Annotated in this window: 47 protein-coding genes (1 of these 47 only partly in view); 28 read left to right on the top strand and 19 right to left on the bottom strand. The window is 45.1% G+C overall.

Features of this window, described 5'->3' with window-relative positions; all coding sequences use genetic code 11:
* The first annotated feature begins 246 nt into the window (after window positions 1-246).
* Window positions 247-528: a helix-turn-helix domain-containing protein gene (locus BM293_RS02610; protein ID WP_234968868.1), complete on the top strand. Its 282-nt coding sequence runs from the start codon at window positions 247-249 to the stop codon at window positions 526-528.
* 251 nt (window positions 529-779) lie between these two features.
* Here the strand turns inward: BM293_RS02610 and BM293_RS02600 are convergent, their stop codons facing one another.
* The 6 genes from BM293_RS02600 to BM293_RS02580 form a co-directional block, all read right to left on the bottom strand.
* Window positions 780-857: a hypothetical protein gene (locus tag BM293_RS02600; protein WP_234968931.1), complete on the bottom strand. Its 78-nt coding sequence runs from the start codon at window positions 855-857 to the stop codon at window positions 780-782.
* Between the two features lie 174 nt (window positions 858-1,031).
* A complete protein-coding gene (locus BM293_RS02595) occupies window positions 1,032-1,958 on the bottom strand; it encodes a phosphohexomutase domain-containing protein (protein ID WP_234968930.1) in 927 nt (308 codons plus the stop codon).
* A gap of 14 nt (window positions 1,959-1,972) precedes the next feature.
* Window positions 1,973-2,131, bottom strand: coding sequence for a hypothetical protein (locus BM293_RS10310; protein ID WP_234968867.1), 159 nt, complete (start codon window positions 2,129-2,131; stop codon window positions 1,973-1,975).
* A gap of 75 nt (window positions 2,132-2,206) precedes the next feature.
* Window positions 2,207-6,322, bottom strand: a complete 4,116-nt coding sequence (locus BM293_RS02590; RefSeq protein WP_093446592.1) for a hybrid sensor histidine kinase/response regulator — start codon at window positions 6,320-6,322, stop codon at window positions 2,207-2,209.
* Window positions 6,323-6,336: 14 nt separating this feature from the next.
* Window positions 6,337-6,735, bottom strand: a complete 399-nt coding sequence (locus BM293_RS02585; protein WP_093446590.1) for a response regulator — start codon at window positions 6,733-6,735, stop codon at window positions 6,337-6,339.
* A 16-nt stretch (window positions 6,736-6,751) separates the two neighbouring features.
* A complete protein-coding gene (locus BM293_RS02580; RefSeq protein ID WP_093446589.1) occupies window positions 6,752-7,825 on the bottom strand; it encodes a response regulator in 1,074 nt (357 codons plus the stop codon).
* Between the two features lie 170 nt (window positions 7,826-7,995).
* Between BM293_RS02580 and BM293_RS02575 the strand changes: the two genes are divergently transcribed.
* Both BM293_RS02575 and ilvA read left to right on the top strand, forming a co-directional pair.
* Window positions 7,996-8,547, top strand: coding sequence for a DUF2058 domain-containing protein (locus BM293_RS02575; RefSeq protein WP_093446587.1), 552 nt, complete (start codon window positions 7,996-7,998; stop codon window positions 8,545-8,547).
* A 61-nt stretch (window positions 8,548-8,608) separates the two neighbouring features.
* Window positions 8,609-10,138, top strand: coding sequence for a threonine ammonia-lyase, biosynthetic (ilvA, locus tag BM293_RS02570; protein WP_093446586.1), 1,530 nt, complete (start codon window positions 8,609-8,611; stop codon window positions 10,136-10,138).
* 73 nt (window positions 10,139-10,211) lie between these two features.
* Here ilvA and BM293_RS02565 read toward each other — a convergent pair whose 3' ends face one another.
* Together BM293_RS02565 and BM293_RS02560 are read right to left on the bottom strand one after the other, a co-directional pair.
* On the bottom strand, window positions 10,212-12,686 hold the full coding sequence (locus BM293_RS02565; RefSeq protein WP_093446584.1) for an ABC transporter permease: 2,475 nt from the start codon (window positions 12,684-12,686) through the stop codon (window positions 10,212-10,214).
* Window positions 12,677-13,369: an ABC transporter ATP-binding protein gene (locus tag BM293_RS02560; protein WP_093447834.1), complete on the bottom strand. Its 693-nt coding sequence runs from the start codon at window positions 13,367-13,369 to the stop codon at window positions 12,677-12,679. The genes BM293_RS02565 and BM293_RS02560 overlap by 10 nt, the downstream gene beginning before the upstream one ends.
* Between BM293_RS02560 and BM293_RS02555 the strand changes: the two genes are divergently transcribed.
* Complete coding sequence (locus BM293_RS02555) at window positions 13,322-14,029, top strand: arylesterase (RefSeq protein WP_093446583.1); 708 nt, start codon at window positions 13,322-13,324, stop codon at window positions 14,027-14,029. The two genes, BM293_RS02560 and BM293_RS02555, sit on opposite strands and share 48 nt — an antisense overlap.
* On the opposite strand, the gene smpB is transcribed toward BM293_RS02555, so the two are convergent.
* Window positions 14,018-14,497 carry an SsrA-binding protein SmpB gene (smpB, locus tag BM293_RS02550; protein ID WP_234968865.1) on the bottom strand — a complete coding sequence of 160 codons (480 nt, stop codon included), beginning with the start codon at window positions 14,495-14,497 and terminating at the stop codon, window positions 14,018-14,020. The two genes, BM293_RS02555 and smpB, sit on opposite strands and share 12 nt — an antisense overlap.
* Window positions 14,498-14,540: 43 nt before the next feature.
* On the opposite strand from smpB, the gene BM293_RS02545 reads away from it, so the two are divergent.
* Together BM293_RS02545 and BM293_RS02540 are read left to right on the top strand one after the other, a co-directional pair.
* The gene (locus BM293_RS02545; protein ID WP_093447832.1) at window positions 14,541-14,972 is read left to right on the top strand and encodes a type II toxin-antitoxin system RatA family toxin; all 432 of its coding nucleotides are present in this window, start codon (window positions 14,541-14,543) and stop codon (window positions 14,970-14,972) included.
* Window positions 14,965-15,279 (top strand): RnfH family protein, encoded by a 315-nt coding sequence (locus BM293_RS02540; protein ID WP_093446580.1) that lies wholly within the window; start codon window positions 14,965-14,967, stop codon window positions 15,277-15,279. The genes BM293_RS02545 and BM293_RS02540 overlap by 8 nt, the downstream gene beginning before the upstream one ends.
* Window positions 15,280-15,310: 31 nt before the next feature.
* Here the strand turns inward: BM293_RS02540 and BM293_RS02535 are convergent, their stop codons facing one another.
* Complete coding sequence (locus BM293_RS02535; protein WP_093446578.1) at window positions 15,311-15,667, bottom strand: outer membrane protein assembly factor BamE; 357 nt, start codon at window positions 15,665-15,667, stop codon at window positions 15,311-15,313.
* Window positions 15,668-15,844: 177 nt separating this feature from the next.
* Here BM293_RS02535 and fur point away from each other — a divergent pair, with 177 nt between their 5' ends.
* Entirely contained in the window at window positions 15,845-16,273 is a 429-nt protein-coding gene (fur, locus tag BM293_RS02530; RefSeq protein ID WP_093446577.1) for a ferric iron uptake transcriptional regulator, read from the top strand.
* A 13-nt stretch (window positions 16,274-16,286) separates the two neighbouring features.
* On the opposite strand, the gene recN is transcribed toward fur, so the two are convergent.
* The gene (gene recN, locus BM293_RS02525; protein ID WP_093446575.1) at window positions 16,287-17,957 is read right to left on the bottom strand and encodes a DNA repair protein RecN; all 1,671 of its coding nucleotides are present in this window, start codon (window positions 17,955-17,957) and stop codon (window positions 16,287-16,289) included.
* The gene (locus BM293_RS02520) at window positions 17,957-18,832 is read right to left on the bottom strand and encodes an NAD(+) kinase (protein WP_093446574.1); all 876 of its coding nucleotides are present in this window, start codon (window positions 18,830-18,832) and stop codon (window positions 17,957-17,959) included. Before BM293_RS02520 ends, recN begins: the two co-directional genes overlap by 1 nt.
* A gap of 164 nt (window positions 18,833-18,996) precedes the next feature.
* Here BM293_RS02520 and grpE point away from each other — a divergent pair, with 164 nt between their 5' ends.
* The 11 genes from grpE to BM293_RS02465 all read left to right on the top strand — a co-directional run bounded on the left by grpE (window position 18,997) and on the right by BM293_RS02465 (window position 31,815).
* Window positions 18,997-19,611: a nucleotide exchange factor GrpE gene (gene grpE, locus BM293_RS02515; RefSeq protein WP_093446572.1), complete on the top strand. Its 615-nt coding sequence runs from the start codon at window positions 18,997-18,999 to the stop codon at window positions 19,609-19,611.
* Window positions 19,612-19,712: 101 nt separating this feature from the next.
* The gene (gene dnaK, locus BM293_RS02510; protein WP_093446571.1) at window positions 19,713-21,632 is read left to right on the top strand and encodes a molecular chaperone DnaK; all 1,920 of its coding nucleotides are present in this window, start codon (window positions 19,713-19,715) and stop codon (window positions 21,630-21,632) included.
* A 148-nt stretch (window positions 21,633-21,780) separates the two neighbouring features.
* On the top strand, window positions 21,781-22,926 hold the full coding sequence (gene dnaJ / locus BM293_RS02505) for a molecular chaperone DnaJ (protein ID WP_093446569.1): 1,146 nt from the start codon (window positions 21,781-21,783) through the stop codon (window positions 22,924-22,926).
* Window positions 22,923-23,735, top strand: coding sequence for a 4-hydroxy-tetrahydrodipicolinate reductase (dapB, locus tag BM293_RS02500; protein ID WP_093446568.1), 813 nt, complete (start codon window positions 22,923-22,925; stop codon window positions 23,733-23,735). The genes dnaJ and dapB overlap by 4 nt, the downstream gene beginning before the upstream one ends.
* Window positions 23,736-23,936: 201 nt before the next feature.
* Window positions 23,937-25,073 carry a glutamine-hydrolyzing carbamoyl-phosphate synthase small subunit gene (gene carA / locus BM293_RS02495; RefSeq protein ID WP_093446566.1) on the top strand — a complete coding sequence of 379 codons (1,137 nt, stop codon included), beginning with the start codon at window positions 23,937-23,939 and terminating at the stop codon, window positions 25,071-25,073.
* Between the two features lie 30 nt (window positions 25,074-25,103).
* Window positions 25,104-28,319 carry a carbamoyl-phosphate synthase large subunit gene (gene carB / locus BM293_RS02490; protein ID WP_093446565.1) on the top strand — a complete coding sequence of 1,072 codons (3,216 nt, stop codon included), beginning with the start codon at window positions 25,104-25,106 and terminating at the stop codon, window positions 28,317-28,319.
* 68 nt (window positions 28,320-28,387) lie between these two features.
* On the top strand, window positions 28,388-28,870 hold the full coding sequence (gene greA, locus BM293_RS02485; protein WP_369793692.1) for a transcription elongation factor GreA: 483 nt from the start codon (window positions 28,388-28,390) through the stop codon (window positions 28,868-28,870).
* 176 nt (window positions 28,871-29,046) lie between these two features.
* Window positions 29,047-29,373, top strand: coding sequence for a hypothetical protein (locus BM293_RS02480; RefSeq protein ID WP_234968864.1), 327 nt, complete (start codon window positions 29,047-29,049; stop codon window positions 29,371-29,373).
* Window positions 29,374-29,465: 92 nt separating this feature from the next.
* Window positions 29,466-30,284: a ferritin-like domain-containing protein gene (locus BM293_RS02475; RefSeq protein ID WP_093446561.1), complete on the top strand. Its 819-nt coding sequence runs from the start codon at window positions 29,466-29,468 to the stop codon at window positions 30,282-30,284.
* Entirely contained in the window at window positions 30,281-31,180 is a 900-nt protein-coding gene (locus BM293_RS02470; RefSeq protein ID WP_093446559.1) for an ROK family protein, read from the top strand. Before BM293_RS02475 ends, BM293_RS02470 begins: the two co-directional genes overlap by 4 nt.
* 11 nt (window positions 31,181-31,191) lie before the next feature.
* The gene (locus BM293_RS02465) at window positions 31,192-31,815 is read left to right on the top strand and encodes a CBS domain-containing protein (RefSeq protein ID WP_093446558.1); all 624 of its coding nucleotides are present in this window, start codon (window positions 31,192-31,194) and stop codon (window positions 31,813-31,815) included.
* On the opposite strand, the gene trxA is transcribed toward BM293_RS02465, so the two are convergent.
* Both trxA and BM293_RS02455 read right to left on the bottom strand, forming a co-directional pair.
* The gene (gene trxA / locus BM293_RS02460) at window positions 31,816-32,184 is read right to left on the bottom strand and encodes a thioredoxin (RefSeq protein WP_093446556.1); all 369 of its coding nucleotides are present in this window, start codon (window positions 32,182-32,184) and stop codon (window positions 31,816-31,818) included.
* A gap of 23 nt (window positions 32,185-32,207) precedes the next feature.
* Window positions 32,208-33,593, bottom strand: a complete 1,386-nt coding sequence (locus BM293_RS02455; RefSeq protein WP_093446555.1) for a class II fumarate hydratase — start codon at window positions 33,591-33,593, stop codon at window positions 32,208-32,210.
* A 227-nt stretch (window positions 33,594-33,820) separates the two neighbouring features.
* Here BM293_RS02455 and BM293_RS02450 point away from each other — a divergent pair, with 227 nt between their 5' ends.
* On the top strand, window positions 33,821-34,492 hold the full coding sequence (locus tag BM293_RS02450; protein ID WP_093446553.1) for a response regulator: 672 nt from the start codon (window positions 33,821-33,823) through the stop codon (window positions 34,490-34,492).
* A 49-nt stretch (window positions 34,493-34,541) separates the two neighbouring features.
* Here BM293_RS02450 and BM293_RS02445 read toward each other — a convergent pair whose 3' ends face one another.
* From BM293_RS02445 to ettA, 3 genes are read right to left on the bottom strand one after another with little or no spacing between them, the layout of a single operon-like run.
* Complete coding sequence (locus BM293_RS02445) at window positions 34,542-35,024, bottom strand: DsrE family protein (protein WP_093446552.1); 483 nt, start codon at window positions 35,022-35,024, stop codon at window positions 34,542-34,544.
* 60 nt (window positions 35,025-35,084) lie between these two features.
* Window positions 35,085-36,002: a sensor domain-containing diguanylate cyclase gene (locus tag BM293_RS02440; protein WP_093446550.1), complete on the bottom strand. Its 918-nt coding sequence runs from the start codon at window positions 36,000-36,002 to the stop codon at window positions 35,085-35,087.
* Window positions 36,003-36,012: 10 nt separating this feature from the next.
* Window positions 36,013-37,680 (bottom strand): energy-dependent translational throttle protein EttA, encoded by a 1,668-nt coding sequence (gene ettA / locus BM293_RS02435; protein WP_093446549.1) that lies wholly within the window; start codon window positions 37,678-37,680, stop codon window positions 36,013-36,015.
* Between the two features lie 160 nt (window positions 37,681-37,840).
* Here ettA and glyA point away from each other — a divergent pair, with 160 nt between their 5' ends.
* The 8 genes from glyA to thiL are packed head-to-tail and all read left to right on the top strand — an operon-like array spanning window position 37,841 to window position 44,544.
* The gene (gene glyA / locus BM293_RS02430) at window positions 37,841-39,115 is read left to right on the top strand and encodes a serine hydroxymethyltransferase (protein ID WP_093446547.1); all 1,275 of its coding nucleotides are present in this window, start codon (window positions 37,841-37,843) and stop codon (window positions 39,113-39,115) included.
* A gap of 12 nt (window positions 39,116-39,127) precedes the next feature.
* Window positions 39,128-39,595, top strand: coding sequence for a transcriptional regulator NrdR (nrdR, locus tag BM293_RS02425; RefSeq protein ID WP_093446546.1), 468 nt, complete (start codon window positions 39,128-39,130; stop codon window positions 39,593-39,595).
* Between the two features lie 11 nt (window positions 39,596-39,606).
* On the top strand, window positions 39,607-40,767 hold the full coding sequence (ribD, locus tag BM293_RS02420; protein WP_093446545.1) for a bifunctional diaminohydroxyphosphoribosylaminopyrimidine deaminase/5-amino-6-(5-phosphoribosylamino)uracil reductase RibD: 1,161 nt from the start codon (window positions 39,607-39,609) through the stop codon (window positions 40,765-40,767).
* 9 nt (window positions 40,768-40,776) lie between these two features.
* Entirely contained in the window at window positions 40,777-41,424 is a 648-nt protein-coding gene (locus BM293_RS02415) for a riboflavin synthase (protein WP_093446543.1), read from the top strand.
* A 29-nt stretch (window positions 41,425-41,453) separates the two neighbouring features.
* Complete coding sequence (gene ribBA / locus BM293_RS02410; protein ID WP_093446542.1) at window positions 41,454-42,572, top strand: bifunctional 3,4-dihydroxy-2-butanone-4-phosphate synthase/GTP cyclohydrolase II; 1,119 nt, start codon at window positions 41,454-41,456, stop codon at window positions 42,570-42,572.
* The gene (ribE, locus tag BM293_RS02405) at window positions 42,569-43,036 is read left to right on the top strand and encodes a 6,7-dimethyl-8-ribityllumazine synthase (protein ID WP_255360087.1); all 468 of its coding nucleotides are present in this window, start codon (window positions 42,569-42,571) and stop codon (window positions 43,034-43,036) included. The genes ribBA and ribE overlap by 4 nt, the downstream gene beginning before the upstream one ends.
* A 3-nt stretch (window positions 43,037-43,039) precedes the next feature.
* Window positions 43,040-43,543, top strand: coding sequence for a transcription antitermination factor NusB (gene nusB, locus BM293_RS02400; RefSeq protein WP_093446539.1), 504 nt, complete (start codon window positions 43,040-43,042; stop codon window positions 43,541-43,543).
* 8 nt (window positions 43,544-43,551) lie between these two features.
* A complete protein-coding gene (gene thiL / locus BM293_RS02395; RefSeq protein ID WP_093446537.1) occupies window positions 43,552-44,544 on the top strand; it encodes a thiamine-phosphate kinase in 993 nt (330 codons plus the stop codon).
* A 1-nt stretch (window position 44,545) separates the two neighbouring features.
* Here the strand turns inward: thiL and BM293_RS02390 are convergent, their stop codons facing one another.
* Window positions 44,546-45,619: a 3-deoxy-7-phosphoheptulonate synthase gene (locus BM293_RS02390; RefSeq protein ID WP_093446536.1), complete on the bottom strand. Its 1,074-nt coding sequence runs from the start codon at window positions 45,617-45,619 to the stop codon at window positions 44,546-44,548.
* A gap of 216 nt (window positions 45,620-45,835) precedes the next feature.
* Between BM293_RS02390 and BM293_RS02385 the strand changes: the two genes are divergently transcribed.
* Window positions 45,836-46,135, top strand: coding sequence for a DUF3579 domain-containing protein (locus tag BM293_RS02385; protein WP_093446535.1), 300 nt, complete (start codon window positions 45,836-45,838; stop codon window positions 46,133-46,135).
* Window positions 46,136-46,168: 33 nt separating this feature from the next.
* Here BM293_RS02385 and BM293_RS02380 read toward each other — a convergent pair whose 3' ends face one another.
* Window positions 46,169-46,686, bottom strand: the 3' portion of a protein-coding gene (locus BM293_RS02380; RefSeq protein ID WP_093446533.1) for a prepilin peptidase. 289 nt of this gene lie beyond the right edge of the window; the window shows 518 of its 807 coding nt (coding positions 290-807); its start codon lies off the right edge, out of view; it ends in the stop codon at window positions 46,169-46,171.

The raw sequence follows: 46,686 nt of genomic DNA, 5'->3' as shown, positions 1-46,686 counted from the left end.
TGAGGGTCTTCCCCACGCCCGTGGGGGTGTTTCCAAATTAGCCGCCCGATAACCCGACCGCTTAAAGTCTTCCCCACGCCCGTGGGGGTGTTTCTTCTAAACGCGGGCACAGGTGATCATTTTACGAAAAGGCAGCCCGATTATTTAAAAACCAAAAATATATAGTTATATTTATCGTCTTGTTAAAATCTTAGATGTTCAAGATGGTTTTGAGTAATGTATCGTGCTCTGTAAAGGAAATTAAGTATGAAAATGATGACGCTGGACGAGTTAAAACAGGAAGCGTTTAAAAACCCTTATTTTAAAAAAGAATATGATGCGCTAGAGGATGAATTTCAGTTTATTGCGACCTTATTAACTATGCGCCAAAAAGCAGGTTTAACGCAAGATGAGCTTGCTGAAAAAATGGGTACAACTAAACGCAGCATAATCCGTCTAGAGTCTGGATCAGGTAATCCTGGTTGGAAAACCCTGCAAAAGTATGCGCATGCCTGTGGCTTTAAAATTCAGCTGCAATATACACACTAAAATCCTTTAGACAATCTATCGCTAACCCTTAGTGCTCTTTAAAAATATCGAATTTTAGCGATGATTAAAAATAGTGCATTTATTCACCGTAATATGTTTGAGCTCTAATAAGCAAGACGATGCAGCGACCTTCTTCTATTCGATAGACAATCCGGTCCTGGAAACTTAGGCGAATAGAGTAATAGCCTTTTAAGTCGCCTACCAGCGGTTTGCCGCTTTGTGGTGAAATCGAGATTTTGTTGCGCAAAATATCACAGGTGCAAGGTTTCTTGCAGGCTTTCATAATCATCAGCCGACATGATGATGGCATTGCCCGATTTGTGTTGCACTTCAATAATCTCGTGCTGCTGATTCGCTTGCTTAATGATTTCAAAATCCGTCTAGGTTGGCTTGCAGATGTCGGCTTAGGCGTTGTTGGTCAGCAAGATATCATCTAACGATAAGCCTTCTTTTTGCCAGTTAATGACGGTGAGGATTTGCTGCAGACTTCTGCTCGCGAAAATCTATGACGCAAGCGTCAAATCCTGCTTAAACTCCGCCATAAATGTCATCAGCCGCGCCAGGATGTTATCGACACCGCCGGCGATATTGGATTCAACATTCAGTGCTAACACGGGATCATGCAGCGATAGCCTCAGCAAAAACCAGCCTTGTTCATCGTCGGCTTGGCAGGCTACGCGGATACCTTCGTAATTATTGGGTACTTGTCGCCAGCCAGGTTGTTTTGCCACATAGTGAGTCAAGGCATCCAGCACCTGTTGGCCATAGTGTTGGAAGTCGGGCTGCAAAATATGAAAGCGGCATTCTTGTTCTTTAACCGGTTCTTGCAGGGTGGTAATCAGGCTGGTTAACGACCGATTTTGTAGTTTTGCTTTGGCCAGCTCAATAAGTAATTGCGTGACCAAGTAGGCGCCGTCATCTAAAAAGTAGTTGTCTTTTAATGCGGCATGCCCGGATGTTTCAATGGCTAAAGGCGTTAATACACCTTGGTTATTTAAGCGGATCGCTTCGTTGATGATGTTTTTATAGCCACGCTTAAAGCGATGATGCTTGCCTTGCAGTTGTTGTTCAATAAAATCAGTTAAGCCATCAGAGGTGACAGAATCGGTCACAATGGTTGCCCCCGGTGCGTCTTTAAGCAGGATGGCGGCCATCAGCGCAATTAAACGATTGCGGTTAATGGCCTGTCCGTGTTCATCGACGGCGGCACTTCGATCCACATCGGTATCAAAAATTAGCCCCAGATCGGCTTGGTGCTGTACTACAGCAGCACAAATTGATTGCATCGCTTGAGCATCCTCGGGGTTGGGCACATGATTGGGAAAATGACCATCAGGCGCTAAAAATTGGCTGCCTTGGGTATTGGCACCCAGCGGTAGCAAAACCTTATCGACAAAGAAGCCACCGGCACCATTACCGGCATCAACAATAATCTTTAGGCCTTTTAATGGTTGATGATAGTCACTAGCCAGTGCGCAAAGGCTTGGCCAATCGAGTTGGCATGGGCGGCGGTTAAATTAACCGGTTGATCGGCGATGCCGGCAACCGCCACGCCTCGAATGTCTGAACCATTTTGTAGTCGCACCCATGACGCCTGCTCCATAGACCACCTCGTTTAAATAATTGACGCCGTTTAGAGTATAACGCGGGGTGTTGGTTTACCTTAATAAATTAAATGTTAGTCGTTATTAGGCAGAAGTGCTAGAGCGTCCTCAAAGTCATAGTTTTCAATATGATTTTGAATCTTCTGTAGTGATTCGGGGTTCAAGTATTTTGCAAAATAGGCATGGTTTTCGTCAAAATAAATCGTTGATGTGCCATCGTATTCTTCAAGCAGCGTTTTGAAGTTAAGTAAAATGTCCGGCCAGTGTGATTCATCAATGACTTGTAGATTATGAGATTGCTTGGCTTGTTGTTCAACACAAAACTTGCTTAGCTCATTCATTGAGCGTTCAAATGAGCTTAACCAGGCCTGGTCGATTAACGACAACGCATGGTCTAATTGTTTTGCACGTACGTTATTTTCAATATCGCCTAAACGCTGCGCATATTCTACAAAACCAAAAGTGGCACACAAGCCTTTGAGCGTATGCGCTTGGCGCTCGCTTTCTTGCTGATTTTCGATTTTCAAGGTCTGCTGCAAAGCGGTTAATCCCGTGGCATAACGTTTGACAAAGTCGCATAGGGACGAAATTAGCAACTGTGGTTTGCTACCAAGGTTTTGTTTTAGCACCTGGGTGTTTAAACCAGATATTGCAGCTAAATCCGTTTCAATGGTCGCATCATCTTCTTGCTGAACCTCGATCCGCTGCGTTGCGCCTAACCAGTGGGCTAATAGAGTGTATAAGCTCGGCGGGTCAATCGGTTTGGTAAAGTGTGCATCCATGCCGGCGGCTTCACAGCGCTGACGCTCCTCCTCAAACGCATGGGCTGTCATGGCAATAATAGGTATCGTCAGACCCGCTGCACGCATTGCGCGGGTTGCACTCAAACCATCCATCACCGGCATTTGGATATCCATCAACACTAAATCAAAGGCCTTACCGCTTTTTGTTGCAAGATAAAGTGCGATTTCGCCATTATCTGCGCTAATGACCTCTGCACGGGTTTCTGCCAAAAGCTCTTCGGCAATCTGTTGATTAATCGGATTGTCTTCCACCAATAAAATACGCTTACCGGTTAAGTCCGGATAGCCCTCAAGGTCTTCAGCTGACTTCACGCTTTGATCACCAAAAAGCAAGCCACGCAGTTGGGCTGAAAATACCGGCTTCATCAAGGTATGATCAATTGAGGCGGTTTGAGTCATATCCCCCAGCTCAGACACATCGTAAAATGACATCAATACACAGTGTTTTGCCAGCTGAGGATAAGCTTGCTGAATCTCCTGTATGAGCGTTACGCCATCTTTTTCGGGCATTTGCCAGTCGATAAACGCCCAGGCAGGTAACGCTTTAGCTTCGGCAAGGTATTGCTGTGCTTGTGTAGGCGAATCAAAAATTACCGATTCGATGTCAAATAGTGCTAACTGCGCACTGACCTGTTGAGCAGCGAGGGGGTGATCATCAACAATCAGCGCTGTTTGTTCAAGAGCTTGGCAATTAGAATGGCAAGGTTGATTTTCAAAACAAACATTCGTTGTGAAGGTAAATCGACTTCCAACACCCGGTTCACTGCTGACGGTTAAATCGCCCCCCATTAAGCGCGCCAAATTGCGAGAGATCGCCAGGCCTAATCCAGTACCGCCGTATTTGCGGGTGGTGCTGGCGTCGGCTTGGGAAAACTCGGTAAAGAGTTTTTGTATTTGCGCCTCGGTCATGCCGATGCCGGTATCTTCTACCACAAAACTCAGCATCCAACTGCTTTCATCGAACCTAACCTTAAGCCGAATATAACCCTGCTCAGTAAATTTCACTGCATTATTCAGCAGATTGATTAAGATTTGACTTAACCGAGTGGCATCGCCATAAACTTGAGACGCATAACAAGCGGTTAACTCCGGTGCAATATCGACCACAATTTCTAAGCGTTTAGTGCGCGCCGCAACCTGTACCGGCAAGATCGCATCTTGAAGCAATTGTTCGATATCGAGTTTAATTTCTTCTAGTTCAAGCTTGCCGGCCTCGATTTTTGAGAAATCGAGTATGTCGTTGATAATCGTCAGCAAACCATCAGCCGAACGTTTAATCTTTTCGACATAGTCACGCTGTTTTGCATCAAGTTGTGTTTTTAATGCTAAATGCGACATGCCTAAAATCGCATTCATCGGGGTTCTAATTTCATGGCTCATGTTGGCGAGGAAGTTCGACTTAGTCACCGCCGCTTGTTCCGCATTGCGTTTTTCGATTTCTAGCTTTTCCAACAATTCTTTTTGCTCTGTGGCTTGGCGCAAACTGGCAATCAGTACACCACAGGTATTATTAAACGGCTCTAAAAACTCCGCTAAATCGAGCGAATAGTCATCTGGGCTGTTAGCAATACCATAGACACCAATCAATTCACCGGCTTGGAAAATAGGCACACCCATGTATTTGCGCAAGGGTGGGTGACCATGCGGTGTATGACCGCCACGCGGGTCGTTTTGCATGTCATTGCCAATGATAATCTGCTCTTGATACATCGGCATGCCAATCATGGTTTCGCTGCTGCAAAGCAGCATATCTTGGCTTTTGAGCTTTTCATAGAGTTCGTAAGACGGTTCATCCCACGAAATATTGGTAATCGCGTGAATTTTAAGGCAACGCTCGCCGTCTTCATGAAACAACACCTCGCCGATAAAACCCTGTTCACTGTCGGTAATTTCTAATAGACTGTGTAACAAATCATCCCAAACCTGATCTTGGTTATCGGTAATCGCCACAAACTCTTCGGTTGCTTTTTTTAACGCAGCCAACAGCTTAGTTCTTAAATCTGTTGCCTTCAGTTGTTTTTCACGTTCACTTAAGTCGGTTACGATACCAATAAAACTTAGTGCGTTACCATTTTCAACTCGGCTAATCGCAAGATGAATTGGAAACTCTTCTCCCTGTTTATTGATAGCGGTGACTTCACGCCCCGTGCCAATAATTTTGTTGATGCCGGTTTCAACTTGATTAGCCACATATTGGTCATGGTGTTGGGCATAAGACTGCGGCATCAGGATATTCACGTTCTGCCCAAGTAGTTCATCTTGTGGATAACCAAATAACCTTAACGCTGCTTGGTTAACACGAATAATTTCTGCTCGTGCGTTAATTTGAATAATCCCTGCGGCAGCGGAGTTTAAAATCGCTTCGTTTTCTTGTAAGGGTATAATCGCAAGCTGCCTGATGCCTCTTCCATAGCCGATTAATAATCCCAGTAAAATAAAAGTACCGATTAGCCACAGTAAATGTTGAAGGGTTTTGTCAAGCATACGTTGGCGATATGCGTCTCTTAACTGCTGCTCGATAATGTGCAGTGTCTGGTTAGTTTGACTATAAAACGGGCGCGATACATCCGGCCCGAAATTAATGTGTTGGTTCGGTTGATAGGTTTTGTCCAACATTGGTTGGATATAGTCAGCAATCAGCACTTGATAGAGCTTCGCATCCTGCTCCAAATGCACTAATAATTCTGTCGAAAACCTGTCACTGTTGGATGTTAAATGATTCGTTAGCCTATTAAACTCCAATTGACTTCTATCAAATCGGGCACGCAATAACTCACGCTGGTCAAATTGTGCTGATGCATCCATAACGCGCACTGTGCTTAAAATCATCGATAACCCTTCACGATAATTCAAATACATACGTAATAAAGTCATATGGTCGGTAATCAACGGCTCGGAAATCGGCGTTTGAAAAAACAAATTGGTCATCGAAACAACAAGTTGGGTGTGGATATTGATGCCCTTTAGCTGGAACTCTTCCGCTAAAGACTGGCATGAATCCGCAGTTTGACATCGGTAAAGCTGATCACGCTTCAAGTCAAACTCTGTCGTTAAAATACGAAGATATGGTATATCGGCGCTTGTTTGATTTAACAAATCGGTTGAGAAGGCTAAATCCGCTAAACGCAGGGTATCGGTCGTTAGAGTGTCCAGTTCATGCTCAATCACAATGTCCGGAGAATAACCAAACACATAACCACGTCGTGATTCCTGCGTAATCGCAAAACCATAGTCAATCAAGGTTGAGAGACCATCCAATTGCTTTTGATAGTCAAATCTCTCCTTAAACAGCATCGCAGCATAACCTGCCATCGCAATGACCATGACTAAAGTGATGACAAACGCTGTCGTTAAATGGCGATTTAAACGCTGTATTGAGTTTTGCATTTGACCAGGCCTGGTTATGAATTGGGAACTAAACGTGAGATTTTGGCAGCCAATGTTTTGGCATTAAACGGTTTGACAATAAAATCATCCGCACCGGCTTTTATCGCCGTTTGCACTATGCTAGAAGCGGTATCCGCCGTGATCATCATAAACTTGGAAGCGGCCAAATGAGGCAAGGGTTTTACTTGGGTTAATAAGTCTACGCCGCTGAGATTGGGCATATTGTTATCCAGCAGAATCAGGTCAAACGGGCGTTTTTGCAATATCTGTAATGCTTTTTCTGGGCTATTTAAAATAGCAATTTTTCTATAGCCCTCGGCATACAAAAACGAGCTAATTAGCGAGCACATTTGCGGCGTATCATCGACAAGCAAAATAGAGAGTTGTGTATTTTCTTTTGGTTTTTCTAACATAGTGTCTAAATCGTGGTTAATCTGCCCATTGTTGACTAATTGCTAAGACCTCTGATTCAACTCGCACAAAACAGGCAAACAATTCAGGATCGAAATGTTTTTCACTCATATCCTGCATAATCTCAAGTGCTTTATCATGGCTAGAGGGTTGTTTGTAAGGTCGTGAAGAGCGCAGGGCATCATAGACATCGGCTAGTGCCATCAAACGACCCGCCAATGGAATTGACGTGCCAGCTAGTTGATTAGGGTAACCACTACCATCCCATTTCTCATGGTGGCTAATGGCAATGGCTTTGGCCATATCTAAATAATCGCCATAACTGCCCATTGACTTTGCCGCTGCCTCCAAAATGTCGTAGCCACGTTGCGCATGACTTTTCATAACTGCAAATTCGTCATCGGTAAGTTTGCCCGGTTTTAGAAGAATGTGATCTGGTATGGTTATTTTACCAACATCGTGTAATGGGGCACAGCGTGTCATCAGTTCAATATCAGAATCATTCAACTGCAAATGGGGTAAGTTGCGCTGCGCTTGCTGTGCTATCAATCTGACAAAATGCTGGGTACGTTTGATGTGCATGCCGGTATCTTCATCGCGGAACTCTGCCAATGAAATCATTACGGACAAGCTAGCATCTTGAAGATGATAAATGTCACTCAAACGCTTTTCTAATTTTGCTTCAAGGTCATTGTTTTGTTGGCGCAAACTGTCGTTGTAGCGTTTTAATTGCAACTGGGTGCGAATGCGTGCTTGCAATACACTAGGATTGATCGGCTTTGTGATAAAGTCGTTACCACCGACTGCTAATGCCTTCTCTTCATCTTCAGGTTCATTAAGTGCAGTTATAAATAAAACAGGAATTGATTGCGTGGCAGGGTTGGTTTTGATCTGCTGACACACTTCATAGCCATCCATATCAGGCATCATGACATCTAACAACACTAGGTCAGCAGTAATTTTTTCCAGTAGTTTTAATGCTTTAATACCCGAATTTGCTGACTTTACAGAATATTCGTCCTCAAGCAAGCCGTTGAGAAGAGTTAGGTTAGCAGGTGTATCGTCAACACAGAGAATGATGGGTTTGGACATTTTAAGCCTGTCTTTTTCAAAATTACTCAGCAACTCTACACTATTAATCAAATTTGGGTTTAGAAAATTTCGTATTTTGGTCTAGAACTGTTGCTGCTAAATGTTCAATTATTTAATTACAGTTCCATTTAAAGCTTTAAAATAACGCACATTATGTTTGGAGTGTTGCCATGGCATCGTTATTGGATCAAATGAAAAAAGCAGGGCTGGTGAATGAGCACAAAGCCAAGCAAGCTAAAAAAGAAAAATATCAACAGACCAAAAAACAGCGTCAGCAGGGTGGCAAGTCTGTTACGACTACGGCAGATTTGGCAGCAGAAGCCGCAGCGCAAAAAGCTGAAAAGGATCGCCAGTTAAATTTAGTGCGCCAGCAGCAGCAAGCAGAAAAAGCCAAGCAGGCCGAACTGAAGCAAATCTTATCCGTGCATGGTTTAAAACATTACAGTGGTGAGCAAACGTTTAATTTTGTGGATGGCATCCAGGTAAAAACCTTGGCGGTGAATGACAAAACCCATGCAGGCCTGGTGGCCGGGGCCATTCGTATTGTGCGTTGGGAGGGGAGCTATGTTTTAGTGGCGTCCGAGCTCACGGATAAAATTAACCAGCGTGATGACCAAGTGTTGATACCACTTGCGACCGATGCGACAGCCAATGATGGCTTGTCTGATGAAGACCGCGACTACTATGCTAAGTTTGCCATTCCTGATGATTTAGTTTGGTAATGACTCGCTTGGGTTACTCGTGTATCTTGTTATAATGGCATTTTGGTTGGAAAATTAGAGTATGGCACTTCACGAACAAGTCCTTAAAAATGTGTTATCGGTGCCGGTTTATGATGTGGCGGAGGAAACGCCATTAGAACTGGCGCCGTTGTTATCGCAAAAATTACTCAACCAGGTCTGGTTAAAGCGCGAAGATTTGCAGCCGGTGTTTTCGTTCAAGTTGCGCGGCGCCTATGCCAAGATGGTCAAACTTACGCCCGCACAACAGGCGGCAGGGGTCATTGCTGCGTCGGCAGGTAATCATGCGCAGGGCGTGGCCCTGTCAGCCAAAAAAATGGGTATCAAAGCCATTATTGTGATGCCACAAACCACGCCGCCGATCAAGGTGAACGCGGTAAAGCGCTTGGGCGCTGAAGTCGTCCTGCACGGTGAGGCCTTTGATGAGGCGGCGGTTTACGCTAAACAATTAATGCGCGAGCAGGGCTTAACCTTTATTCATCCTTATGATGATGAAGATGTCATTGCCGGACAGGGCACAATTGCACTAGAAATATTACGCCAACATCCTAAGCCTTTTGATGTGGTGTTTGTGTGTGTCGGTGGCGGCGGTTTGATTGCCGGTATTGCTGCGGTCTTAAAACAAATTTGGCCCAAAACGCGTATTGTTGGGGTAGAAGCTGAAGATGCCGCTTCGATGACCCAAGCCTTAGCCGCAAAAGAGCGGGTGGTATTACCGCAAGTCGGTTTATTTGCCGATGGCGCGGCGGTCGCCCAAGTCGGTGAAAAACCGTTTGAAATCGCTTTGGCTTGTGTGGATGAAATGATAACAGTGTCAACAGACGAAATTTGTGCGGCTATTAAAGATGTGTTTGAAGATACGCGGGCTATTTCTGAACCAGCAGGTGCGTTGGCCGTCGCGGGTTTGAAAAAGTTTGTCCAACAACGCGGTGTGTCTAATTTGAGTTTGGGCGCAATTGTCAGTGGCGCGAATATGAACTTTGACCGCTTGCATCATATTGCGGAGCGTACTGAGCTAGGTGAAAAACGTGAAGCGATTTTTGCGGTCAAAATTAAAGAACAGCCGGGCAGTTTTAAACGTTTTTGTGAAGATTTAGGGGCGCAGCGAGTCATTACCGAGTTTAATTATCGCTATGCCGATGACCAAGAAGCCTTGGTGTTTGTGGGAGTGCGCACCAGCGGCGGCTATGCCGAACAACAACAGCTAGTTGGGCATTTACGCGAGCTGGGTTATGAGGTGGAGGATATGTCCGACAACGAGTTAGCCAAGTTACATTTGCGTCATTTGGTGGGCGGGCGCGTCCCCGGCCTAGCCGATGAGAAGGTCTATCGTTTTGAGTTCCCTGAACGCCCAGGCGCATTGCTTAACTTTTTAAGCCGCATGAGTGTTGAGTGGAATATTAGTTTGTTTCACTATCGTAATCACAGCGATGCGTTTGGTCGCGTGTTAGTGGGCGTGCAGGTGCCTGATCAGCATCATGCTGATTTTGAGGCCTATTTAGATTGCTTAAAATACCCCTATGTGTCTGAGCAGGACAACCCGGGTTATAAATTGTTTTTAAGCTCTAAATAAACCGCTGGGTAAGAAAACCGCTAAGTAGGTTTAAGCAGGCTTGCGCAAGATTAAGCAGGCCTGCTGATTGTGGTTAATCGGCCTGTAAGGCTTGCAGCAATTGCTTGGGTGTTTGGCGCAACGGATGTCGCTGGGTCAGCCAACCAATCAGAAGCAATAACAGTGCACTTATCACAATGGCGCTCAGCCATATCCAAGGGTTAAATCCTACGCTCAGTTCTAGCCAAAAATGCGCAATCAGCATACTGGCTAGTTGGCCTAAACTAGCCGCAAATAGACCGCCTAACATACCGATTAACACAAACTCGGTTAAACCAATCTTAATAATGTCCGCTTGTTTAGCGCCGAGCGTTCGAAGTAATAGCCAGGTTCTCAGGCGTGCTAACTGGGTCGATTGGGTGGCGGTAAACACGACCACTAGGCTGGCCACGAGCGTAAACATATAGAGCAAGGTGACGGCCATCGCTGCTTGACTCATAATGTCTCGAATTTGGTGAATCATAGCCCGCGCATCGACCCATAACACCCCTGAAAACTGTTCATTAATCGCTAAACGCAATGCTAGCGTAGCCGTTTCATCCAGGTTAGATTGGAAATTGGTAATGTAGGTAATAGGCAAAGACTGTTCAGTGGGTTCTAAAATAAAAAAGAAGTTTAACCGAAAGCTTTGCCAGTCGACTTCACGTAAGCTGCGCACTTGATACTGGCGTGTTTCACCAATCAGGTCATAGGTCAGCACATCGCCTAACGCTAGGCCAAACAGTTCGGCAATCTCCGCTTCGATTGACACACCAGGTAGGTCGGTTTGCCATTGATTATCGGGTAGCTGCGCCGTGATACGGTTATAGTCGGGGGGCGCTGATAATACCGCAATATTGGCTTCGCGCTCCAATAGGCGTTTAGCGCGCGGTTCGTCAAATTGGCTGGCACGCATCGGTTGGTCATTTTTCGCCACCAACCGACCTCGTACCATGGGTACTAGTTCGGCGGTTAAATTTTGCTCGGCTAAGAGTCTCGCGACACCTTCATGTTGATCCGGCTGAATATTCATCACAAAGGTATCAGGCATATCGGCAGGCAGGGTAGCTTGCCAGGCGTTGAGTAAATCATGACGCACAAATGACATGACCAGTAGCACAAAAATCACCAAGCCAATCGCAACGAGTTGCGTCACTACCAGGCCTGGTGCCCGTGTTAAACCAGCAATGGCGACGCGTAACCAACCTCGGGTAAAAGGTTGAATCTTAACTAGACCCCAAAGTAGCAGGCCTGCTAGCAGGGCTAGTAATGCGCCGCCAATTAATAAGCTTGGCAGTGCCCAAATGAGCAGCTGGTTATTGAGCAGCAGGGACATCAGTAAGAATAGCAGCACCAGGCTGACTAATAAGGCTGTTAAGGCACTTTTAGGGCTTAAATCTTGGCGTAACACACTGAGTGGCGAGACTTGCATGGCACGATAAAACGCCGGCCAAGAAAAGGTCCATAGCGCGAGCGTACCACTGAGCAAGCCCAATAGCATGGCGGTGCCAGGCGCAGCAATCACCAAGGGACTAAAGTAATTGGCCAGCACCGGTGTGAGAAGATAAAACAAGGCCAATCCCAACAGGATACCTAGACCGCTTGCAAATAGGGCTAGAAAGGTTAATTGGAGTGCAAATAAACTCACCAAGCGGCGGCTGGTTGCACCGGTGGCGCGTAATAGTGCTAGCGTCGCGGTCCAGCGTTTTAGATAAAACTGGCTAGCTATCAGAATCGCCAGGCCTGCTACGAGTACGGTGGCCAGGGACGCCAGGTCTAAAAATAGCCATGCGGTGTTAAGTGCGCGTTCAAGATCTGGGGTCGGTGCGCGGGCTTGAATGATTTGCCAATGCGGTTCGTCGGCTTCAACCAAGCGTAAATAGAGTTCATCTAGGGCTTGTGCTGCGCCACTAAACCCAAGCTCGAAGGTTGCCCGGCTGCCTGGGCCGAGTAAACCTAAGGCGTCAATCTGTTCAATTGGCAAAATAACCTGTGGCGCGAATTGACTAAAGGTGGCTTGAAACACATCTTGATCACTTAACCAGTCGAGCGCAATAAAATCTCGCGATCCAAGAGTCAATTGATTGCCCAGTTCTAGTCCTAGCAGGCCTGCTAATTGTGGATCAGCGAACACGGCGCTATCGCCCAATTCATTTAAGCTTTTGTGGTTTTGTGTGCGCAGCTGTCCTCGTAATGGATAGTTGGCTGATACACCTTTGAGCATGACCATTTGAAATTGATCTTGGTGCAGTGCCATAGTGGTCAGGCTGAGTGTTTCGCTGGTGGCCAACTGGTTATCCGCTGCCCATTCCTGCCAGCTGGACTCAATCGGGCGAGTAGAGCGGATGACCAGATCAGCGGATAAGGATTCAGCCGCTTTGCTCAACATGCTTTTTTGCACTGTTTGCGCGACCTGTTCAACCAAGGTCACGCTGGTGCTGGCAATCACTACGGCAATCCATAGCCACAACCAATCGCCACGACGAATGCCGCGCCAAAACCAACGCAGTGCCGTGTTAATTAGTGGCATAGCTGATCCTCAAGGAGCAGACCCTGTTCAAGACGGACTTGGCGTTGGCAACGCGCAGCATAGTCCACGTCGTGGGTGACGAGAATTAAGGTGGTGTGATCTTGCAAGTTAAATAGCAAATCCTGCACTTGATGAGCGGTGGTTTCATCCAAGTTGCCAGTAGGTTCATCGGCAAACAAAATCTTGGGTTGGGTGACGAGGGCGCGTGCAATCGCGACGCGTTGTTGTTCGCCACCCGATAGGGATTGTGGCCGATGGTGTAAACGGTGAGTCAGGCCTACTGATTCCAGCGCTTGCTCTGCGCGTTGCTTGGGCTGATCTAGGTTAAAGAGTTCCAGAGGCATCATGACATTTTCGAGTGCGGTTAAGCCCGACATGAGTTGAAAGTTTTGAAACACAAAGCCCACTGATTGGGCGCGAATTTGCGCACGTTGATCTTCATTAAGTTGACTTAGATTATGGGATAGCAAGCGCACATCACCGCGTGTGGCGGTGTCTAATCCGGCCATTAAAGCAAGTAGTGTGGATTTTCCGGAACCAGAGCGCCCTACTATCGCTAAACTTTGTTGTGGCTCGACTTCTAGTTCACAGCCCTTTAAGATAGCCAAAGGTGAAGACGCAGAGGATACTTCGTAATGAACATTGTGCAAGCTCAAAATAGAATTAGTCGGGTTGTCAGTCATGGATTATGTTCTCTTTATCATCCGTTAGTGCGTGTGATAACGCTGCTACTTGTAAGTTGGGTGTTACTGTTAGCCAGTCAATCGGCACAGTCCTCTTCATCTACCTTGTTGGTTTTGGGCGATAGCCTGAGTGCGGCTTATGGTATTCCGCAAGAGAACGGTTGGGTGTCCCTATTAGACCAAAAACTGACTCAGCAGACTATGCAACAATTAAAAAACGTACAAGTGATCAATGCCAGTTTGAGTGGTGAAACCACCTCGGGCGGTTTGCAGCGTTTACCAGGCCTGCTGGCACAACATCAACCCGCTTATGTGATTATTGAGCTGGGCGCCAATGATGCCCTGCGCGGTCAAAACTTGAATCAAACTCAACGCAACCTAGCGCAAATGATTGAGTTGAGTCAGCAGCAGGGCGCCAAAGTGAAGTTGTTGGGTATTCGATTGCCGCCTAATTATGGGCCGGCGTTTGATCGACGTTTAGCGCAAATGTATCTGCAGTTGGCTGAAGAATATCAGGTGCCGCTCGATCCTTTTTTTCTGGCTGATGTGGCGTTGAATCAGGAGTTAATGCTAGATGATGGCTTACACCCCAATGCCGCCGCTCAACCTATTATTCTAGCGAGACTTTGGCCACAGTTGCAGGCCTGGTTAACCGAATGATTTGAGAATACGTTGCTTGTCGCGATTCCAATCGCGCTCTTTTTCGGTGGCGCGTTTGTCATGCAGTTTTTTACCTTTCGCTAAACCTATGTCGATTTTTACTCGACCTTGGTGCCAATGTAAATTAAGAGACACAACGGTATAGCCTTTTTGATCAACCTGGCCCATTAAACGGTCAATTTGACGCCGGTGCATCAATAATTTACGCGTCCGCAATGGGTCGTGGATTTGATGAGAGGAGGCTGTAATGAGCGGGGTAATCAGCGCACCAAATAACCAAGCCTCATTGTTTTTAAACAGAATGTAGCTTTCGTTAATTTGAACCTTACCCGCACGCAGGCTTTTGATTTCCCAGCCTTCTAACACCAGGCCTGCTTCAAAGGTTTCTTCAATGAAATAATCGAAGCGCGCTTTGCGGTTTTCGGCGATGCGATTAGAGTGGTTTTGTTTCTTGGATTTTTTTGCCATAATGACTCGCATTATAACCAAGTTTGCTCAAAAAAAGACGGCTATGAAAAAAATTTCCCGCACCGCTTTATTAAATTACTCGGCAAAACAAATGTATGACGTGGTAAACGATGTCGCACGTTATCCGGAGTTTTTGCCTTGGTGTGGTGGTGCGCGCGTATTAATGGCGGATGAGCTTTCCATGCAAGCGGAAGTGACGATTGCTAAATTGGGGTTGAAGCAAGTATTCAAGACCCAGAATCATCTGACGCCGAATCAGCGTATCGAAATGCGTCTTTTGGAAGGCCCGTTTAGTCATTTACAGGGTGAATGGACCTTTAAAGCATTGGGTGAACAGGCCTGCAAAATTAATTTTGAGATTGAGTTTGAAGTCAGTTCTGGCCTATTAAAGGTAGCGCTCAATAGTATTTTTGAGCAGATTGCCAATACCTTTGTTAGCAGTTTTGTTGCCCGAGCGGAGCAAATTTATGGCTAATCTAGATAACAGTGACGTTGCGCATTCCGACACGAATTCTGACTGGATTGTGGTCGAAGTGGCCTATGCCTTGCCTGATAAACAGTCTTTGTACTCGTTGCGTGTGCCCCTCAATACCACTGCGATAGATGCCGTTAAGTTAAGTCCGCTGCAGGCAGACTATCCTGAAGCTGTGCTGGATAAGCTGGGTATTTTTAGCCGTCCAGTGTCGCAAGATACCTTATTACGTGATGGTGATCGGGTTGAGGTATATCGCCCGCTAAAAGTTGATCCCAAAGAACGCCGCCGCAAGGCGGCAGCACAATAAGTTGCGATAGGTAGATTGAAGATATTAGGCGTTAAAGTTTGATTTTTCGGCTTTGTTCTTTAATGACTTGCCAGTTTGACAAGAAACCTTGCTCATCAAATTCTAAGCGTAAGTGACCGGCTGCATCTGGATGATTGTTTTGTTGGCTAGTGGCATAGGTATAATCCCAAATATGTGGGCGAAACGGATGCTGGCCATAGTGAGGCCCGAGTAAGCTGCGCACTTGTTGTTTGCTTAGCCCTACTTGCAGCTCTTCAAGCATTGCCGGTTCGATTACAATACCTTGTGCAATAGGGGCTTTAAAGGGTTTTATGCCACCACATCCGCTCAGAAATAAGCCAAGAATTGCAATCCAGCTTAGGTGTAATATTGGTCTTTTTCTGCTCATATACCTTCCTAATTTAAATCGGTTTGACGCTTTACTTGAATATCATTTACAAATAGAATCTTGCTGTAGAAGATTTGACACCATGGTAAGCTAAAATTTTATTTATTATAGACAAAAATGTGTTGAAGCTGAGTATTAGTATAAAATAATAACAAATCTCATAAGTGGAGTCTTTAAATGAGTGGTCATGAGTTAAAGCGTGTGGGTTTGAAAGTTACCTTGCCAAGACTAAAAATTTTGCAAATTTTAGAGTCAGCCGGTGACCAGCATCATTTAACCGCCGAAGACGTTTATAAAATTTTGATTGAGCAGGGCGAAGAGGTTGGTTTAGCAACGGTATATCGCGTGCTAACCCAATTTGAGCAGGCTGGGATTGTGCGCCGGTTAAATTTTGAAAATAATATTTCTGTGTTTGAATTAGATACTGGTGACAATCACGATCATTTAGTATGCTTAAAATCGGGCTTTGTTAAAGAGTTCGTTGACCCAGTTATTGAAGATCGCATTCGTGATATAGCCAAAGAAAACGGCTATAACCTGTGTAATCACAACCTAGTCATTTATGGAACGCTAGAGTCTGAAACACCTGAAGTTAATCGCAAGTAACATCTAAAGCACTTTAAAACGCTTTGGCCTGATTTAAGAGTTCTGATGCTAGGCCAAGCGTTTGTTCTGTAATTTCAATACCACCAATCATCCTCGCTATTTCTTGTGTTCTCGCCTCTGCCGTTAAGGGTTCCACTTGGGTTTGCGTTTCATCTTGAATATTTTGCTTGGCTACTTTGAAGTGATGGTTGCCATAGCTGGCGACTTGTCCTAAATGGGTGACAGCAAAAACCTGGCGTTGATGACCCAGTGTGCGCATTTTTTGACCTACAATTTCAGCGACTGCACCGCCTATGCCAACATCCACTTCGTCAAAGATTAGTGTTGCGGTGTGGCTCACTTGAGCGCAAGCGACTTGTATGGCTAAGCTTATTCGTGATAGCTCACCACCTGATGCAATTTTGTTCAATGGCTGTGCAGGTTGGCCTGGGTTGGTTTGAACAAGAAAGTTAATTTTGTCTTGACCGAATGCAGACAATGCGCTGGGTTCTAGTGCCACCTCAAAGCGTCCTTTAGCCATGCCAAGCGCCTGCATCGCACTAGTAATGGTTTCACCTAGAATGTTTGCGCTGTGTTGACGTGCATCACTTAGTGATTTGGATGCGGTTTGTAGTGAGCTGTAAGCCTTGTTAATTGCCGCTTCTAGTTCTTCTTGGAACTGGTCATGCTGAGTAAAAGCGGTAAGTTGCGTATTAAGCTCATCAAAGTAATCCGCAAGACCATTGGGGTCAAGGTGGTATTTTTTTGCTAAAGCATGAAGTTGGCCCAGTCGTGTATCAACCTCGTCTAACCGATAGGGGTCTAATTCAATTTTATCACTGTAATGGTGCAATTCACTGGCGAGCTCTTGCACTTCGATAAGTAGCGTCTCTAATCGTTGCTGTTGTTGCGCTAATTCCGGGCTATAGCCGGCCGCGCGCTCGATCTCGTGCTGTGCTTTGGTAAGAAAGCTAACGGTACTGTGTTCTCCATCTAGATGTTCAGCCGCATTTAAGCCAGCTGTTTTAATATCATTGGCGTGGGCAAGTGTGCGCTGCTCTTCTGCAAGCAGGTCAAACTCACCTACTAGCGGTTTGACTTTGGCAAATTCCTGTTGCTTGAATGTTAAAAGTTCAAGTTTGGCTTGCGCATCTTGTTGTTCGTCTTGGATTTGTTTAAGTTTTTGAGTCAGTTTATGCCAGCTAGTGAAGGCGGCTTTAACCGCAGATACTAGGGTGTTATGCTGACCAAATCGGTCTAATAGATCGCGTTGGGTATCAAGGTTTAGCAGAGCTTGGTGTTGGTGTTGACCATGTACGATGATCAGTTGTTGCCCCAGTTCTTTGAGTTTCGTTAGAGTGGTTGGGCGGCCATTGATGTAAGCTTTTGAGCGACCATCGGCGCGAACACTTCGTTGAATGATGCAATTATTGATTTGGTTTTCGTCGTCAAGGTCATGCTGTTGTAACCAGGCCTGCTGATCGGGGGCATCGCTCAAATCGAATTCGGCCGTCACGGTGGCTTTATTTTTGCCATGTCTGACTAGGCTAGAGTCGGCACGCTCACCCAGTATGAGTCCAAGGCCATCAAGTAAAATTGACTTACCAGCGCCTGTTTCACCGGTTAATACGCTGAGTCCCGGCTTAAAATCAAGTTCAAGCTGGTCAATAAGGGCTAGGTTTTGAATATGTAAATAGACGAGCATTATAGTTTTTCACCCCAGTGTAATTTAGCACGCAGTAGCCCAAAGTAGTCGTGACCACAAGGGTGAATAAGTTTAATAAAATGTTGATGTCTTTGTACGTGGGTACGATGGCGGGCATTGATCTCATAAGTGATTTGGCCGTCACATGTAATCCGTGCGATACCGCTACAGTTTTCATGGGCGCGTAATTCAATGTGACTGTCACCATCTACAACAAAAGGGCGATTACTCATGGTATGGGGATTGATAGAAACCAAGGATATTACGTTAAGGCTTGGATCAACAATAGGTCCTCCTGCTGAAAGTGCATAGGCTGTTGAACCTGTTGGTGTGGCAATGATCATCCCATCAGAACGTTGGCTTTTAAGAAAGCGGCCGTCAATGAAGGTTTCAAACTCAATCATTTTGGGTGCGTCAGGTTTATGAATCACTACGTCATTGAAAGCGAGGTGTTCAAATACTTTTTCATCAAGATCGTAAATAGTAACGCTGAGTAAATTACGATCTTCACAGTCATAGGTGCCATTCAATACATCTTCCATGGTGTTAAGCATGGTATCTGGTGAAACATCCGCTAAAAAGCCTAATCGGCCAAGGTTAACGCCTAAAATCGGTTTTTGTTGGTCAACGACAAAACGGGCTACATCTAAAAAGGTGCCATCGCCACCGACGACAATTGCCAGATCAAATTGACCAAGCATCGCCTCGCGGCTTAGCAAGGGCACACCGTAACGTTCAACAGGAAAATCTTGGCAGGATGTTTGATCTAGCAGTACTTTTTTATTGCGATCCTGAAAAAACTTGATGAGTTTATCAATGCTTTTCCAAGATTGAAAACCGTTGTATTTACCAAAAATTGCAATACGATCAAACATAATGAAACCTGCCGTTGTCTTTACTAATCTGAATTATAGCTGAAACTATCATGCTTTTAAGGCGTTAAAAATCGATCAGTAGAATATTTTGGCCGAGAAGGGTTGAAAGAGAAAAATAACCCCCCATATTGTTTATGAATTTTAATTAGTTGTAGGAGTCGTGCATGCAGCAGCCAGAAAACAAGACTGAGCAGCAAAAAAATCAAAGTGAGCTGTCAGATCAGTCAGAGCAGCAAGCGGTTGAAGAGCAGATGGATGAGCAAGATGCTCAAATTGAGCAGGATCATCAGCAGGCTTTTGATGACGCTGAAGACGAGTTTGATCCCATGGCTGAATTAGCGGCCGCGCAACAACAAGCTGCGCAACATTGGGATGCATTATTGAGATTACAAGCTGATATGGAAAACTTGCGCCGTAGATCGCGTATTGATGTTGAAAATGCACACAAATATGGTGTCGAAAAGCTCCTAAATGCATTAGTACCCGTTGCTGATAGCTTGGAGCTAGGTTTAGATGCGGCAAATAAACCCGAAGCCAATGCGGCGTCAATTCGTGAAGGGGTCGAAATGACCTTTAAACAGCTTTTAGATGTGCTGGCTGACTTCAATGTTGAACGCATTAATCCAGTGGGTGAGAAGTTTGATCCTCAAAAACATGAGGCGATGACGATGATTCCATCACCCGATCATGAAACAAATACCGTTGTAGAAGTGTTTCAGAAGGGGTATGCCTTAAATGAACGTTTGATTCGACCTGCGCGGGTTATTGTGGCCCAGTAAAAAAAATGGCTGTGCTGCTTGAAATAACCAAAACAGCACCTATTAAGTACACAAGAACAACATAAGCTTTTAAAGATTAAATTGAATTTGGAGATTAAAACATGGCAAAGATTATTGGTATTGACCTAGGCACCACTAACTCATGTGTGGCGGTCATGGAAGGCAAAGACATTAAAGTTATTCCAAACGCAGAAGGTGCGCGTACCACGCCTTCGATTGTGGCTTACACAAACGATGGCGAAGTGTTGGTCGGGGATTCGGCTAAGCGCCAGGCGGTAACGAATCCGAAAAACACCTTGTTTGCGATCAAGCGTTTGATCGGCCGTCGTTTTGAAGATAAAGAGGTTAAAAAAGACATTGGTATGGTGCCTTATGCGATTGTAGGTGCTGACAATGGCGATGCATGGGTAGATGTTGATGGCAAAAAAATGTCGCCGCAGGAGGTGTCTGCGCGTACCTTACAAAAAATGAAAAAAACCGCCGAAGATTACCTTGGGCATGAAGTGGCTGAAGCGGTTATTACCGTTCCGGCTTACTTTAACGACGCGCAACGTCAAGCGACCAAGGATGCGGGTAAGATTGCTGGCCTTGAAGTTAAACGTATTATCAACGAGCCAACTGCGGCGGCTTTGGCTTACGGTATGGATAAGGCGAAGGGCGACAGCAAAATTGCTGTCTATGACCTAGGTGGCGGTACGTTCGATATTTCGATTATCGAAGTCGCGGATTTAGATGGCGAAAAGCAAGTTGAAGTGTTATCAACCAACGGGGATACCTTCTTGGGTGGTGAAGACTTTGATAAGCAGATCATGGATTATTTGGTCGCGGAGTTTAAAAAGGACCAAGGTGTTGATCTAACCAATGATCCGCTAGCCTTGCAGCGTTTACGTGAAGCGGCTGAGAAAGCAAAAATTGAATTGTCATCGCGTGAGCAAACTGATATCAATCTACCCTACGTTACCGCCGATGCGTCTGGCCCTAAGCACATGAACATCAAAATTACTCGTGCGAAGTTTGAATCATTGGTCGAGGATTTAGTGGCACGTTCGATTGAGCCTTGTAAGATTGCACTTAAAGATGCTGGTTTATCAGCGTCTGAAATTGATGATGTTATTTTGGTTGGGGGTTCAACACGTGTGCCGATGGTGCAAGCACGTGTAAAAGAATTTTTTGGCAAAGAGCCTCGTCGTGATGTTAATCCGGATGAAGCGGTGGCAATGGGTGCCGCGATTCAGGGTGGTGTGTTGTCTGGTGATGTGAAAGATGTGTTGTTGTTAGACGTATCGCCTCTGTCGCTGGGTATCGAAACTATGGGCGGCGTCATGACCAAGCTGATTGAGAAAAACACCACGATTCCAACACGTAAGTCACAGGTATTCTCAACCGCTGAAGATAACCAAACGGCGGTAACGATTCATGTGTTGCAAGGTGAGCGTGAAATGTCATCAGGCAACAAGTCGTTAGGCCAGTTTAATTTGGAAGACATTCCACCGGCTCAGCGTGGTATGCCGCAAATCGAAGTGACCTTTGATATTGATGCTAATGGTATCTTGAATGTGTCAGCGAAAGACAAGGCGACAGGTAAAGAGCAAAACATTACGATTAAAGCTTCTTCAGGTTTAACCGATGAAGAAGTTGAACGTATGGTGAAAGATGCCGAAGCGCATGCGGAAGAAGATCGTAAAATGAAGGAGCTGGTTGAGGCGCGTAACCAAGCAGATGGAATGATTCATGCTACTCGTAAAGCCATGACGGATGCTGGTGATGATCTTGACGCAGCTGAAAAGGATGCGATTGAAGCGGCCATCAAAGATGTTGAAGAAGCGATGAAAGGTGATGATAAAGCTAAAATCGATGAAAAGGTACAAGCTTTAGCCGCCGCATCGCAGAAAATGACTGAAAAAATGATGGCGAAGCAACAGCAGCAAACCGCAGGCGCTGAGCCAAATACTTCTGATAATGCAAAACAAGATGATATTGTGGATGCAGAATTTGAAGAAGTGGATGATTCGAAAAAGTAATTCAAACTTAATTTTTTAAATTAGTGTAATGAGGCAACGGCTCGAATGAGCCGTTGTTTTTTGCACAAGTTACTAGCTTGAATAGATGCTGAGTCGTCTATTGAACCTATTAACTTTACATTGAGCCAAGCAGCAGAAGACAGCAACTATGAGTAAACGAGATTATTACGAAATATTATCCGTCGCACGTAACGCTACCGAGCAGGAGATTAAAAAAGCCTATCGGAAATTAGCGATGAAGTATCATCCAGATCGAAATCCGGATGATCCAGATGCTGATTCTAAGTTTAAAGAAGCAACTGAAGCCTATGAAGTGTTAAGTGACCAGCAAAAGCGGGCGGCTTATGACCAGTTTGGTCATGCTGGCGTGCAAGGCGGTGCTCAGGGCGGTGGTTTTGGCGGCGCAGGCTTTGGCGATGCATTTAGTGATATTTTTGGCGATATTTTCGGTGGTGGTTTTGGTCGTCGGGGTCCTCAGGCCGGTGATGATATGCAGTACGACTTGGAAATTACCTTAGAGCAAGCGGTTAATGGTACTGAAGTTGATATTCGTATTCCCTATGAGGATACTTGTGATGCTTGTGGTGGCTCAGGCGCAGAGCCAGGCACATCGGCTCAAACCTGTCCAACTTGTGGTGGAGAGGGACAGGTTCGTATCCAGCAAGGTTTTTTCTCGGTGGCACGCACCTGTCCAACTTGTCATGGTCGCGGTAAGATTATTAAGTCCCCTTGTAAAAAATGTCGTGGCGAAGGTGTGCTCACTAAGCACAAAACCTTGTCGGTGAAAATCCCCGCCGGCGTGGATAGTGGCGATCGTATTCGTTTACAAGGTGAAGGAGGGCTGGGCGAAGCAGGTGCGCCACGGGGTAATTTGTATGTTCGGGTGCGCGTCAAGCGTCATGCTATTTTTCAGCGTGATGGCGACACGCTTTTCTGTGAGTTACCTATTTCCTTTGCAACGGCGACCTTGGGCGGCGAAATTGAAGTGCCTAGTTTAAATGGCAAAGCGCGTTTGAAAATACCGGCGGGTACCCAGTCAGGACAACGCTTTAAGTTGGCTGGCAAAGGGGTGAAGTCTGTTCGTTCGAGCCGGGTTGGAGATCTAATCTGTGAAGTGAATATTGAAACGCCGGTTAAGCTAACCAGTGAGCAAAAGGCGTTATTGAAAGCCTTTGATGATAGTTTGCATGGTAAGCATGCTAAACATAGCCCAAAATCTCACTCATTTTTTGATGCAGTAAAATCTTTTTTTACAAGTGATGATAGTGAAACAACGAATAAGGATAAAAAATGAGTGAGCTAAGTCGCATAGGTATTTTAGGCGCATCAGGCAGAATGGGTAAATATTTGATTGAAGCAACCCTAGCGGCACCAAATTTGGTGCTGGGTGCAGCAGTTGAACGTCCCGGTTCGTCTTTGGTGGGTGTGGATGCTGGAGATCTTGTGGGTGCAGGTCCACAAGGGGTTAAAGTTGTTGATAATCTAGCTGACGTATTAGATGATTTTGATGTTTTGATTGATTTTACTCGCCCTGAAGTTACTTTGCAGGCACTAGGTTTATGTGTCCAAGCTAATAAACGTATTGTTATTGGTACCACTGGATTTGACGAAGAGGGGTTGGCTGCGATTGATGATGCCGCCACTAAGATTCCGGTTGTGTTTGCCCCGAATATGAGCGTGGGTGTGACCTTAACCTTAAAGTTGCTAAAAATGGCGGCAGAAGTGCTTAATGAAGGCTTTGATATTGAAGTGGTTGAAGCGCATCATCGTCATAAAATTGATGCACCCTCTGGCACGGCCTTGCGTATGGCAGAAGTGGTAGCTGACACGCTGGGGCGAGAGCTTAAAACCTGTGCAGTCTATGGTCGTGAGGGTAACACCGGCGAGCGTGACCCGAATACGATTGGTTTTGCCACCGTGCGTGCCGGCGATATTGTCGGTGACCATACCGTGATGTTCGCCGGAATTGGGGAGCGTGTTGAAATTACGCATAAGGCATCGAGTCGGATGACTTTCGCTAAAGGTGCAGTGAGAGCTTGTGAGTGGCTCGGCTGTCAACCTAATGGTCTCTATGATATGCAAGATGTATTGGGCTTACGCTAGTTTTTGGAATAAGTGTGGATTTCAGCTAGACTTGAAAGGGCTTATCGATTAAAATTCGCTCAATTTGAAATTGATTTTATGACTCAAAATAAAAGGTTGGCATGAAGTCATCTTGTAGACATTATTTAGGACGGAGTTGACTCTTTGAAAGGAGTTAGCTCCGTTTTTTTATAAGCGAATTTAGACTTTTCGGGGCAAAACATGGAAGCATCAGCGTTACTGGCACTGGCCGATGGCACGCTTTTTTGGGGGCGTTCAATTGGTGCGCAGGGAGAATGTGTGGGTGAGGTGGTTTTTAATACCTCTATGACGGGGTACCAAGAGATTTTGACCGACCCGTCGTATTTTAAACAAATTGTAACTTTGACCTATCCACATATTGGTAATGTTGGTGTAAATGAAGAAGATACAGAGTCGCCGAATGTTATGGCGCAAGGTTTAGTTGTTAAAGATTGCCCAAGTTTAATAAGTAGCTTTCGTGCAACGCAAAGTTTGCCAGACTATTTGATTGAGCAGAATGTGGTCGCTATTGCAGACATTGATACCCGAAAGTTGACACGTATTCTTCGTGAAAAGGGCGCGCAAAATGGCGTCATCGTTGCTGGTGATAATATTGATGCTGATGCAGCTGTTGCCAAGGCGCAGGCTTTTGCTGGTTTGAGTGGCATTGACTTGGCCAAAGAAGTGACAACAGAAACAGCCTATCAATGGCATGAAGGAACATGGCAGCTTGGAAAAGGGCATATCGACCGTCAGGCTGAAGCAACATACCATGTTGTTGCCTTTGATTATGGTATCAAACGCAATATTTTACGGATGCTTGCCGATCGAGGTTGTCGTGTAACAGTTGTGCCTGCTAAAACGACGGCTGCCGACGTTCTGGCAATGAATCCTGATGGCGTGTTTTTATCTAATGGCCCTGGTGATCCTGCCCCATGCGATTATGCGATAACGGCTATCCGCGAAGTCTTGGCAGCACAGGTGCCGGTATTTGGTATTTGTTTAGGCCATCAGTTGTTGGCATTAGCAGCGGGTGCGAAAACTTTAAAAATGAAATTTGGTCATCACGGTGGTAACCACCCGGTTCAAGAACTTGATACAGGTCGGGTGATGATTACGTCACAGAACCATGGTTTTGCCGTTGACCCAAATAGTTTGCCGGCCAATGTTAAAGTGACGCATAACTCTTTGTTTGACGGCTCGTTACAGGGTATCGCATTAACCGATAAACCTGCTTTCAGTTTTCAAGGTCACCCAGAAGCTAGCCCAGGACCACATGATTTAGCACCGCTATTTGATCAGTTTATTGCCCAGATTAATCAGTACCGTTCGGCCTAAGCGTTAAAGGTCACGAATTAAGGAATTGCCATGCCAAAAAGAACAGACATAAAAACGATTCTAATTATTGGTGCCGGTCCGATCATTATCGGCCAGGCCTGCGAGTTTGATTATTCGGGTGCTCAAGCCTGTAAGGCGTTAAAGGAAGAGGGCTTCCGGGTAGTGCTGGTTAACTCAAATCCAGCGACGATCATGAGTGACCCAGATTTAGCTCATGCCACCTACATCGAGCCAATTACTTGGCAGGTCGTAGAGAAAATTATCGATAAAGAGCGTCCAGATGCGATTTTGCCGACCATGGGTGGGCAAACCGCCCTTAACTGCGCGTTAGATTTAGCGCACAACGGAGTATTAAAAAAATATAACGTTGAACTAATCGGTGCAAGTGAAGATGCTATTGATAAAGCCGAAAACCGTGATCGATTCCGTCAGGCGATGACCAAAATTGGTTTGGATATGCCTTATTCAGAGGTTGCGCACAATCTTGATGAAGCTTGGCAAATTCAAGCTAAAGTAGGTTTTCCAACCGTTATTCGTCCTTCGTTTACCTTGGGTGGTTCAGGCGGGGGTATTGCTTACAACCGTGAAGAGTTTGAGCAAATTTGTAAGTTTGGTTTAGATTTATCACCGACGAACGAATTATTGATTGAAGAGTCCATCTTAGGTTGGAAAGAATATGAGATGGAAGTTATTCGCGACAAGAAGGATAACTGTATTATCGTCTGTTCAATTGAAAACTTTGATCCTATGGGGGTGCATACCGGTGACTCGATTACTGTTGCACCTGCGCAAACCTTAACGGATAAAGAATATCAGATTATGCGTAACGCCTCACTGGCTGTACTGCGTGAAATCGGGGTTGAAACGGGCGGTTCGAACGTTCAGTTTGCGTTAAATCCTGAGACGGGTCGGATGATTGTTATTGAGATGAATCCACGTGTATCTCGCTCTTCAGCGCTAGCATCTAAAGCAACGGGTTTCCCGATTGCTAAAGTGGCGGCTAAATTAGCCGTGGGTTATACGCTTGATGAGTTAAAAAACGATATTACCAACGGTGCGACACCGGCGTCGTTTGAACCGTCAATCGATTATGTCGTGACTAAATTGCCACGCTTCACATTTGAAAAATTCCCGCAAGCTCAGGCGCGCCTATCAACTCAAATGAAGTCGGTTGGTGAAGTGATGGCGATGGGTCGGAACTTTAAAGAGTCATTGCAAAAAGCCTTGCGTGGTTTAGAGACCGGCATGGATGGCTTAAATGAGATGATTGATTTTGCCACTACCGATGATAAGGAAGTGCGTGATATTTTACGTCGAGAGCTGCGTGATCCTGGCGCCGATCGCATCTGGTATGTTGCGGATGCGTTTCGTGCTGGCTGGAGCATAGAGCAGGTGTTCGATGTATCTAAGATTGATCCGTGGTTTTTGGCACAGATTGCTGAATTAGTGGAATCAGAACGTCATATTGTGGCTAAAGGTCTAGATGCACTTGAAGCAGACTTTTTAAAGCAACTCAAGCGCCAGGGTTTTTCTGACAATCGTATTGCGGCCTTACTAAAAACAGATAGTGCATTGGTTAGAAAGTACCGCCATACTTTGGGTATTCGCCCTGTCTATAAACGTGTTGATACCTGTGCGGCTGAATTTGCAACGTCGACAGCCTATTTGTATTCGACCTATGAGGATGAATGCGAGGCAGAACCCACTGACCGCGATAAAATTATGGTGTTAGGTGGTGGTCCAAATCGGATTGGCCAAGGCATAGAGTTTGATTATTGCTGTGTGCATGCCGCGATGGCACTCAGTGAAGACGGTTATGAAACTATTATGGTCAACTGTAACCCAGAAACCGTTTCAACCGATTACGATACCTCTGACCGCCTGTATTTTGAGCCTTTAACGCTGGAAGATGTATTGGAGATTGTTGCGATAGAACAGCCTAAGGGTGTCATCGTGCAATACGGTGGTCAAACGCCATTGAAATTAGCGCGGGATCTTGAAGCTGCGGGTGTGCCGATTATTGGCACGTCACCTGATTCAATTGATTTGGCTGAGGATCGTGAACGTTTCCAGCAATTATTAAATAAATTGAACCTGCGACAGCCACCGAATCGAACGGCGCGTCGTGAGGATGAAGCTATTACGCTGGCAAAAGAAATAGGCTATCCACTTGTAGTACGGCCTTCTTATGTATTGGGTGGCCGTGCAATGGAAATTGTATACTCCGAAGAAGACCTGCTACGCTACATGAAGTTTGCTGTTAAGGTATCTAATGATTCGCCAGTATTGTTAGATCGTTTCTTAGATGATGCGGTTGAGCTGGATGTGGATGCGATATGTGATGGCGAGCAAGTTGTTATTGGTGGACTGATGGAGCATATTGAGCAGGCCGGGATACATTCTGGTGATTCGGCTTGTTCATTGCCACCCTATAGTATTAAAAAATCAGTTCAGGATGAAATCAGGCACCAAGTCGCACAAATGGCGAAAGCCTTAAATGTGGTTGGGTTAATGAATACGCAGTTTGCCGTTAAAGGTGATGACATTTATGTGCTAGAAGTCAACCCGCGTGCGTCACGCACGGTGCCATTTGTTTCAAAGGCGATTGGGCACCCTCTAGCTAAAATTGCCGCGCGCTGTATGGCTGGGAAGTCCCTGGCTTCACAAGGGTTCACGGCTGAAGTGATGCCGAAGCATTACTCAGTAAAAGAGGCGGTGTTCCCGTTTATTAAGTTCTTGGGTGTGGATCCTATTTTGGGTCCGGAGATGAAATCGACCGGCGAGGTTATGGGAGTAGGCGCAAACTTCCCGCAAGCTTATGCTAATGCACAGTTAGCGGCGAGTACCATTTTACCGAGAGAAGGTAGGGCTTTCTTAAGTGTGCGAAAAGCGGATCGTGTGAAGGTGATTGAGCTAGCAAAAGCATTACTGGCTAAAGGATTTAGCATTGTTGCTACAAGGGGTACGGCGAATTCGTTGCAAGCTGCTGGGATTGATTGTGAACTGGTCAATAAGGTTGCAGAAGGGCGACCCAATATTGTCGATGCGATTAAAAACGAGGAGATTCAGTTAATCGTGAATACGTCAGATGGCTCGGTCAGCATCAAAGATTCTTCAGGTATTCGACGTGAAGCCTTAATGCATAAGGTTTGTTATACAACAACGATGGCAGGGGCGTTTGCAACTGTCGCTGCAATGGATTATTTGGATGATCAACCGGTTCATCGTCTACAAGATTTAAATTAATTTAACGACTATAATTGTTGTAGAAGCTGGTGTCTTAGGCACCGGCTTCTTTGCATTTTAAGGAGCAAATGACTATGCAAAAGCAACCTATGACCAAAGAAGGCGCAGATAAATTACAAGCGGAATTAAATCGCTTAAAAAAAGAAGAGCGTCCACGTATTACGCAAGCTATTGCGGATGCGCGGGAACATGGTGATTTAAAAGAAAATGCTGAATACCATGCAGCTAGAGAGCAGCAGGGATTAATTGAAGCGAGAATAAAGCATATTGAGGGTGTACTTGGTCACTCGCAAATTATTGATGTTACCCAAATTGAGGCCAACGGTAAGGTCATTTTTGGTGCGACGGTGAAGCTGCTAAATATTGATAATGATCAAGAAGTGCTTTATCGCATTGTGGGAAATGATGAGTCTGATGTTAAACAAAATAAAATTTCTATTAACTCACCTATTGCCCGAGCGCTAATTGGCAAGTCAGAGGGCGATGAGGTTGTGGTTCAGGCACCAAGTGGCAATATTGATTATGAAGTTTTAGAGGTGCTCTATCTTTAATTTATTCATAAGTTAAATTAATAAGGAAACGTTAATATTCTATTTGGTTAAGACTTGCAATTTGATCAAAAAGCAGCGAAAATTAACAACGCTAGAGAGGCAAACCCTATTTGGAGTAATCGATGAAGCAATTAACTCTTAAAGCTTTGTTACTGTCTGGTGTTGCAGCATTTTCTATGAATGCACATGCTGCATCAGTCTATGATCAGTGTATTGCAGATGCAAAACTATTGATCGAGGCGGGTATTCAAGGTGGTAATACTGCAGCGCGTGAAGTACAGCAGGCAACTACTGTACAACAATGTCGCGAAGAACTGACTCGCATGGAAGTTGCGTATGAAAGCCAATGGCGCTATGAAAAAGACGGTAAAGAGTATGTTCGTGCTCCTTACTCAGTTATGACTCCTGAAGATCGTTTAAAGTGGGCTACCCTTTTTAACGCGATCGACACGAAGAACTTCATGGGCGTTCGTTACCTGATGGCAGTTTACTATCGTCAATAATATTGACACTAGGTGATGCATCTCAAAAAAGCCGACTTTGTCGGCTTTTTTTTTGTGCGTACTACAGTGTCTAATTTTTAAAAGGGATCAATGTGTCTTTTTTTGAGCAGGTACACCAGTGTTTGGTAGCCGTAGATCTAGAAGATAAGCTTAAGCGGCTTGATTCGCTTGTTGTCGACTGGAGTGAGGGCCAAACTGACTTTTTGCCAACAAACTATATTGAGCGTATTGCTGATCCTGGCCGTCCTGCACGACCCAAGCTGGTGCTACCCAAAGATTTAATGCGCCGTCGATTAGGCTCGCCAGAAGGGCATGCTGCTCTGATGCACGCTATTGCACATATTGAATTTAATGCCATTAATTTAGCCTTGGATGCGCTGTATCGTTTTCAGGATATGCCACGAGACTATTACGCTGATTGGTTGGGTGTTGCTACTGAGGAAGCCTATCATTTTCAGATGATTCGTGAGCACTTAGCTAGATTGGGCTATGAGTATGGCGATTTTACAGCTCATAATGGTTTATGGTTAACTACCTACGAGACAGATCATGATCCTTTAGTTAGGATGGCAATGGTTCCTCGCACGCTTGAAGCAAGGGGCTTAGATGTTACCCCGGATATGATTAAAAGATTACGAGCCATTGGTGATCATCGTGGCGTTGAAATATTGAAGATTTTACTGCGTGATGAAATTGGACATGTTGCTGTGGGTACGCGTTGGTTTAGGTACTTGTGTCAACAGCAAGGTCTGAATCCTTTTGACGCTTTTCAGTCTATTCTTGATCAGTATTTTCATGGTGATATTCGTGGCCCTTTTAATTACCAAGCGCGTGCAGAAGCTGGCTTTTCGAGTGAGGAGATTGCTTGGTTAAAAGCGATGGAAGCGCAGACTTTTGAGAAGTCGTCATGAATATCGGTATCGATTTAGGTGGTACCAAAATAGAAATTGCGCTGGTGAATAGTCAGCATGAGATTATTTATCAATACCGTGAACCGACTATTAGAGGGAACTATGCTGACACCTGTCAGCAACTTATTAAGTTAATTGCGCAAGTGGAGCAGACGCATAACCTGTTCAGTTTACCTATTGGGATTGGTATACCCGGTAGTATTGCTAAACAATCTGGTTTGGTTAAAAACGCTAATTCAACCTGGTTAAATGGTCAGCCATTGTTGGCTGATTTGAATCGTGCACTTGGTGGACGTGTGCGGATTGCCAATGATGCCAATTGTTTTGCTTTGTCGGAAGCTTTGTTTGGTAACGCAAAGCACGCAGAATCGGTATTTGGCGTGATTATTGGTACAGGCTGCGGTGGTGGTCTTGTTATCAATGGTCAATTAATTAATGGTGTTAATGGCATTGGCGGTGAATGGGGTCATAACGCCATGCCCTGGGTGGACGATGGCAGTCTGGTGAATTGCTATTGTGGCTTACAAAACTGTATTGAAACCTATTTATCAGGTCCCGGTTGGCTGGCACGCAGCCAACGTCGCTATGGTGTTGATTGGGTCGATGCTAAAGCTATTTATCAAGACTTTAAGCAGGGTGGTGTTCAGGCGCAGTCTGCATTTGATGATTATGTTTTTAACCTAGCTAAAGGTTTAGCAAGTATTATAAATATCTTTGATCCAGAGGTTATTGTCTTGGGAGGTGGCTTAGGGCAAATGTTAGAGCTTTACGATCGGGTTCCAAACGTTTGGCAAAATTGGGTATTTAGCGACCAGATAGATACCAAGCTTATTGCGCCAAAGCTGGGTGACTCAAGCGGTGTATTGGGTGCTGCAGGTCTTTGGCCCTTTAAATAGTAGGTGAGCGTATGTTTATCGTTTATAGTCCGGAAGGGCGGCAAAGTCTTGCAACGCGATTTGAGCGTCCGGTTAGTCTAAAAAAAGTTGTGCAGCCAAGTGAGGTTCAATTAAACAAAACGTTTTTAGAACAAGCCGCAGATAATCGACAGCAAGGTGAAACGCAAAAGCCATCCCCTCAAATAGCGGCCTATCAAGAAACCAAAGCGGTTGAGCATGATCACCATTTGGTGGTTAAGGCGTTTGAGATAATGAGTCAACCCGTGGTAAGTCTAGGTGATGACGCTAGTCTGGAGCAGGCTTGGTCGCTAATGCAGCAGCAAAAGGTACGTCATTTGCCGTTACTTCATGACCAGCGGTTAGTTGGCATAATTTCTGACCGTGATTTATGGCAACATCATAATCTAGGCGAGCTTTGGTCAACAGAACCGGGATCGGTCATGTGGCATGCTCATCGGCAGGTCATTACGACACACCCTGATGCCGATATTCGTCATATTGCTTGGGTTATGGGTGAGTATAAGGTAGGTGCGTTACCTGTTATGAATGATGATGACGCATTGTTGGGTGTTATTACAAGAACGGATTTGATTGTGCGTTTAGCCAATCAACCCGCCTTGGAGCTCTATGCCTAATTATTGCTGTTGTTGCATTTCGGCAACGTCAGCATGAACCTTAGCCATGTCTAGATTTAGCATTTCTTGAATGCCTTGTTCAAAATTGCTGGCAGGTAAGGCGCCAGGATTAGCATAAACCACGACTTTTTCTCGCATAAAAGCCAGTGTTGGAATAGAGCGAACTTGAAACATGTTGGCGAGATCGGGCTGTTCTTCAACATTAACCTTGGCAAACATGATGTTGGGGTGCTGTTCTGCAGCCGCTTCAAAAACAGGGGCGAACTGTTTGCATGGACCGCACCATTCAGCCCAAAAGTCAAAAATAATCATCTCGTGTTCTGCAATAAATGTATCAAATGCTTCAGCGGTTAGGTTCACTAAGGCCATACTTTTCTCCTCATTTTATCGGTTTATAGGCCGGGTGTACCGCCCTCTGTTAAGCGTTTAGGGTCAAGTAGTTTGACCAGCGTTGTGCGGTCAAGGTCTGTTAGCTGTTCAGCGACATCTATAACGGGTTGCCCAGTTTGGTACGCTGTTTTAGCAATCTCAGCCCCTTTTTCATAGCCTACCACACTATTTAGTGCTGTGACTAGGATAGGGTTCACTGCAAGCGCGCGTTCTAATTGGCTAAGGTTAACTTTAAAGCCAACAATGGCTTTATCTGCGAGTAGATTCATCGCATTCGCTAACATTTCAATTGAATTCAGCAGGTTGTTGGCTATCATCGGTAGCATAACGTTCAATTGGAAGTTGCCTGACTGTGCGCCGATGGTTACTGCGGTGTGGTTTCCGGTAACCTGTGCGCAGACCATTGCGACGGCTTCAGGAATTACCGGATTGACCTTGCCTGGCATAATAGAGCTACCGGGTTGTAATGCAGGTAACTGTATTTCAGCTAGGCCTGCTAGGGGGCCAGAGTTCATCCATCGTAAATCATTCGCTATTTTCATTAAGCTGGCCGCAAGCACATTCAGTTGACCACTTAATTCAAGTGCTGTGTCTTGGCAACTTAAGCCAACAAAAAAGTTATCCATTGGCTGATAGTTTGTCTGATGCCTGTTGCTTAGGTGTTTGCAAAATGCCACGGCAAAGCCCTTAGGCGCATTAATGCCTGTACCAACAGCGGTACCGCCCAGAGTCAACTTCGTTAGGCGTTGTTGGGTGTTATTTAGGCGTGCTAGGTTGTCTATAAGTTGGTGACGCCAGCCAGACAGTTCCTGTGCAAATTGAACAGGCATGGCATCCATCAGGTGAGTACGACCTGTTTTAACGACATCGGCTACTTCAAGCTCTTTAGCTTCTAAGGTTGAAATTAGGTGAGCAAGTGCAGGCTTGAGTTGACGGGTAAGTACTTGATTGGTACTAGCATGAATGGCACTTGGAATAACATCATTGGAGCTTTGACTCATATTAACATGATCATTAGGGTGGATATCGACCTGAGTCAGTTGCGAGGCAAGAGTCGCTATGACTTCATTCATGTTCATATTGGAGCTGGTGCCCGAACCTGTTTGGAAGACATCAACAGGAAATGCTTCCATGGGACAGTTCTGTAGGATGCTAGCAACAGCTTGTTCGATAGCATGGGTTTGTTGATCGGTTAATAAACCTAAATCATTGTTTGCCTTAGCACAGGCAAGTTTTACTTCAGCTAGCGCTAAAATAAAAGCTTGCGGCATGCATTGGCCGCTAATGGGAAAGTTTTCTACAGCGCGTTGAGTTTGTGCACCATAGAGTGCATCTGCGGGAACCGTCATTTTTCCCATACTGTCATGAACGTCACGTGTTTTTGTCATGCTTGTTATGCTCCAAATTTAACTCCGCTCATTTTAACCGAGAATACAAGGGATGTGGGGTTAGCTAAAAAACTCTGAATAAGGTTTTTGTGTGCGTTTTATGTAAAAAAGATTGTTGTAAAAATTTTTTACATGGTAATATGCACACCAGTAATTTAAGTCATGTTACCTAAATTTTATCAGGTAAATTTTTAGCTAAAAAGTATTAAAGTCTGTAGGGGTGAACTATGGCAGAAAAAATCAAACTAGTGTTGGCAGAAGATCAGGAGCTAGTGCGTGGCGCTATCAAAAACTTAATCGAGTCTGACAAACGCTTCGATGTTGTTGGTGAAGCCGGAGATGGTATTGTTTGTATGGAGCAGGTACGTGCTACTTCACCTGACTTGGTTGTGATGGAGTTAGCCTTACCCAAGTTAAATGGATTCAACACAATTTCACAGCTAAAACGTCGTCATCCAAAAGTAAAAATTATGGTGTTAACCTCAGCATTAACGCCAAGTGTCTGGGTTGAAGCTTTGGAAATGGGTGTCCATGGTATTGCAACTAAGTCAGTCGCAAAGTCATCGTTGCTTAATGGTCTAGAGCAGATCGTAGCAGGTAACCTGTATGTTGATGACATGATTAAACCTCATGTTATGTCGGTGATTGATGACGCCAGTCCGATTAAGAAAAAGCGCAGCATGCGCAAGCTTTCGGTGCGTGAAAAACAGGTAACTAAATTGATTGCTGAAGGCTTTAAGACCAAGGATATTGCTGTGATGCTTGATATTAGTGACCGTACTGTTTCAAAGCACCGTGAAAACTTGATGACTAAACTAGGTGCAACATCGCCTGCTGAAATTACGCACTATGCTACGGATACCGGTTTAACAAAAGTTGACATAGTAGAAATTGAATAAATAAAAAGCCCCGAAATGGGGCTTTTTATTTAGCAGTGCATGGAAAAGGTTATTGGATTTTTAGGTAAGCATAGCCTTGGCTTTGCAGAATCGCAATATCAAACACACCAGAACCGACTAGTTGTATACCATCATAAATTTTACCTGGGTCTAGGTTAATTTCATTGCGGGTATGATCACAAAGCTTAACTTGTACACCGCGCGAATTCATTAAAGCGTCTAGTCGCCCTTGTAATTCTTCACGGCGCTCTAGTAACGCCTCATCATGCTCATAAGGCGTGCCAGCAAGAGCATCGTCAGTGACAAATCGTAACCCATGGCCTACAAAGACCAAGTGTACGTCTGCTTCCATCAGTTCATTTTCATACGCGTTCATAATATTGTTGATTGAGGTAAGTGTAGCTGAATAGCGAGTTACGTCGCTAAAATCAACATGATAAACCACTTTTGCACCTTCATCGGCGGCATGACCAGCCGTGCTTGCCAAGCCTAATGTTAGTGCAATTGCAAGGGATTTGAACCAGTTTTTCATGATGTATCTCCTGTTGTTATTACTAAAAAAGCTTATTTTTGTAGTGGGTTAAAATAGCGATTAGGCCATTTTAGTGTTTTCGCGACTGCGCTTAATCGCACCAATCGCTTCCTGAACGCGATTAAATAAATGACGGCTGTCTTTATCTGTATCGCGTAATTCTGTCACGCCTGCTTTACTAGTCAAACAAGTTGTGGTGGTTTCGTCAAGGCGTATTTTTTGTGCGGTGATTTTTTCTTGAGCCAGTTTGGCAATTCGAAAGGCGTCTACCGCTTTTACTTCATCCAAAACCACCATAAATTGGTCACAACTTAAGCGACCTAAATAGCCTAAATCTTTGCAGGTCACCTCCAGTGCATGTGCAGCTTGCAAAATAGCCTGGTCACCCATCTCGTGGCCATAGCCGTCGGTAATATTTTTAAAACAATCGAGGTCAATTTTAATTAAAGACAAGGGTTGTCGGTTCATTCGCGCTTTGTTGATCAACTCATCACACAGATTAAGAAAGAAATCTCGATTATAGAAGCCAGTTAGCGCATCATTTTGTGACAAATGCTCGATTTGCTCTTCCATGTGTTTACGTTGGGTAATATTGATAGCCAGCCAGATGACTGCCGGTTGTCCGTAAGCCTCACTGTCAATTGGATAAACGCGCGCTTCGTACCATTGCCCACCTGTTGGTCCATTTGGGTCTATTCCCTGAACTTCAGTGTTGGCAAGTTGGTACTCAATATCTTGTAGCGATTGGGTTTTAATGGCCTTTTGAACGACATTTAAAAAGCGCATTGCCACTTTTTCAGGTAATACTTGTTGATAGGTTTTGCCAATGAGTGGGTGACCGTCGGCGTATAGACTGCGTTCGTTGCCACCAATAATGTCTAGATACGTGCCATCTTGTCCCATTACAAAAATGGGATCAGGCATGGCATTAGCGATCGCGACTAGGTGAGAGGCGAGGTGTTGCTGTTGGTCTGCCATGCTTAGCTCCTCAGACTTTAATGGGTTTATATTTAATACGATGAGGCTGTGCGGCTTCCGCACCTTTGCGGCGTTTTAAATCAGCTTCATAATCCGAAAAGTTGCCTTCGAACCATTCAACATGCGAGTCACCCTCAAAAGCGAGCATGTGCGTTGCAATACGGTCAAGGAACCAACGGTCATGCGAGATCACCACTGCGCAGCCAGCAAAATCAAGCAGAGCCTGTTCCAATGCGCGTAGTGTTTCAACGTCTAAATCATTGGTAGGTTCGTCAAGCAGCAATACATTGCCGCCCTTGCGTAGGGTTTTAGCTAAGTGAACCCGGTTTCGTTCACCGCCTGATAGATCGCCAATACGTTTTTGTTGATCGCCACCCTTGAAGTTGAATCGTGAACAGTAGGCGCGCGTATTGACTTCGAAATTGCCGACCATGAAGATTTCATCGCCTCCTGAGATTTCTTCCCAGACAGTTTTGTTGTCATCCAATGCATCACGACTTTGATCAACGTAAGAAAGTTGTACAGTATCGCCAAACACAATGTCACCCGAGTCAGGCTGTTCTTGTCCAGTGAGCATTTTAAATAGTGTTGATTTACCGGCGCCGTTAGGTCCAATAATACCCACTATGCCACCTTGTGGGAGTTTAAAGTTTAGATCTTCAATCAGTAAGCGGTCGCCAAAGCCTTTACTGATGTGGTTGACTTCAATGACTTTTTCACCTAAACGCTCCGCAACGGGGATGAATATTTCATTGGTTTCGTTGCGCTTTTGATTTTCAACACTGCTTAATTCTTCAAAACGTGCCATACGGGCTTTTGATTTGGCATGACGCCCTTTTGGATTGGCTCTTACCCACTCAAGTTCTTGTTTGATGGTCTTTAAACGTGCGACTTCTTGTTTCGCTTCCTGTTCTAGGCGTTGTTCTTTTTGTTCCAGCCAAGAGGAGTAATTGCCTTCATAAGGAATGCCTTGGCCACGATCCAGCTCCAAAATCCACTGGGCGGCATTGTCAAGGAAGTAGCGATCATGGGTAATAGCCACAACGGTGCCAGGGAACTCAAGTAGAAAGCGTTCTAGCCAGGCAATCGATTCAGCATCCAAATGGTTGGTGGGCTCATCTAACAACAACATGTCAGGTTTGGATAAAAGTAATCTACAAAGCGCCACACGACGTCGTTCGCCACCGGATAGTTTGGTGACATCCGCATCCCAAGCGGGTAAGCGCAGTGCATCGGCGGCGATTTCAAGGGTGCGTTCAAGGTTATGTCCGTCCATCGCTTGGATTTTGTCTTCAATCTCAGCTTGCTTAACAGCGAGTTTGTCAAAGTCAGCATCGGGTTCAGCATAGGCGGCATAAATGGCATCAAGGTCAGCCATGGCCTGTTTGACTTCTGCTACAGCTTCTTCAACGTTGCCACGCACATCTTTGTTGGGGTCAAGCTGGGGCTCTTGAGGTAAATAGCCGACTTTTATGCCTGGTTGCGGACGCGCTTCGCCTACGATGTCCGTATCAATACCGGCCATGATGCGTAAGAGGGTGGATTTACCCGAGCCATTTAAACCTAGTACGCCAATTTTGGCGCCTGGAAAAAAAGATAATGAAATATCTTTAAGAATGTATTTAGATGGGGGAACCACTTTTCCAACGCGATTCATGGTGTAAACAAATTGAGCCATTCGAAATCCTATTTAAACTAATGGTTAATAACGCTCTTAACTTTACCTAAGTTTGTGCAATTGTGAAAGTCGATCACGCTTTTTACATGGTGTATTTTTGTAACTACTGTTAAAATTAGTGAAATTTTTAAAGTAGCCTGATGTAAGTTGGAGTAGATAAATGTTTAACCAAGCCATGACGATTGCTGGATATGATGATGATGTTGCTGTTGCAATAGCCAATGAAGCCCAGCGTCAAGAAGATCACATTGAATTGATTGCCTCTGAAAACTATACCAGCCCACGTGTTATGGAAGCGCAAGGTTCGGTATTAACTAATAAGTATGCGGAAGGCTATCCCGGTAAACGTTATTATGGCGGTTGTGAACATGTCGATGTGGTCGAAGCTTTGGCGATTGAACGTGCTAAACAACTTTTTGGTGCTGACTATGCGAATGTGCAACCTCACTCAGGTTCACAAGCCAACGCACCGGTATTTATGGCCCTTTTAGAGCCGGGTGATACCGTGTTAGGTATGAGCTTAGCGCACGGTGGCCACTTAACGCATGGCGCAAAAGTGAATTTTTCAGGCAAAATCTACAACGCTGTACAGTATGGTCTAAACCCTACAACGGGTGAAATTGACTATGAACAAGTTGAAGCTCTCGCTAAAGAGCATAAGCCCAAGTTAATTATTGCCGGCTTTTCTGCTTACTCGCAAATTGTTGATTGGCAACGTTTTCGTGATATCGCTGACATGGTCGGTGCGTATCTGTTAGTGGATATGGCGCACATTGCAGGCCTGGTTGCCGCGGGTGTTTATCCTAACCCGGTGCAAATTGCCGATGTTACTACAACCACAACGCATAAAACCTTGCGTGGCCCACGTGGTGGTTTGATTCTAGCTAAAGCCAATCCAGAAATTGAAAAAAAATTAAATTCATTGGTATTCCCTGGTACTCAGGGTGGCCCTTTAATGCACGTCATTGCGGCTAAAGCGGTCGCATTTAAAGAGGCAATGGAGCCAGAATTTAAAACCTATGCTCAGCAGGTTGTTAAAAACGCCCAAGCCATGGCACAGGTTATTTTAGAGCGCGAATTAGACGTGGTTTCGGGGGGCACCAAAAACCACCTATTCTTAGTAAGCTTAATTGAAAAAGGCTTAACCGGGAAATTGGTTGACGCTGCACTGGGTGATGCGCATATCACCATTAATAAAAACTCAGTGCCAAATGATCCTATGTCACCGTTTGTTACCAGTGGTATTCGAATTGGTACGGCGGCCATCACAACACGCGGTTTTAAAGAGGCCGAGTGTGCAGAATTAGCGGGTTGGATTTGTGATGTTATTGATGCCTGTGATCAAGCTAATGAAACCTGGGATGATGCGGTTATTGACCAAGTTCGTCAAAAAGTCAGTGCATTATGTGCACGCTTTCCTGTTTATAAGGCTTAATTAGGGCGCCCAATGCATTGTCCTTTTTGCAATACCCCTGAAACAAAGGTAGTGGACTCGCGTTTAGCCGGTGAAGGTAACCAAATCCGCCGGCGCCGCGAGTGTCTCAATTGTGGCGAACGTTTCACGACTTATGAAAGCGCTGAGTTGAGTCTGCCGCGAGTGATTAAATCCAATGGTAATCGTGAAAAGTTTGATGAATTGAAGTTGCGTCAGGGCTTGCTAAAGGCATTAGAAAAAAGACCGGTCGCCAGTGATCGTATTGATGATGTTGTCCAGCAAATTATCAAGCGATTAATGGCGGAAGGATCTAGAGAAGTCCCTGCGAGTCGAATCGGTGAGTGGGTGATGAGTGCACTTCGTGATTTAGACCCTGTAGCCTATGTGCGCTTTGCTTCAGTCTATCGTTCTTTCCAAGACGTAGAAGCTTTTCGTGAAGAAGTGGAAAAGCTGATGGCGTTAACCGCTGCTAAAACCTAACTGATTTCTAGATGTCATATTCCCTTCAGCCTTCCCATACCGATTTAATTTGGATGAATCGCGCCCTCGATTTAGCTCAATTAGGACGTCTATCTACGCGGCCTAATCCTGCAGTGGGCTGCGTCATTGTAAAAGGAGGGCAAGTGGTTGGCGAAGGTTGGCATCAGCAAGCAGGTCAACCTCATGCTGAAGTTTTAGCTCTTCGCCAAGCAGCCGAGCACGCCAAAGATGCGACCGCCTATGTCACCCTAGAGCCTTGTTCACACTTTGGTAAAACGCCGCCCTGTTGCAATGCGCTTATCGCAGCCGGCGTTAAACGGGTCGTCATTGCGATGACTGATCCTAATCCGTTGGTGTCAGGCCGAGGCATAGCTGCCCTAGCTTCAGCAGGCATTGAGGTTACGCAGAATGTGGCTAGGGCACGTGCTAAAGCTTTAAATGCAGGGTTTGTGATGCGAATGCAAACGGGTAGGCCCCTGGTTAGTCTAAAGCTGGCGACCAGTTTAGATGCTAAGGTGGCATTAGCTAATGGTGAAAGCCAATGGATTACTAACGAGCTCGCTAGACGCCAAGGCCATCTGTTACGTGCGCAACACTGTGCCATTGTGACCGGCATTGATAGTGTCATTGTTGATGATCCGCAACTGACAGTGCGGGTAAGTGATGATGATCTAAACAAGCAGGGCTGGTCGTCACAGCGACGAGTCGAACCCTTTAAGGTGGTATTAGACAGTCATTTACGCTTGCCTTTGACAGCAAAACTCTGTGCACAGCCTGATAAATTAATTGTGTATACCACTCAAACTGCGCAAACCAAGCAGGCGACTAAGTATGCGCAATTGTTGGATTTAGGGGTAAAGGTCCATGTTGTTGCGCAAACAAATCATTCGCGTGTTGAGCTGATTGACGTTTTGAACCACTTAGCAGCACATTATCAGTGTAATAATGTCATGATAGAAGCAGGGGGCACGCTGGCCGGTGCGATGTTGAATCAGCAGTTGGTGGATGAAGTTCATTGGTTTAGTGCGCCCACTGTGTTAGGGCCGGATGCGCAAAGTGCTCTGAACCTATTGCCTTTGCAGCATTTAGAGCAGGCGACGTACTTTGAGCTGCAAGAGCAGCAGCTTTTGGGCGATAATTTTTATCGACGCTATCAGTGTGTAAAAGCATAAGGGATTAGAATGTTTACTGGAATTATTGCAGCCGTTGGACAGATTAAAACGATCGAAACAAAAAATGGTGATTGGCGCTTAACCGTTAACACAGGGCTGCTTGACTTAACCGATGTCGCGTTGGGCGATAGTATTGCAACGAATGGTGTTTGTTTAACGGCCGTTGAGCTTGGCACAGATTATTTTGTAGCAGACGTGTCTGCTGAAACGCTTACAGTCACCACTTTAGGGGCGATGAAAGTAGGTAGTCAGGTAAACCTGGAAAAAGCGCTTCGTTTAGCGGATCGTTTGGGTGGTCATCTGGTGAGTGGTCATGTTGATGGCGTAGGTGAAGTAGTGCGCATATCACAAGATGCGCGCTCTTGGCGTTTTTTGATCTCGGCCCCAGAGGCGATTGCCCATTACATTGCTCATAAGGGTTCGATTTGCATAAACGGTATTAGTCTGACGGTTAATAGCGTTCAGGGCCATCAATTTGACATCAATATCGTGCCTCACACGATGGAAAATACGAATATTAAAACTTGGCAAGTCGGTACGCGACTCAATTTGGAAGTCGATTTATTAGCGCGTTATTTAGAGCGCTTGCTGGAGGGAAAGTCAGCAAAGGCGCCTTCAGCAATTACCGCTGAGTTTTTGGCAAAAAATGGCTACTAGTTAACAGATTAACGACAAAAGGTTGGGCAATGGAATTAAGTAGTATTGAAGAAATCCTAGCAGATTATCGCGAAGGCAAAATGGTCATTTTGATGGACGATGAAGATCGCGAAAATGAAGGTGATTTGCTTATTCCTGCGGCAAAAGTGACCCCTGAGGCGATAAACTTTATGGCGCGTTATGGGCGCGGGCTTATTTGTTTGACCTTAACCAAGGAACGCTGTCAGCAGCTGCATCTGCCCCTGATGGTGCGTGACAATCAAGATCCACACGGCACCAACTTTACTGTTTCAATTGAGGCTGCCAAAGGCGTATCAACCGGTATTTCAGCGAGTGATCGAGCAATAACCGTGTTAGCGGCTGTCAAAGCGGATGCGCAACCCAGTGATATTGTGACTCCAGGGCATATATTCCCATTAATGGCCAGGCCTGGTGGTGTATTAACCCGTGCTGGTCACACGGAAGCCGGTTGTGATTTAGCGCGTTTAGCAGGCTATGAGCCAGCGTCGGTGATTGTGGAAATTATGAATGAAGATGGCTCGATGGCGCGTCGTGATGATCTAGAACGCTTTGCTCAGGAGCATGGTCTTAAATTAGGTACGGTAGCGGATTTAATTCAATATCGATTACAAAATGAAAAAACGGTTGAGCGTGTGTCTTCATGTAATCTACCGACACGTCATGGTGAATTTAAACTTTATGCTTATGAGGATCGTTTGGATCATAAAGCCCATTTTGCACTGGTTTGTGGTGAGATAAAACCAGACGAGTCTACCTTGGTACGTGTGCATATGCAGGATACGCTGTGTGACATGCTTGGCTCACAACGCAAAGAGTGTGGTTGGTCACTGGATGAGGCTATGCAACAAATTCAGGCCGCTGGGGCAGGTGTGATAGTCGTGTTAAGGAAGCATGAAGAAGCAGTGGATTTGCTTGATCGTGTGGCACGCTATCAATTAGCGGACAGAGGGATTCAGCACCCAGACAGCTATGTAGAAGATGATGCTAAGACCTATGGCTTGGGTGCCCAGATTTTGGCTGACCTAGGGGTCACGCGTTTAAGGGTAATTGGGTCTCATTGGAAATTAACGGGTTTAAGCGGTTTTGGACTGCAAATAGAACAATATATTGATAAACAGGAAAAATAGTCATGAAAACATTGGCAGGAAATTTACAAGCAGACGGTCTAAAGGTCGCCTTGGTTGTTGGGCGTTTTAATAGCTTTGTTGTTGAGCATTTAGTGTCTGGAGCGGTTGATACGTTTGTTCGCCATGGTGGTGATACGGAGAACTTGACTCAAATATTAGTGCCAGGCGCGTTTGAAATTCCACTTGCAGCACAAAAAGTAGCCGCATCAGGTGAATATGATGCGGTTGTTGCTTTGGGTGCTGTTATTCGAGGTGGTACGCCGCATTTTGATTATGTAGCGGGCGAGTGTGCGAAAGGTTTAGGGCAAGTTATGTTAGATCATAATGCGCCGGTATCTTTTGGTGTATTGACTGTTGACTCTATTGAGCAAGCCATTGAACGTTCAGGGACTAAAGCGGGTAACAAAGGTGGGGAAGCCATGTTATCAGCTATTGAAATGATTAACTTGTTAAAGCAGATCTAAGTAATGAATGACAAAGGTTTGGAAAAACTTGATCTGGCTGATTTAATCAAGCAACCATCAGAACTAGTGGATGATCATTCAAAGCCGGTTAGTCAGCGCACCATGACCCGTCGTGCTGCTGTACAAGCTTTATATCATTGGACATTAAACCCACAAGACACTTACCTCATTGAAAAGCAGTTCTATGAGGAGGGTTGGCTAGGTGGCGTTGACCGTGTTTGGTTTAAAGACATTCTTAATAAAGTTACCGAAAATGTGACGACGTTAGATGCAGTTTATGCGCCTTTTCTGGATAGGTCGGTCAAGTTAATCAATCCGGTTGAGCGCTGCATTTTGCGTTTAGCTGTATATGAATTGCAAGATCAAATACAGGTGCCGTCTAAGGTCATTATTAATGAAGCCGTTGAGCTGACTAAGTATTTTGGTGCTGAGGATTCACATAAGTACATCAATGGTGTAACTGATAAGGTTGCCAAACAAGTGCGACCAGCAGAGTTTGACGCTTAATCACCTTTATGGAATTTGACCTCATCAATCGGTATTTTGCTCCGCTAGGTAAGGGGCTAGCGGAGGCTGATCTCAGTATTGGTGACGATGGTGCCGTTATTACGCCGCCAAAAGATAGTCAGTTAGTTGTGGTGACCGATACCTCGATTGAAGGTGTTCACTTTCCTTTATTAACGTCTCCATTTGACGTTGGTTGGAAGTCTCTTGCCGTCAATTTAAGTGATTTAGCTGCAATGGGCGCGCGTCCCGCTTTCTATTCGCTCGCATTAACAATTGAAAAATATGACCAGGCCTGGTTGGCTGCATTTACAGGAGGGTTGTGCGCGATGATGCAAAGCCTTGTTGATGATGCGGCTATATCCGCTTTACCATTGGTTGGTGGTGATACTACGCGTGGTCCTTTGAGCATTACGATTACAGCTCATGGATGGGTAAGGCGTGGCTGTGCTATACCACGCAGTGGTGCTCAGCCAGGGGATGGTATTTTTGTGTCTGGTCTGTTGGGCGAGGGTGGCTTAGGTTTAAGCTTAGCTTTGGCAGCTCAGCAGCCCAACAATGCAGCCGAAGTGCAGGCATTAACAAAGTTAAATCGGCCTAATCCAAGGGTGGGCTTAGGTTTGGCTTTAGTTGATCTAGCAACGAGTGCTATTGATATTTCAGATGGTTTGTTGGCTGATTTAAATCATATTTTACAGGCGTCAAAAGTGGGCGCTGATCTTGATATGACGGCTATGCCGATGAGTAATGCGGTTAAAGCATGGGCGGGCGCTGATTGGCTTAAACCAATTAATGCAGGTGACGATTATGAATTGTGTTTTACTTTACCGCCTCAACACTGGTCAAAACTAGCCGACCTGAGTAGCCAGTATGCTGTCAAGCTTACTAAAATCGGTCAAATAACAGCGCAGAAAGGTTGTCGCTTAGATGGTCAAGCCATAGCGACGGCTGATTTGACTAGCGAACAAGGTTTTAATCATTTCGCTAGTCATCTGAAGTCTTAAACTAGCTACGCTGAATCATGGCTCGACGAGCACGTACACCTTCAGCTAAAACGTCTAATAATGTTTCACTCATTGGCCAGTCGATACATGCGTCAGTAATGCTTTGTCCATAGGTTAGCGGCTGGCCGGGTGTAACGTCTTGACGACCAGCAACTAAGTGGCTCTCTACCATAGCTCCCATGATATTCGTTGTGCTTGCAGTAAGTTGTTCGCTAATTGAGCGTGCGACGTCCATTTGTTTTAGATGGTCTTTAGCGCTATTGGCATGGCTGCAGTCAACCATTAATTTGGTTTGTACTGCCGCTTTTTGTAACTCTGTAATAGCTTGTTCGACATATTGGGGCGCATAATTGGGGCCATCATTGCCGCCACGTAGAATAACATGGCAATCTTGGTTGCCTGTTGTGGAAAAAATGGCTGAGTGGCCTTGTTTAGTTAAAGACATAAAAATATGTGGTCGGTTTGCTGCTCGAATCGCGTCAACCGCGACTTTAAAGCCACCATCTGTCCCATTTTTAAACCCGACTGGACAGGACAGGCCAGAAGCAAGTTCTCGGTGGCCTTGGCTTTCGGTGGTTCGTGCACCAATTGCACCCCAGCTAACTAGATCTGAAATGTATTGTGGTGAAATTAGGTCTAAAAATTCTGTTGCAGCAGGTACACCTAGGCTGTTTACGTCAAGTAAAAAACCGCGTGCTTTTTCGAGGCCTTTGTTGATTTTGAAGGTCTCATTAAGGTCTGGATCATTAATCAATCCTTTCCAGCCTACTGTTGTGCGAGGTTTTTCAAAGTAGACTCGCATTACAATCAACAAGTCTTGTTGGTGCTTTTCAATTTGAGTGACAAGCTTTTCAGCATACTCAAGTCCAGCTTGGGTATCGTGGATTGAGCATGGTCCCATTACTACGAGCAACCGATCATCTTGACCATTAAGAATGGCTTTTATAGCCTCTCGCGTCTTAAATACCGTAGCGGCAGCTTGCTCGCTAATTGGAAATTTTTCGTGCAATGCAATCGGCGGCTGCACTTCAGTAATATGATTAATGCGGAGGTCGTCGGTTTTAAACCTGGTCATAGCGGCCTGATCCTGAAGCTGATTTATGAAATTGCAGGTATTATAGGGTATTTGTGCCTAGAGACCAAAAGTGTTAAGCGATTAAACGAAAAAATATTGCTACTCTTAGTTATAAACTATAAAGAAGGTTAGTTATTTCAATAATCCTTGGGTATTAAAAAATCTTATTTATGCTAAAATTTGCCACAAGTTTTTAATGAATAAGAGAAACTCATCTTGGCGCAACATTGCAAATTTATTATTGAAGGTTTTACTGAAGACGGTCGAAAGTTTCGTCCGAGTGACTGGATTGATCGTATCTCGTCTTTAATGGCATCTTATGGCGCATCGCAGCGTTTAGTCTACTCTGATTTAATGCACCCTGAACTCTATAATGGTCAAAAGTGTCTCATTATTGATACAGAGTTGGAGATTAAAAACCCTGGCATGTTTGAGTACGTGATGGAGTTTGCCAAAAGTAATAACCTGAAGATGACTAAGGTTTGTGAGGTTGTTGAGTCTAAACTGGGTTCCTAGAATCTAGATTTATTAGTAACGCTTCACCTTAGGCTACGTGGCAAGCATCACCAGCAGTATAATAACCCAGCCAGCCATCGCTAGACTTGGCCCAAAAGGCATCATGCAGTTGAGTTGTCCGTTATAACGCCAGCGTTGCCATAAGCTGATAAATAGTGCAATCATCGCTGCTATTATCAAAATAAGCGGTAAGTTTTGTAAGCCAACCCAAGCGCCTAGTGCGGCTGTTAATTTAAAATCACCATATCCCATACCTTCCCGTTTTGTGATGGCGAAGTGTAGTTGATAAACTATCCAGAGTAATAAATAGCCAAATGCAGCCCCTAGTACTGCTTGCTCAAGTGTTACCCATTCAAACATGATATTGGCCAGCAAGCCAAGCCACACTAGTGGTAGAGTTAAACTGTCTAGTAATAGCTTGTGTTCTTGATCTATCTCGGCGCTTAGTAATAGCCACCAACCCAGCACGGTTGCGACAAGCGTGCTGGTAAGATCGTTAAAGATCAGCATACTTAGCAGTGGGATAAGTAGGCTAATTATTTCAATGCGTT

The organism is Thiomicrospira sp. ALE5, from assembly GCF_900112445.1.
Classification (GTDB): domain Bacteria; phylum Pseudomonadota; class Gammaproteobacteria; order Thiomicrospirales; family Thiomicrospiraceae; genus Thiomicrospira.
The sequence above is the reverse complement of the archived record's forward strand: the minus strand, read 5'-3'. Positions and strand labels throughout refer to the sequence as shown.

What these genes read in the sequence shown, in the direction of transcription:
- fur (WP_093446577.1), top strand. Translation starts at nt 15,845, where the DNA reads ATGAGTGGTCATGAGTTAAAGCGTGTGGGTTTGAAAGTTACCTTGCCA.
- dnaK (WP_093446571.1), top strand. Translation starts at nt 19,713, where the DNA reads ATGGCAAAGATTATTGGTATTGACCTAGGCACCACTAACTCATGTGTG.
- BM293_RS02575 (WP_093446587.1), top strand. Translation starts at nt 7,996, where the DNA reads ATGGCATCGTTATTGGATCAAATGAAAAAAGCAGGGCTGGTGAATGAG.
- ribBA (WP_093446542.1), top strand. Translation starts at nt 41,454, where the DNA reads ATGGAATTAAGTAGTATTGAAGAAATCCTAGCAGATTATCGCGAAGGC.
- nrdR (WP_093446546.1), top strand. Translation starts at nt 39,128, where the DNA reads ATGCATTGTCCTTTTTGCAATACCCCTGAAACAAAGGTAGTGGACTCG.
- nusB (WP_093446539.1), top strand. Translation starts at nt 43,040, where the DNA reads ATGAATGACAAAGGTTTGGAAAAACTTGATCTGGCTGATTTAATCAAG.
- BM293_RS02555 (WP_093446583.1), top strand. Translation starts at nt 13,322, where the DNA reads ATGAACATTGTGCAAGCTCAAAATAGAATTAGTCGGGTTGTCAGTCAT.
- glyA (WP_093446547.1), top strand. Translation starts at nt 37,841, where the DNA reads ATGTTTAACCAAGCCATGACGATTGCTGGATATGATGATGATGTTGCT.
- dapB (WP_093446568.1), top strand. Translation starts at nt 22,923, where the DNA reads ATGAGTGAGCTAAGTCGCATAGGTATTTTAGGCGCATCAGGCAGAATG.
- ilvA (WP_093446586.1), top strand. Translation starts at nt 8,609, where the DNA reads ATGGCACTTCACGAACAAGTCCTTAAAAATGTGTTATCGGTGCCGGTT.
- BM293_RS02590 (WP_093446592.1), bottom strand. Translation starts at nt 6,322, where the DNA reads ATGCAAAACTCAATACAGCGTTTAAATCGCCATTTAACGACAGCGTTT.
- carA (WP_093446566.1), top strand. Translation starts at nt 23,937, where the DNA reads ATGGAAGCATCAGCGTTACTGGCACTGGCCGATGGCACGCTTTTTTGG.
- BM293_RS02545 (WP_093447832.1), top strand. Translation starts at nt 14,541, where the DNA reads ATGAAAAAAATTTCCCGCACCGCTTTATTAAATTACTCGGCAAAACAA.
- recN (WP_093446575.1), bottom strand. Translation starts at nt 17,957, where the DNA reads ATGCTCGTCTATTTACATATTCAAAACCTAGCCCTTATTGACCAGCTT.
- thiL (WP_093446537.1), top strand. Translation starts at nt 43,552, where the DNA reads ATGGAATTTGACCTCATCAATCGGTATTTTGCTCCGCTAGGTAAGGGG.
- BM293_RS02440 (WP_093446550.1), bottom strand. Translation starts at nt 36,002, where the DNA reads ATGGCAGACCAACAGCAACACCTCGCCTCTCACCTAGTCGCGATCGCT.
- ribD (WP_093446545.1), top strand. Translation starts at nt 39,607, where the DNA reads ATGTCATATTCCCTTCAGCCTTCCCATACCGATTTAATTTGGATGAAT.
- BM293_RS02520 (WP_093446574.1), bottom strand. Translation starts at nt 18,832, where the DNA reads ATGTTTGATCGTATTGCAATTTTTGGTAAATACAACGGTTTTCAATCT.
- BM293_RS02585 (WP_093446590.1), bottom strand. Translation starts at nt 6,735, where the DNA reads ATGTTAGAAAAACCAAAAGAAAATACACAACTCTCTATTTTGCTTGTC.
- BM293_RS02580 (WP_093446589.1), bottom strand. Translation starts at nt 7,825, where the DNA reads ATGTCCAAACCCATCATTCTCTGTGTTGACGATACACCTGCTAACCTA.
- BM293_RS02455 (WP_093446555.1), bottom strand. Translation starts at nt 33,593, where the DNA reads ATGACAAAAACACGTGACGTTCATGACAGTATGGGAAAAATGACGGTT.
- BM293_RS02610 (WP_234968868.1), top strand. Translation starts at nt 247, where the DNA reads ATGAAAATGATGACGCTGGACGAGTTAAAACAGGAAGCGTTTAAAAAC.
- greA (WP_369793692.1), top strand. Translation starts at nt 28,388, where the DNA reads ATGACTATGCAAAAGCAACCTATGACCAAAGAAGGCGCAGATAAATTA.
- carB (WP_093446565.1), top strand. Translation starts at nt 25,104, where the DNA reads ATGCCAAAAAGAACAGACATAAAAACGATTCTAATTATTGGTGCCGGT.
- BM293_RS02465 (WP_093446558.1), top strand. Translation starts at nt 31,192, where the DNA reads ATGTTTATCGTTTATAGTCCGGAAGGGCGGCAAAGTCTTGCAACGCGA.
- BM293_RS02470 (WP_093446559.1), top strand. Translation starts at nt 30,281, where the DNA reads ATGAATATCGGTATCGATTTAGGTGGTACCAAAATAGAAATTGCGCTG.
- BM293_RS02480 (WP_234968864.1), top strand. Translation starts at nt 29,047, where the DNA reads ATGAATGCACATGCTGCATCAGTCTATGATCAGTGTATTGCAGATGCA.
- BM293_RS02565 (WP_093446584.1), bottom strand. Translation starts at nt 12,686, where the DNA reads ATGCCACTAATTAACACGGCACTGCGTTGGTTTTGGCGCGGCATTCGT.
- trxA (WP_093446556.1), bottom strand. Translation starts at nt 32,184, where the DNA reads ATGGCCTTAGTGAACCTAACCGCTGAAGCATTTGATACATTTATTGCA.
- BM293_RS02390 (WP_093446536.1), bottom strand. Translation starts at nt 45,619, where the DNA reads ATGACCAGGTTTAAAACCGACGACCTCCGCATTAATCATATTACTGAA.
- BM293_RS02560 (WP_093447834.1), bottom strand. Translation starts at nt 13,369, where the DNA reads ATGACTGACAACCCGACTAATTCTATTTTGAGCTTGCACAATGTTCAT.
- ettA (WP_093446549.1), bottom strand. Translation starts at nt 37,680, where the DNA reads ATGGCTCAATTTGTTTACACCATGAATCGCGTTGGAAAAGTGGTTCCC.
- grpE (WP_093446572.1), top strand. Translation starts at nt 18,997, where the DNA reads ATGCAGCAGCCAGAAAACAAGACTGAGCAGCAAAAAAATCAAAGTGAG.
- BM293_RS02535 (WP_093446578.1), bottom strand. Translation starts at nt 15,667, where the DNA reads ATGAGCAGAAAAAGACCAATATTACACCTAAGCTGGATTGCAATTCTT.
- BM293_RS10310 (WP_234968867.1), bottom strand. Translation starts at nt 2,131, where the DNA reads ATGGAGCAGGCGTCATGGGTGCGACTACAAAATGGTTCAGACATTCGA.
- BM293_RS02445 (WP_093446552.1), bottom strand. Translation starts at nt 35,024, where the DNA reads ATGAAAAACTGGTTCAAATCCCTTGCAATTGCACTAACATTAGGCTTG.
- dnaJ (WP_093446569.1), top strand. Translation starts at nt 21,781, where the DNA reads ATGAGTAAACGAGATTATTACGAAATATTATCCGTCGCACGTAACGCT.
- BM293_RS02540 (WP_093446580.1), top strand. Translation starts at nt 14,965, where the DNA reads ATGGCTAATCTAGATAACAGTGACGTTGCGCATTCCGACACGAATTCT.
- BM293_RS02415 (WP_093446543.1), top strand. Translation starts at nt 40,777, where the DNA reads ATGTTTACTGGAATTATTGCAGCCGTTGGACAGATTAAAACGATCGAA.
- smpB (WP_234968865.1), bottom strand. Translation starts at nt 14,497, where the DNA reads ATGGCAAAAAAATCCAAGAAACAAAACCACTCTAATCGCATCGCCGAA.
- BM293_RS02450 (WP_093446553.1), top strand. Translation starts at nt 33,821, where the DNA reads ATGGCAGAAAAAATCAAACTAGTGTTGGCAGAAGATCAGGAGCTAGTG.